The following is a 57039-nucleotide window of genomic DNA, read 5'->3' on the forward strand; positions in this document are numbered from 1 at the left end:
CCACTCCCAGATCGAGACATTCCGTACCGGATCGATCACCACGCGCGGCGTGCCCAGATGATCCGGCTGCACGTAGGCCAGCTCCGGCACGCCGGTAGCCGGCGTGTTGATCAGTGCCACCGGGTAGTTGTCCAGCCAGATGGCCTGCTGCTGCGCCTGCCCCGTGGCCGAGTAGTTGCCCAGCCACTGCCCCGCCTCGTCGTACAAGGTGATCTGAGCCGCGCCGGCGGCCGCGGAGCGCAACACGCGCTCGCCGCGATGGTTGTAACCGTAGCTTTCCAGCACCGCATTGCCCTGCTTCACCGCGTTCATGCGGTTGGCGTCGTTGTAGGTGAACGTCTTGCTGCCGATGCTGGTGGTATTGCCCACCGCGTCATGGGTGCGCGCCTCGCCATCCACTGCGGTCAGCCGGTGGCTGGTTGCGGGATAGGTGTAGCTGGCGGTGCCTGCCGACGTGGTCAGCGCGGTGCGATTGCCGGTGGCGTCATAGGCATAGGTTTCGATCGGCGTGCCGGTCGTACCGTCCTGGGTCTGGGTCAGGCGACCCAGCGCGTCGTAGGCGTACTTGGCCAGCACCGACGAGCCTGCGCCGTTCTTCAGCTCGGTAATTGAACCGACCGGGTCATAGCCGTAGCCCAGTGACAGGCCGCCCGCGGCCGGGTCATGCACCGCTTGCGGGCGATAGTCCAAGTCCAGCGGACGCTGCAGCTGGCGGCCATTGCCATAGGTCCAGCCCGTCGCCGGGCCGAAGGCCGCGTAGGTCACGTAGTTCACCACGATCTGGCGCGCTTGGCCGGGGCGGGTGAGGCCGATCTGAGTGATGCGGCCCTGGGTATCGCGCACGTAGTCGGCCACGCTGCCGTCGGGGTAGGTCAACGCAGTCAGGCGACCCGACTTGCTGTAGGCATAGCGCAGTGTGCTGGCCACACCATTGACGGTCTGCACCTTGCGGGTGACCTGGCCGAAGCGGTCATGGCAGTACTGGGTACTGCCATTGGCATGCAGCACCTGCCCCAGGCGTCCCTTGGCAAAGCGCTCGTCGGTGGCACAGGCAGTCGGTGCCACGTCATAGCTGTAGCCCACGTCCAGATTGGGGTCTGGATAGGCAATGCCGATCAGGCGGTTGAGCGCATCGTAGTGATAGGTGGCGGTGACGCCGCGTGCATCGGTAGCCGTCTTGCGGTTGCCGGCGGCGTCCACGGTGAAGCTGCTGGCGCCACTGTCCGGGCTGACCTGCCCGGTCAGGTCACCAAACCCGTTGTAGGCATAGGTCGTATGCAGGCCTTTCGGGTCGGTGACCTGGGTGACCTGGTCCAGCGCGTTGTACTGGCTGCGGATCTCCGCCGCCACGCCGCCGACATCCTGCAGGCTCTGCGCCAGTCGGTTGAGCGGATCGTACTGCTGGCTGGTCACGCGCTGCAGGGCGTCGGTGATCGTCTGCGGGTTGCCGTTGGCATCGTAGGCAAAGCCGGTGGCGTGATTGCTCGCATCCTTCAGTGCGGTCAGCTGGCCGAGCGTGTTGAACGTCCGTGCCAGGGTGCGACGCAGGGTGCCGCCAGTATCCAGCGTGTCTTCCTTGAGGCGGTTGCCGGCATTGTCCAGCGTGTAGTGAATGGTGTTGCCTACGTTGTCCTCGATATCAGTCAAGCGCAGCGCCGCATCGTAGACATAGGAAACGCTGCTGCCGTCGGGCTCGGTGATCTGTTGCACCTGGCCGGTCGGCCAGTAGCTGATCTGGGTCACCCGGTCCTCGGCTGTGGCGGCACCGCGCACGGTGACCGAGGTCGGCCAGCCGCGGGCATGATAGGTGTAGTCGGTCACAATGCCGTTGGCATCCTTGACCGACAACGGCCGCCCGAACGCGTCGTAAGCCAGAGTCTCGGCCGTCTGGCCCAGCGCATTGGTCACGCTGCGCAGGTCGCCCTTGCGATAGCTGCAGGCACCTCCGGTCGCGCACCCTGCATCATCCGCCGAGTAATAGGCATAGGTAACGGCATCGGCCACATCCGTGCGCGGGCCATCCACAGTCTTCAGCAGCCCCTCCACCGGGCAGCTGCCTGCCGCTGCCACATCAGCGGCTTCGCAGTAGGTGTAGCTGGTGATGCGCGTCTGACCGGACGCGGTGTCGGTCACCGTGTTGGTTGTCGGCTGACGCCGGGTATTGAAGGACGTTCGGGTTTCACGATTGCCGATGCGGGTGGTCAGTACCGCATTGATTTCGACGTCGCGCGCCGTGGTCACCACCCGCTGCTCGGGCAGGCCGAACGCTTCGGTCACGGTATGGATGCTGACGGCACGACCACTCACCGGGTCGGTGCCCTGCGCATAGGTGTGCTTGGTCTGGATGCCGCGGCGATCGGTGTAGGTATCCAGACGCCGGCGGAAGTCGACACTCTGGTCGTAGTAGGTTCGGCTGACGGTTCCCTGCGAATCCGTCAGGCCGGTCACCTTGCGCGACGGAGCGCTATCGCCACCGGGTGTAAGGGTGTAGTCGGTCTGCCGCCCCAGCGCGTCGGTCACCACCGCACCACCATTGGGGCTGTAGGCCAGTGTCACGCCATCGGCACCGCCGGCATGCTGACTGGAAATCACACGACCGATGGAATCGTAGGTAAAGGCGCTGTAGCGGCGACCGTCCTCGGCGGTGATACCCGTCAGGTGCTGGGGGAAGTCCTGGTTCTCGTAGTGATACGTGCGCACACCGTCACCCGCATAGGTCACCGTGGCGACCTGGTTCTGCGGTGTGTAGGTGTAGGTGGCGAGCGAAATGCCTTCGACCAGCACCGAACTGATCAGCGCCTCATAGTCGTTGGACTGGTAGACGAACTCCAGTGTGCGGCCACTGCTGTGGGTAACGGCCGCAAGGCGGTCGCTGTCGTCGTAGATATAGGTCAGCGACGTGCCATCCGCGAAGCGCTTGGCGGCCAGACGCCCGTCCGCGCCGAAGGTCGAGATGGAGCCCTTCGAGTACAGTGTCCAGTTGCCGTTCTGGACCAGACGATCGCCACTGTCGTCGTCCGCCTCATAGGCTTGGCCGACCTTCTTGAATGCACGCTGGAAACCAGTACTTTCAATGATGCCCACACTGTCAACGCCATCCAGTGCCAGGTGGGCGCCCAGCGAATGGGTCCAGCCATAACCGAAGCCGCCGGATGAGGTGGAGATGCCGGAGTGATAGAAGCGCGTCAGCGCGATCCAGCCCAGATCGAAGTCCGGCGCGATCTCGTACTTCTCGCCCGTTTTGACGTCGCACGGATTGCCTACGGTGCCGTCGCAAGGCGCGTTGTTTGCCTCCTCACCTTTTTCTGTCGAGGGACAACTCGGACCCGCGCTGTCCTTGTCGCACTTCTGCGACTTCGAGGTAATGGTTGCAACGAATTCTTCGCTGACGCAGGCGTTGTGTGTGTTGGACCACTGCGTGAAGGGGATCGGGCAGTTCAAGCGTCGCATGCGAGCAAGCCCTGTCGTTCCTGCGTCGAAGGGCACGCACGGAGACTCCGCCGAATTGCTGCCCAGCATGCCGGTGACCCGGTACTCTCTGACCTCCGAAATTCCGTCCATCCCTGGAGCAGTTGGGCCCCATTCTCCTTCCGGCACAGCAGTTTCCCCAGGACACTGGGGATTGATGTCCTGCAAGTCTGCAATGAGCGCTTCCAGCACTTCCTCTTCGGACAGGAAGCCACCATCACCCGCGCCGTAGTAAGTCCAGTCAGGGTCGGAGGGCTGCGTCCTTCCCATCCAGTAGGTGATCGACGTGTTTCCGTTCAAGTCCACGACTTTCGACTTGATCTTGTCGACGTACTGCCAGCCGAACTGGAACTCCGGCGGGAAGGGGCTGGGCGCCGGCAGGTTCTTGATGCCGGCCACCGCCGCCTGCTGGGTCTTGTACTGGGTCGCATCGCCGCCGGGCTGTGAAATGCGCCAGGTGATCTTGCTTTCCTGCGCATGCGCCACAGCAGGGGCGAAGCAGCCGAGGGCTACAATCGCCAGCGCGGCACGCGAGAGGGTCTTCAGTCGTTCCAACATCCCTGTTCTCCTTCCTGGACGAACACAGCGCCGGCGGGAACGAGAACGCGGAGCTGTGCCCACGCGTCATGCATCGGATCGTCCTTGGTCCGGAATGCGGCAGTTGCCACATGCCGCCTTTATCGTTGAGGACGCTTACACATTCAAGTGTGGAGTCGCGTAACCGATCACAGATTCAAGCATCCAACGCCATTCAGCGGTCTACGCTCCGCCCCATGACTTCCTGCACAGGGAGTCGGTGTTATACCTCACTACATTACCAGCACGACCTGTCGCGAGGTCGGCAGGCTGCGGTGCTCCGCTGCAGACCTGACCCATCGGAAGGGCTGGCACGCGTCACGGCCCAGGGGAATGGCAATGAAGAGCAGCCGAGTGACGTTGTGGGTGCTGACCGCGATGATGGCCACTGCAGGCACCGCCCACGCAGGGGAAATCCAGGTGGATCGCGGCGCCTACGCGCTGCAGGCCGAAGAGACCGGGGCCGGCCCGATCACCGTGCTCTTTGAATCCGGCTTCGGGCAGGGCGCGGGGGCCTGGAAGGAGGTGGTTGCCGGTCTGGGGCGCGACTACCACAGCATCACCTACGCCCGTGCGGGACTCGGCAAGTCCGGCAGCGACGGTCACCCCAAGCGCATCGATGCGCATCTGGCCGACCTCACAGCCGTGATCGATACGCTCGCTCCCGGTCGCCGCGTTGTGCTGGTGGGTCATTCCTATGGCGGCCTGCTGGCCACGGAGTTCGCACGCCGTCATCCGGAGCGCCTGCTGGGCCTGGTGCTGGTGGACCCGGCCACGATGGGGCAGCGCCATGCGTTCAAGCAGGCCGACAGTGCACGCGTGCAGGCAGATGATGCCCAGCTGCGGGCGATGCTGCCGCCAGCCATGGCCGCCGATTACGCCGTGCTGACCGAACAACTGGATGCACCCGGTGCGGAAACCCCGCGCACGATGCCGGACGTGCCGGTGGCGCTGCTGACTGCAACCCAGCTGGCTGCCGAACCGCTGTTCTTCGAAGAAACCGCAGCGGGCAAGGCGCTCTGGAGGGCGCAGCACGCCCTGCTCTTCTCAGGCTTCACGCGTGGCTCGCACCGCTACCTGGCGACCGGCCACACCCTCCAGCGCGAGGACCCTGCTGCGGTGGTGGCCGCGATTCAATCGGTCTCCGACACCTCGAAGTAGCCGTTCCAGGCAACGGCTTCGCCCGCTGTTCCCCGCTACTGCCCGCGCAGGCGCACCGCGAAGTACCGCGCTGGGGAAAGGCCAAGCGCCTTCTTGAACATCGTGATGAAGGCCGTCACCGACTCATAGCCCAGCGTCTCGGAAACGCGTTGTACCGGTGCACCGGCGGCGAGTTCCCGAATGGCGATGAGCAGGTGCAGCTGCTGCCGCCAGCGCCCGAAGGACAAGCCCGTTTCCCGTTCGATGAGCCGGGTCAACGTGCGCTCGCCGAGGGCCAGGCGCACGGCCCACTGGCCGATGGTGCTGCGGTCTGACGGATCCGCCGACAGCGCCGCAGCCAGCGCACGCACCTTCGGGTGATGGCTGACCGGCAGCGACAGATGCTCAGCCGGCATCTGTACCAGCTCGTCCAGCAACACCCGCGCCAGTCGGTCGGTGTGGCTGCCATGCGGATAGTCCAGCGGCGCGTCGGCCAGGTGCAGGATCATCTCGCGCAGCATCGGCGAGATGGCCAGCGTCACGCACTGCGCCGGCAGGTCGACGATGCCGGGCTCGACGAACAGGTAGCACAGGCGCGCGTTGGCGGTGGCGCGGTTGCTATGCGGCATGCCGCCCGGAATCCAGACGCCACACTGGGGCGGCACGATCCACAGCGCATTGGCCACTTCGCAGGTCACCGCCCCATGCAGCGCAAGAATGAGCTGACCCTTTCGATGCTCATGCACCGGAATTTCCGCGTCGTGCTCGGCCACCTGCAGGCGGCTGGCAACCGCCGGGCGATCGGTCTCGTCAGGGTCCAGGTCAAAGCCGGGGAGCGAAATGCGAGCCATTCTCACATTGACCGGTTTTAGCGATTGATTGTCATTGTAGCGAAATTCGCCGGTGCGGCCGATCACTAGCATGAGCCGCATGCACGCCCCCACTCCTGCCCGTCCCCACGTGTTCCAGGCATTCGCCCGGTTGAAAAGCCCTGCCCTCAGGACCGATCAGGAGGCGGTGCTGTTCTCGCTCAAATGCCTGCTCGCCGCGTCGCTGGGGCTGTATGTCTCCCTGCGGATCGGCCTGAATCGCCCATTCTGGGTGATCGGGACGGTCTATCTGGTGTCGCAGCCCCTTTCCGGGGCAACACTGAGCCGCGGCCTGTTCCGCCTGCTCGGTACCGTGGGCGGGGCCATCGCCACCGTCGCGCTGGTGCCACATTTTGCCAATGCCCCCCTGGTGCTGAGCGCCGCGCTCGCCACCTGGATGGCGCTGTGCCTGTACCTGGCGATGCTCGACCGCACGCCGCGTGCGTATGCGTTCCTTCTGGCCGGCTACACCACCAGCCTGATCGGGTTTCCTGCGGTGATGGTGCCGGCAGACGTGTTCACCATCGCCATCACGCGGGTGCAGGAAATCGCCATCGGCATCCTGGCCGCAACGCTGGTACACGCGCTGGTGCTGCCGCGCCGGGTCTCGATACGCGTGCACGCGCGGGTTGCTGCCGTGCTGGATGATGCGGAACGATGGACGCGCGACATGTGCGCCGGTGCATCGGACACGGTGCTGGCGACGGACCGCTCGAAAGTGGCCGCCGACCTGCTCGAGCTGCATGTGCTGTCGATCCACCTGCCCTTCGACAGCGCCCACGGCGTGGCCCAGGTGCAGATCCTGCGTGCCCTGCATGACCGGATGCTGGACGTGCTGATGCTGTCCAGCGCGGTGGAAGATTCCATCGCCCGGCTGCGCTCATCACAGGCCAGCGCGATGGATTCGCCTGGCTGGCGCGAGCTGATGCAGACCGGCCTCGCCGCGCAACAGGCCGAGCTCGACCTCGCCCACGCCGACTGCCGCGTGCTGCAGGCACAACTATGCGCTGCCCGGCCCGACTGGCGCCGGCATGTACCTGCCCGCCTTGCCCGACATGCGCAGGGTGCGGTACTTCACCGGGATCATCGGCTTGCCCTGCGCAGCGCGCTGGGCGCGTTCGTCGGCATCCTGCTGAGCTGCGTTCTGTGGATCGTTACCGGCTGGTCGGAGGGCGCCACGGCGGTGTCCATCATCGGCACGGCGTGCGTGCTGTTCGGCACGATCGAAGCGCCTGCGCCGCATGTCATGCGCTATCTGGTGGGGTCGTCGATCGGCGCTGCCCTCGGCCTGCTCTACGGTCTGCTGATCTTCCCCGCGCTGTCCGATGTCGTCGGCCTGATTGCCGCGCTGGCGCCTGCGCTGCTGCTGTGCGGATCGTTCCTGGCCCGGCCTCCCTTCATCATGGCTGCCCTGGGCGTGGTGCTGACGTTTCCGCTCATCGCGGGACTGGGCGCGACCAATACGGTCAACATCGTCGGCGCACTCAACAACAGCGTAGCGTTGTTCGTGGGTACGACAGTGGCACTGTGCAGCATGCAGCTGTTCCAGACCGCCGATGCGGGCCGCAACCGCGCACGGCTGGAGCGTTCGATCCGTCGGGGTATCGCACGACACGCCGCCGGACAAGGTGGCGTGGCCCGGGCCTGGCTCAGCCGCATGCTGGATCGAATCGGGCTGCTCGCTCCCCGGTTGCGGGGCGGTTCCAGTGCCGCAGACGACCTGCGGGCATTGTTTGCGGACGGGCGTGCGGTACGTGCATCCAACCAACTCCGCGCACTGGACAAGTGCCAGGACAACCCGCAGGTCCGGGTGCTTCATGCGGCGCTGATCGAACGCGTCGCAGCACATTTCAGGGTTCGTGCCCACGCGCCACGCAGCGTCGACGCCCATCTTCTGGAACTGCTCGACCGCATGCGCGAGGCAGCAGTGGCCAGCAGCGGGGATGATCGTGAGCATCTGTCGCACCTGCTCTGCGGATTGCGCCGCGACCTGCTGGCGCCTGCTCTCACCCTTCGGCACTGACCTCATGTTTTCTGATCTCTCCATTGATGGCGTTCTGATCCCCGGCCTGCTCGCCGTGGCCGCCGCCGCGCTGGCGCTGTCGATGCTGACCTCGCGCCTGCTCGCCAGTCTCGGTCTGTACCGCTTGTTCGCCGCGCGACCACTGGTGGGCCTGTCCCTGTTCGTGATCCTGGCGGAGCTGATGATCCGGCTCTCGCCCCTGCTCGAGAAATGAAATGAAACACCTGCTTGCTGTCATCGGGCGCTGGAGCGCTACGCTGGTTGTATTCGCGATTGCTGTCGTCGCCGCGCTGTCCATCTGGAAGCGTTACGAAACACGCCCGTGGACGCGGGATGGACGGGTCCGCGCCGATGTGGTGCGCGTTGCGTCGGACATGGGGGGGCTGGTCACCCAGGTGCTGGTGCACGACAACCAGCGGGTCAGCGCCGGACAACTGCTGCTGGTGCTGGATCAGCCACGCCTGGCTGCCGCGCTTGAGAAGGCCGACGCAGCGGTCAGCAGCGCACGCGCGACGCTGGCGCTGGCCCGCCGCGAATCGACGCGGGACAACGCACTGGGCAACCTGGTCGCCTCGGAGACACGCGAACGCAATGCCGCCAAGGTCGATACCGAGCTGGCCGCCCTGGCGCAGGCGCGGGCCGAACAGCGCGTTGCCCGGCTCAATGTGCAACGCACCGAGGTGCGCGCGACCACCGATGGCATCGTCACCAACCTGGACCTGCACGCGGGCGACTACCTGCAGCCAGGGGCGCAGGCGCTGGCGCTGATCGACACCCGCAGCCTGCGCATTGAAGGCTACTTCGAGGAAACCAAACTGGGCTGCATCACCGAAGGCGATGCCGCCGTGGCCCGGCTGATGGGCGACACCCACGATGTCCGCGGACACGTTGACAGCATCGCCGCCGGCATTGCCGACGATCAGCGCTCAAGCACGCACAACCTGCTCCCCGCCGTGGCGCCGACGTACACCTGGGTGAGGCTGGCACAGCGGATCCCGGTACGCATCCGCATTGATGATGCGCCGCCGGATACCCGCCTGATCGTCGGTCGCACTGCGAGTGTGACCATCACGCCCCCGGCACAGGGAACCTGCAAGTGAGCCTGCGAACACTACGCGGTGGGCTGCTTGCCCTGCTGCTGCCGATGACGGCCTGCGTCTCCGGCCCCGACTATCACCTGCCTGCGAATGCCGTCGCTGCCTCCACACGCGCGGCGCAGCCGTTCGTCTCGGGCAAGGAGGCATCGTTCAGCCACGACGCGCCACCGGATCGATGGTGGCAACTGTATGGCGACCCCCAGCTTGACGGCTACGTGCGCGAAGCACTGGCGGCCAATACCGACCTGCGCGCCGCCGATGCCAACCTTCGGCGCGCCAGTGCTACCGCGCTGGAGTATCGCGCGCGCGGTGCCGTACAGGCCGACGTGGATGCATCGGGCACGCTCACCCATGCCGGTGGCTACACCCAGGCGTCGGCCGCCCCGCAGTCGTACGCGCTGGGCCTTCACCTCTCCTATCCACTGGATCTTGCAGGTGGCATCCGCCGCGGCATCGAAGCCGCCAACGCCGACGCGGCGGCCGTCGCTGCGGTGCGCGACCAGGTCCGCGTGGTCGTCGCTGCGGCCGTCACCCGTGCCTATCTCCAGGTGTGCACCCGCAATCACACGCTCGCTGCAACCCGGCAGGTGCTGGCGATACAGCGCGACACGCTGGAGGCAACCCGTCGCCTGGCTGCAGGCGGGCGCGGAACGGACTTCGATGTCAGCCGTGCCGGTGCCGCGGTCAACCGCAGCGCGGCGGCGATACCGCACCTGCTGGCGGAACGGCAGGCCGCACTGTTCGAACTGGCCGCATTGATGGGCAGGCTCCCGGCGGACTATCCCAGGGAGGCCGAAGCCTGCCCACGCCCCCCGGAGCTGGAGCAGGCGCTGCCGGTCGGTGATGGTTGGCAGCTGCTCCAGCGGCGCCCCGACATACGTGCCGCCGAGCGCAGCCTTGCGGCGGCCACGGCGATGATCGGCGTAGAGACCGCAGACCTTTATCCGCGGGTCACCTTGGGTGGGTCCCTGGGTACGGCAGGCACGCGAGTTCAGCTGCTTTCCGCCGACGGTTTCGGGGTGAGCGTCGGGCCACTGCTCTCATGGCACTGGCCCAACCGCCGCGTAGCCAAGGCCCGCATCGCGGCGGCCGGCGCCAATGCAGATGCCGCTCTCGCGTCCTTTGACGGCGTCGTGCTGCAGGCTCTGCGGCAGACCGAGACCGCGCTTTCTGCCTGCACGCAGGAGCTTGAACGCGAGCGCAGCCTGGCGCAGGCGCGTGGGGATGCAGCGCGGGCCGCCGGGCAGGCGCAGCAGCTGTACCGTTACGGCAGGATCGATTTCCTCGATGTGCTTTCGGCCCAGGCCGCGCTGGCAGATGCGGAGTCCGCATTGGCTGCATCGCGCGCGGACCGGGTCGACCGCCAGCTGGATCTTTTCCTGTCGTTGGGCGGAGGCTGGGCCGCAACGGATTCGGCCGCGCGCGGTGCCCGGTGACCCGTTCAGGGCAGCGACTGCACGCCGCGCCGTCTGTTCAGGAACGTACCGCCTACACCCGTATTCATTCACTCTGACTGCCCTATATTCCTGCCACAGCGCCGCATGCTGCGGCCATGACGGAGGCATATCCATGAAGACAACACGTTTGCTGGCCATCGCCTTGACCACCGCCACCGCTTTCGCTGCGGCCCCCGCGTTCGCCGATCCGCCGCACCACGCCCGTGGCAACGGCCCGCCGCCGCACGCAGGCGGCCCGCACCACCGCGATGCGCCGCCGCCGGGCTGGCAGAAGAAGGCCTGGCGACGTGGCGAGCGCCTGCCGTGGGCCGAAGTGGACCGCCGCTACTGGGTAGACGATTACGCGCGCTATGACCTGCGCGAACCGGGCCGCGACCGGCGTTGGGTGCGCCAGTCCGATAACGAGTACCTGCTGGTGGAGATCGCCACCGGCTTGATCGTCGACGCCCTGCATCGCTGAAGCGACCTGCAGCGTCCGCACACGCAGCGATTTACATCGGTGCAGACACTCTTACGACCGGGGCCGTCCCGGTCGGCGGTGTCTGCGCCCACGGCGCCCCGCCCGCCTCTGCGGCCCGCCATGCATGCCCTCCCGCAGCGCGATGTACCCGCATATCAGCGCTGCGGCAAAGAGCCCCAGCGCCACCAGTAATTCGAATCCTCGATCACCAAAAAGCAGGCGGATGGAGATCTGCAGTGAGCACAGCTTGCCGCAGCGCAGGCCCTGCTCCTTGAAGCCATGGATGAGCACCAGTACGCCCATCAACGTGCACCACGCCATCAGGGCCAGGCTTGCGATGAAGATGAAAGGACGATGGATACGCATGCGCTTGCTGCGGTCCTCTACGGTGATGTCAGGCGCGACGTTGCGATCACGCGATCGGAAGCATCCAGTTGCACCGACCAGGCTTCGGTGTCCAGTCCCAGCCGGTTCTCATACCACCATCGCTGCGCACAGCGACCACTGCATCCACGGCTGGCATAGCGGGTAAAGGGAACATCGGCGTGCTCCACCACGTCAGGGGGCCCCAACGCCCGCAGTACCTCGATCCTGCTCGCCCCGACCGGGACCGAGGCAAGCGCGTGGGAATGCCACGCCGAGATCGCCGAGCAACCGGCCACGTACGCCACGAACAGCCCGACCAGCCCCCACATCAGTGTCCTCATTGACAGATCCCCTCCTGCGCCGCGCGCCCGCGCATCATCCGCGCAGACGCTCTTCGACGTCAAACTTCAACGACAAGCGGACCTGTTGCAGCGCCCGGCAACCGTGCTAGCGTGCGCCGACCGATGATTCAGGATGAACGCAGGGACACCCGTCGATGGCAGGCAAGCGCCGGAAGGACAGGATCACGCAGGAGCACGGTCTGTTCGTGAAGCGGTACGGGCCCAAGGGCGGCGCCATGCCAAATCCAGCGACCGGCCCTGCGACTGGAACTGCGAGAGCGGCGCAAGCGCCTGGCGCCGGAAGATCTGGTCAGGCTGCTTACCGGCTGGGACGACAACGATGATCAGCCCTGAAGGAATGATCCGGCGCGCCATCGTCGTGACGCTCTGCAGTGTGCTGTGCGCCTGCGGCCTGGTGATGGATAGTTCGTTCGACACGCTGCGCGAGGCGCTTGACTCCGACATGGTGAACAAGGGATGGATTCCCAGCTGGGTGCCCCACGAGGCGACCGACCTGCGCGAGGTACACGACCTCGACTCGAACACCAGCGCGCTGGCCTTCTCCAAGCCTCCTGCGATACCACTGCGGCTGCCTGCGGATTGCCAGGCAACCACATTCAACGACAGCGATCCTGTTGCGTTCGATCGATACTGATGGCCGGGCGACGGGACGCTCAAGTCGTCGTACCGCGTCTTTCGCTGCGCGCCCGAATCCGGAAAATCAGTCTTCGTCGCCATCAACAGGACCGAAGACCCCGTGCTCTTCTGGCGAACCTACGCGCGGTGATGCGCCCGCGCCACCCTATTCCTCCCCAGGACCCCATGATGCCCAACGCACGTGCACGCTTCGCTGCCCTCGCCTTTTTCCTCCCGGCGTGCTTGCCGGCCCACGCCGCAAGGAACGCCCCCGCCGACGTCAAGGCGATCGAACAGGTGGTCGAAGCGTTCCGCACCTCGCTGATCAACAAGGACAGGCCGACCTACATGGGCCTGTTCTTCTCTGATAAACCGGAAGACATCGGCTGGCAGTTCGTTTCCGAGGATGTGCGCCTGCAGGACATCCGCAAGGCCAAGCCCGATGCGATCAAGGCACGGCAGATTCCCGCCAACAACTTCATCGCGCTGATCGACGGGGCGATGGCCTCGCCGAAGCCGAAGGAGGAGAAGTTCTCCAACACGAAGATCGAAACGGACGGCGATGTGGCCTCGGTCTCGTTTGACTACAGCTTCCACGACGATGGGGTGAAGACCAACTGGGGCAAGGAAATGTGGCAGCTGGTCCGCACCGAGCAGGGCTGGAAGATCTTCTCGGTGATCTACTCGATCCGCGATTCACGCAGCCCGGGCGATTGAACGTCGCTTGACCGGGCCGAACCCAGGCCGCGATCCATTCAGCAAGGGCATTGGCATTCGGCCATCGATCGGGCAGAGTTCGGCCACGCGCAAGGACGCATGCCATGACCCGCCTGCTGATCATCGAAGACAACCCCGAGCTGGTTGCCAACCTGTATGCCTTCTTTGAACCGCTCGGCTACGTGCTGGACGACGCGCGCGACGGCGCCAGTGGCCTGCGCCGGGCCACGCAGCACGACTACGACGCCATCCTGCTGGACCTGATGCTGCCGCGCCTGGACGGCATGACGCTGTGCCAGAAGCTGCGCCAGGAGTTCCAGAACCCGGTGCCGATCCTGATGCTGACCGCACGCGATCCGGTCGAAGACCGCGTGCAGGGCCTGGCCCTGGGCGCGGATGACTACCTGGTCAAACCGTTCTCGCTGACGGAACTGGATGCACGGATCAAGGCCCTCGTACGAAGGGCACAGGGGCGCCAGGTCCAGAGCGTGCTGGCGTGGAAGGACCTGCAGGTGGACACGCGCTCGCCGCAGGCCTGGCGGCAAGGCCGCTGCATTGCGCTGACGCCCACGTCGCACAAGCTGCTGATGTGCCTGGTGCGTGCAGCTCCCGCCGTGGTGCGCAAGCAGGAGATGGAATACCTGGTCTGGGGCGACGAGCCACCGGACAGCGGCGCGCTGCGAACCCACATCCATGAGCTGCGCCTGCAGGTGGACCGCAGCTTCGACACCGCGCTGATCACCACGGTGCACAGCGTCGGCTGGCGCATGCAGGCGTGAGCCCTGCCTCCCTCTACCGCCGCCTGAGCCTGCGCACCCGCATCACGATCTCGTTCGTGCTGTTGATGGCCGGTGCCATGGGCTTCATCGTACTGGCCGAACAGGTCGACTACGACCAGGTCCGGGCTGCTGTCGTCGCACGGACCCAGCACGGCGAAGTGCAAAGGCTGCAGGCCGCGCTGGATCGTGGCCAACACCCCGCCCTGCCACCAGGGACCCAGCTGTTCGATGCCCAGGCCGTGCCTGTCGTGCTGCGCCAATACGGCCCGGGCTACCACGGCGAAGAGGCGCCCAACGAGTGGCACCTGCGTGTGTTCGACAGTCGTGGCCAACGTTACTACCTGCTGCAGGACGCTGCACCCTATGGCTATCTGGAACACCTGATCAATGCCTTTGCGGCACTGGTCATTTCGGTCTGCGTGCTCGGCGCCTTCCTCATCGGCCGCAAGGTCGCTACCCACGTCATCGCGCCCATCACACGATTGGCCGATGCGGTGCAGGACGGCCACAAGCCCTTTCCCTACCAGGACGCACGCGACGAGATCGGCGTGCTCGCGCGCGCCTTTGCCCGCCATAGTGACGAGCTCGAACGGTTCCTGCATCGCGAGCAGTGCTTCAGCGGCGATGCCAGCCACGAGCTGCGCACGCCCTTGGCCATCATCGGCGGTGCTGCCGAAACGCTGGCCTGCCAGCTTCCGGCCGACAGCCACCTGGTTCCCAGCGCGGCACGCATCCTGCGTACCACCCAGGAGATGCAGCGCCAGCTGACCTGCCTGCTGCTGCTCTCGCGCGCCCCCGGCGCCGTGCCGCGCAACGCGGTGGCCCTGCGTCCGCTGCTCGAATCCTGCATGGAGCGCTGCCAGCCCTGGCTTTCCGGCAAGCCGGTGACCGTTGCGTTTGATGCCCGGCATGACGCCGTGCTGGTCACCAACGCGGATCTGGCGCACAGCATCATCTGGAATCTGCTGCGCAATGCCTGCCAGTACACCGAAAGCGGCGAAGTGCGGATCACCCTCCACGACACCGCACTCATCGTCGCTGACACCGGACCCGGCCTGCCGTCCAGCATCGACCCACGGCAGTTCCAGCGCTTCGTGGCCGGTGGCGCGCACAGCGGCGAGGGGCTGGGGTTGTCGATCGTGCAGCGCATCGTCGAGCACCTGGGCTGGACGATGACCGTGCAATCCTCCGGGCAGGGGTGCCGGTTCACCCTGCGCTGGCCCCGCCCCCCGCATCTGACGGATTCCTGACATCGGGCTGCACATGCTCCGGGCTGCTCCCCCGCTCTGGAGACGGCATGCAGCACCCCAAGGACAGCGGCAAGTACCCGCACGGCAAGACCGGATTGAGCCGCATCTTCCACACCCTCATCCATTCGCGCGATGGCTTCATCGCCACCTTTCGCGGCGAGGCGGCGTTCCGCCAGTTGTTGCTGCTGCACGCGCTGCTGATGGCGGCTGCGTTCGTGCTGGACATCAGCACGGTCGAGCGGGCACTGGTGCTGGCGGTCTGCTTCATCAGCCTGCTGGTGGAACTGCTCAACTCGGCGATTGAAGCCGTGGTTGATCGCATCTCGCTGGAGAAGCATCCGCTGTCCAAGAACGCCAAGGACATGGGCAGCGCCGCGCAGACCACCGCGTTGTTGATGGTGGGTGCGGTGTGGGGCGTGATCCTGCTGGGCTAGCCCGGCAATCCTGACAACTTCCTGATAAGGCCGTTTCGATACTGCGCGCACTCCTGTTCCGCGGAACCTGCTCGTGCGTCAATGCCTCCGTTTCCCGCGGTCCCATCCAATCGTTCTGGTCTGGGCCGCCGCACTGTTCTTCGCCACGATTGGAAACCTCGCCCTCTGGAAGACGCTGTGGGGGCTGATCGATCTCAACAGCCTGCGCAGCATGCTGTTCCTGGCCAGCCTGCCGCCGCTGCTGTTCTGCCTGTTCAACCTGCTGCTGACGCCACTGCTGGCACTGCCATTCCTGCGCAGGCCGCTGCTGGTGCTGCTCGTTGTCGTCAGCGCCGCGTGCAGCTACTTCATGCTGCACTACAACGTGCTGATCGACCGCAGCATGGTGCAGAACGTGTTCGAGACCAATCAGGCCGAACTGAACGCCTATCTGTCGCTGCCGCTGCTGCTCACGCTGCTGGCGCTGGGCGTGCTCCCCGCTGCCGGGCTCGCCCTGGTGCGCACCACCAGCGGGGCCGGTTCGATACGTTCGCTGCTGGTGTGGCCGGCCAACGTCCTGGCGTCGCTTGTGGTGCTGCTGGTGATCGGCTTTTCGTTCTACAAGGACTACTCCTCGCTGCTGCGCAACAACCGCTACATCCGCGACCAGGTACTGCCGTTGAACGTGATGCGCCATACCCACGGCTACCTGAAGAGCCTCTACAGCACCCGCCAGCAACCGTTGCGCCCGATCGGCACGGACGCGCGGCGCGTTCCGGGCCCGCGCCCGAAGCTGGTGGTCATGGTCGTCGGCGAGACCGCGCGTTCACAGAACGTCCAGCTCAACGGCTACCCACGCGCGACCAATCCCCGGCTCTCGCGCAAGGAAGGCGTCATCAGCTTCAGTGATGTTTCCTCATGCGGAACCGCGACAGCGATCTCGGTACCGTGCATGTTCTCGCAGATGACCCGCCAGCAATACGACGACGTCCGCGCGGCGACCGAGGAGAACGTGCTGGACATCCTGCAGCGTACCGGCGTCGGCGTGCTCTGGCGCAACAACAACAATGGCGGCTGCAAGGGCGTGTGCGAGCGCGTGCCGACCGAGGACATGCCCGCACTCAAGGTGGCCGGCCAGTGCGTCAACGCCGACGGCACCTGCTACGACGACGTGCTGCTGCATCAGCTCGGCGCACGCATCGACGCCATCCATGGCGATGCCCTGGTCGTGCTGCATCAACTCGGCAGCCATGGGCCGACCTACTTTGAACGGTATCCCGCAGCGTCGCGGGCCTTCAGCCCGACCTGCGACAGCAACCAGATCCAGCACTGCAGCAACGAGGCACTGGTCAACACCTATGACAACACCCTGGTGCATACCGACCAGGTGCTGGCGGAGACCATCGACCTGTTGCAGGGCTATTCGGACCACCGCGACGTTGCGCTGTTCTATGTCTCCGACCATGGTGAGTCGCTCGGCGAACGCGGCATGTACCTTCACGGCACGCCCTACTTCATCGCCCCGCGCGAACAGACCCAGGTGCCGATGGTGATGTGGTTCTCAACGGAGTTCAGCCGCAACGCGGGCCTGGACATGGCCTGCCTGCGTGGGAATGCGCTGCACCGCGCCTACAGCCACGACAATGTCTTCCATTCCCTGCTGGGCCTGTTCGGTGTCAGCAGCAGCGTGTACCAGCGCGATCTGGATGTCTTCGCCGGCTGCCGGGCGACGACCGGCGCGCCGCTCGCCACCGCGCCGGCCAAGCGGCACCGGCTGATGCCGGTCACCGCCCGGAACGTGGCGCGTTACTGTGCGGCCAGGGCGAAATCCAGGCCGGCGCACACCGCCGCCACCTGGGCGTCGTTGCATTCCTGCGGGTTGGTGCGCGGGCTGTCCGGGTAGACCTCGGTGGTGGTGGCAAAGCGTGCATCGGTGAAGCCGGCGCAGGCACCAATCGAACGCGATTCGCCCCAGACCACGCCCGGCGACTGCAACGGCAGGCCGACCAGGTTGCCCTCGGCGTCGGCCGGGGCGATATGGGTGACCGGGGCGACGGCGGCGATCAGGGCCTTCTGGAACTCGGCCTGCGGATCCTCGCTGTTGCCGATCACGTAGAAGCCGTCCGGAATCGTGTCGCGCTCGAACGGCTTGCCGTCGCGGGCGCAGCGGGCCGGATCGAACTCGTGCAGGTCGCTGTCGGTGGTCTCGTGCAGGTCCAGGTGCACCAGCAGGTTCGGCTTGCGCTCGGCCACCCAGCGCATCAGCGCGGCGGCTTCCTCGATCTGGCCGCCGTCGCGGAAGCTGCGGTTCGGGTCGATGGCATCCGGGTTCCAGCGCTGGATGCGCTCGTAGCCCCATGGGCTGACGCACGGCGCCACGATCAGGTTCAGCCGGCCCAGGTAGCGCTCGGCCTGCTGTTCCAGGAACTGCAGGGCGCCATGCACGCCACTGGTCTCATAGCCGTGCACGCCGCCGGTGATCAGCGCGGTCGGCAGCGCCGGGTTCCAGTCGTGGTTGACCACGGCGAACAGCGGGTAATGGTCCGGCGCGTAGTCCAGCTGACCGTACTGGATCACATCGAAGCTGTCGTCCAGGCGTTCAAGCGCGGCCACCACATCGTCGTGGTAGCTGCGCTGGCGCTGCTGGCGGGCCCGCCACTGTGCGCGTTCCGCGTCGCCCCAGGGCTGTCCGGGGGTGCCGATCGGGTAGAACTGCGCAACAGTCATTGGGGAACTCCAGGGGTCGAACGGAAGGGTGCAGCCGGACATTCTAAGCCTTGTCGCGCCTGCGGGCCCCTCCCCCCGGCCCCGCCTTCATCCAAGCCGGGTCATCTGGTTGTAAAATCAGCGGTTTTTGGCCCCTCATCCCTTGATGGCGAACGCAGCGCAGCCGGTCCTGGGTGGACCGGAGTTCCTCCGCCTGCTCGCCCGTCTCAGCGACGGCGCGATGCCGGCCACCAGTCCCGCCCTGACCGATCGCCTCGGCCAGTGGGTGGACTGGAGCCGCGCCGTGGCCCTGTCCGGGGCGCTCGGCGGACGCCTGCCCGAGCCCGATGAAGCCGCCGAAGCGCTCGAGGATGTGCTGGCCGACTGCGCGCAGGCGCACGCCAGCCTGCTGGCCTCGATCAGTGAGGATGCCGAAGCCGAGCGCCTGCTGGACCTGGCCGAAGCCGCCGCTGTACCCAACTTCGCCTCGCTGCGCCAGCGCTATCGGGTGCTGCAGCAGGCCATCCAGACCGCCACCGGGCGCCTGCGCGGCCGCCTGCGCGACCAGCTGGTGCAGGTTTCGCCCGAGCTGGCGCGGCTGGCCGAGGTCGATGCGGTGATGGAACAGACCCTTACCCCGCGCGAGCACAGCCTGCTGGCCACGGCGCCGGCGGTGCTCGGCGCCCGTTTTGAACGCGTGCACGGCCAGCCCGGCTGGCGCGCGGCCTTCCGCCATGACATGCGCACCCTGCTGCTCGCCGAGCTGCAGCTGCGCTTCCACCCGATCGAAGGGCTGCAAGACGCCCTGCGCTCCCACTGACCGGAACACCATGTCCAGAACTGCTTTCCATGTCGTTGTTTTCCTTGTCGGCCTGCTGGCCGTGTGCTGGATCGGCATTGGCTACGTTTCGGTGCATCCGCTGGGTGCAGCGGTGGCGGCGATCATCGCGGCCTGCTACATCGCCGGTGGCGTGGAGCTGTACCGCTACCGCCAGGCCAGCAACGGCCTGCGCAGCGCGCTGAACGACCTGTCCAGCGCGAAGGAAAACCTCGCCGCCTGGCTGGAACGCGTGCCGCTGGGCCTGCGCAACGCCGTGCGCCTGCGCGTGGAAGGCGAGCGCACCGCCCTGCCCGCACCGGTGCTGACCCCATACCTGGTTGGCCTGCTGGTGCTGCTGGGCATGCTCGGCACCCTGCTGGGCATGATGGACACGCTGCGTGGCACCGGCCTGGCGCTGCAGAGTGCGACCGACATGGCCGCGATCCGCGGCTCGCTGGCCTCGCCGGTGCAGGGCCTGGCGGTGGCATTCGGTACCTCGATCGCCGGTGTGGCCAGCTCGGCCATGCTCGGCCTGCTGGCGGCATTGCTGCGTCGTGACCGCCTGCAGGCCGTGCAGCAGCTGGACCGCGCCATTGCCGGCGACCTGCATCCGTACTCGCAGGCCTGGCAGCGCGCCGAATCGCTGCGCCTGCTGCAGGCACAGTCTGCGGCGCTGCCGGCGCTGGTCGACCGCCTGCAGGCGATGACCAGCACTTTTGAACAGCACAGTGCGGCCGCCAATGAGCGCCTGCTGGCCGGCCAGGCCGAGTTCCTGACGCAGAGCCAGGCCCTGCAGGAACGCCTGGCCGTCTCGCTGCAGCAGTCGCTGCGCGAAGGGGCCGAAGCCAGCGCCGCCGCCATCGGTGGTGCGCTGCAGCCGATGGCCGAAACCACCCTGGCTGGCCTGGCCCATCACGGCGAAGCACTGCATGCCCGCGTCGAGCAGGCCGTGCAGCAGCAGCTGGCCGGCCTGAGCGAGGGTTTCGAGCGCAGCCGCGTCGCCACCGAGGCCAGCTGGGCCAAGGTGGTGAGCGAGCAGACCCAGGCACAACAGGCGCTGGTCAGTGATCTGCGCCAGCACCTGCAGGCCTTCAGCGATGGCCAGGGCACGCACGCCGAAGCACTGGTCGCGCGTATCGGCGAGCGCCTGCAGGCCGATGCCCGCGGCAATGCCGAGGCATGGCGCGCCGCCGCCGAACAGCAGCAGGCACTCAACAGCGCGCTGGTCGAACGCCAGCAGCAGGCGTTGCTGGCCTCCAGCGAGCATCTGGACGCGCGCGCGCAGGCGCTGCTACAGGCGCTGGAGCAGCACCACAGCACCAGCCAGGCGCTGCTGCAGGACCACGAACTGCAGCGTTCGCAGCAGTGGCAGGCTGCGCAGGCCGCCGCCGCGGCCGCGCACGCCGAACTGCAAGCCAGCCTGGACAGCCGCGAGCAGCAGCGCCAGGCGCGCTGGGACGCGGTCAGCGCCGAGCTGCAGCAGGCCCACGCCGCGCTGCAGGCGCAGCTGCAGGCCGGCGACGAACAGCGCCTGCAGCGCTGGAGCGAAGCCTTGCAGCACGTTTCCAGCGACCTGGCCGAGCGCCTGCAGGCCAACGGCGAACACCTGGCTGCGCAGCAGCAGCAGGTCTGCGACACCCTGGCGGCCACCGCACAGCAGATCGGCGAGAACGGTCGCGCGCAGGCCAGCGCCACGCTGGCTGAAGTGTCTACCCTGCTGCAGACCGCCGCGGCCGCGCCCAAGGCTGCTGCCGACGTCATCAACGAGCTGCGCAGCACGCTGTCCGAGAGCCTGGTGCGTGACAACGCGATGCTGGAAGAGCGCGGCCGCCTGCTGGCCACCGTGCAGACCCTGCTGGATGCGATCAATCACGCTTCGCACGAGCAGCGCACCGCTGTGGACGCACTGGTCGGTGGCTCGGCCGAGCTGCTGGAGCGGGTTGGCAATCGCTTCACCGACCATATCGCCGCAGAGACCGGCAAGCTGGATGGCATTGCCGCAGCGCTCAACGGCAGCGCTGCCGAAGTAGGCCAGCTGGCCGGCACGTTCGGCGAAGCGGTCGCGCAGTTCGGCAGTGCCGCCACCGAGCTGTCCGGCCGCCTGGAACAGATCGGCGGCGCACTGGATGCCTCGCTGGCCCGCAGCGACGAGCAGCTGGCCTACTACGTAGCCCAGGCGCGCGAGGTGGTCGACCTCAGCCTGCTGTCGCAGAAGCAGGTGATGGAAGAACTGCAGCAACTGGCCGCGCGCCGCGGCAAGGCCGGCAGCGCATGAGCGACGAGCTGGAGGTCGACGGCGGTTCGCATGCCCCGATCTGGGCAGCCTTCGGCGACCTGATGTCGGTGCTGCTGGGCGCGTTCGTGCTCATACTGGTCGGTGTGGTCGCCGTGCAGCTGGAGCTGTCGCAGCGACTGGACCAGGAAGTGAAGCAGCGCCAGGCCGAAGCCAAGCGTCTGCAGACCCTGGAGCAAGCGTTGGCTGGACCGCTGGCGGCCGGTCGCGTGACGCTGGTGGATGGCCGCATCGGCATCAGCGGCAGCGTGCTGTTCGCGCTGAACTCCGACCAGCTGCAGCCGGAAGGCCAGGAGCTGCTGCGCAGCCTGGCCGCACCGCTGGCCGCCTATCTGGGCAGCCGCGAAGAGATCCTGATGGTCAGCGGCTTCACCGATGACGCGCCGGTACGCGAAGGCAACCGGCGTTTCGCCGACAACTGGGAGCTGTCGGCGCAGCGCTCGCTGACCGTGACCCGCACCCTGATCGCCGATGGCGTACCCGCCGACGCCGTGTTCGCTGCCGCGTTCGGCAGCGAGCAGCCGGTCAGTTCCAATGCCAATGAGGAAGGCCGCGCACGCAACCGTCGCGTAGAGATCGCGCCGATTCCCAAGCCCAAGGCCCCGGATGCCAAGTAAGCCGCCAGCGCTCGAAGGCCTGCGCGCACTGGTGCGCGACCTTGATGCAGGGTCGCGCTCGCTGCCGCATTACCCGCAGGTGCCGATGCTGCAGCAGGTGCAGCGCGAGTGGTCGGAGCTGCGCAGCGAACTGCAGGTGCGCCGCTCCCTGCGCACCGAGGCCCCGGCTGACGGCGGCCCGCTGAACTCGGCGGTGCTGGTGCAGCGCATGCTGGACACGATGCAGGCCACCAGCCCCGGCTACCTGCGCCACTTCATCGACTACGTGGACACCCTGTCCTGGCTGCAGGCACTGCAGGATGGCGCCGCCAGCGGTGCGGATAGCGCAAAGCCGAAGCGCACGCGCAAGCCGCGCCAGACGCCGAAGGAGTAGCGCCGGCTGCTGGCCGGCGGCTACGCGTCTCCGCGCGGGTCATGGGGTTGTCGGCCAGCGGCCGGCACTACCATCGCGGGTGCTCTGTGCGCCGGCACACGATCTGCGCTGCGCTTCGGTTCTGCCGTGGTACTGCCGGCCGCTGGCCGGCATCAGACCGGACCGACCACGGCCGAAGCGCACTCAAGCGGCGCCGAACAGCGAATGGCCGCGCTGAACATTGACTGGTAGTGCCGGCCGCTGGCCGGCAGCCATGCATCTCCGCGCGGGTCATGGGGTTGCCGGCCAGCGGCCGGCACTACCACCGAGGCTGCTCTGTGCGCCGGAACGCAATCTGCGCTGCGCTTCGCCCTTGCTTTGGTAGTGCCGGCCGCTGGCCGGCATCACAACCAGACCGACCACGGCCGAAGCGCGCGCAAGCGGCGCTGAACAGCGAATGGCCGCGCTGAACATCGACTGGTAGTGCCGGCTACCGGCCGGCAGCCATGCATCTCCGCGCGGGTCATGGGGTTGCCGGCCAGCGGCCGGCACTACCACCGAGGGTGCTCTGTGCGCCGCAGCGCAACTGCGCTGCGCTTCGCCTTTGCTTTGGTAGTGCCGGCCGCTGGCCGGCATCACAACCAGGCCGACCACGGCCAAGACGCGCGCAAGCGGCGCTGAACAGCGAATGGCCGCGCTGAATATTGACTGGTAGTGCCGGCTGCTGGCCGGCAGCTACGCGTCTCCGCGCGGGTCATGTGGTTGCCGGCCAGCGGCTGGCACTACCATCGCGGGTGCTCTGTGCGCCGGCACACGATCTGCACTGCGCTTCAGTTCTGCCGTGGTACTGCCGGCCGCTGGCCGGCAGCTACGCGTCTTCGCGCGGGTCATGGGGTTGCCGGCCAGCGGCCGGCACTACCATCGCGGGTGCTCTCTGCGCCGGAACGCGATCTGCGCTGCGCTTCGGTTCTGCCGTGGTAGTGCCGGCCGCTGGCCGGCATCACACCCAGACCGACCACGCATGCGGATACTCGCCAATCTGCCCAGCAAGACCGGCGCGTACCGGATTCCCCAGGATGTATAGCGCTTGCCGCGCCATCGACTCCTCGGCCCTCACGGCATGATCGAAGTAGCCGGGCTGCCACACCGTACTTCGACGGCCCGCCAAGCGATTCAGGGCGAGCGCGCTCGACGATTTCATCCGGCGTGCGATGTCTGGAAGGTGGGCTGCGCGCAGCTCGAACATCCAGTGGACGTGATCCGGCATGACGACCCATGCGTGTGACTGTACGAGCCCGCGCTGTTCGATGTAATCGAACTGGTCGATCACACATGCTGCTGCCGCTTCGCTTTCAAAGAGCCGGCGGCGCTGATGCGTGGTAGTTGTCAGAACGTAGACCTGGCCGATGATCGAGTGACGGCCCAGGCGGAGGCGATGGCTGCTCATGCCCCATGGTGGGTCGATCATTGCGCGTTGGCTGTCGGGCCATGGCTCGACGGGGGTTGGGAGATGTCTGAAGGTGAATGAGGTTGCCGGCCAGCGGCCGGCACTACCGGGGGCCGTAGGTTGCCGGCCAGCGGCCGGCACTACCATTGCCGGCAGGCGGCGGTCGGGGCTCAGCCGCGCAGGGTGGCGCCGCCGTCGACGTACAGGTCGCTCATGGCCACGTGCCCGGCCTGTTCCGAGAGCAGGAACATCACCGAGTGCGCGATGTCCTCGGGGGTGGCCAGCTTGCGCAGTGGAATACCGGCCTTGTAGGTCTCCAGGCTGCCGGCGATCACCCGCTCGGCACCGTGCTCGTCCTGCCACATGCCGGTCTGCATCGGGGTCAACGTCGATCCCGGGGCGACGATGTTGCAGCGGATGCCCAACGGCGCCAGCTCCAGCCCGAGGCAGCGGGTGAACATGGTGGCGGCGGCCTTGGATGCCGCATAGGCGGCCATCCCGTGTCGCGGCACACCGGCCGCATTCGAGCTGACGGTAACCATCGCGCCCTGCCCGCGCGGCGACATCACCCCCGCCAGAGCACGCCCGACATGGAACACGCCGTCGGTGTTCACCGCGAACACCCGGCGCCAGTCGTCATCGCCGGTCTCGGTCACGCCGCCCACATGCAGCACACCGGCCACGCTGGCGGCCAGCATGATCGGTCCGATGCTGGACTCGACCCGATCCACCAAGGCGTCGACGGCCTCACTGTCGGTCACGTCAAGAGCAAACGCCTGCACACGTGCATCCGCGAACATGGGTGCCTCGCGATCGGTCGCCACCACGGTGCAACCGGCCGCGGCCAGCAACCGTACCAGTGCCTCGCCGATGCCGCCGGCAGCGCCGGTCACCAGCGCCACACGACCTTCAAAACCGGTCAATTTCATGTTGCGGTCTCCTGTTGCTCGTCCCAGTGGCGCAACCGCGCCGACAACCACGGCGCCAGCTGCGCCACCGCATCGCGGCCGGTCAGTTCGGCGTGCAGAAACGGCAGCTCCAGTGCCTGCACCTTGCGCGCGTGGGTCCGCCACAACGCCGACTGCAGCTGTGGCCGCGCCTGGTGATCCCGGCCAGCGCGGACGTGCACCAGCGTGCCGTCGAACGGTTGGTGGATGTGTTCGCGGATCAGCCGGTTGGTACCGGTCACCGCGCGCACCACGCCGTCAAGCACCACATCCGGCAGGCTGCCCAGTGCACTACCGCCGCGACGCAGGAACGCGAGTATGCGTTCACGACTGTCCAGTTCCGGATGCGCATCCGGGTCATGGCCGGCAATCGCCAGTAGTGCCCGCAGTGCGGCGACGGCGTCCGGTTCAGGCTCGGCCCGCCAGCACTCGCTGGGATAGGCGTCCAGCAGCACCAGTTCGCCGACGTCGCGGCCGATCTCATGCAGCCGCACCGCCATCGCCTGGGCGAGGATGCCGCCCACCGACCAGCCCAGCAGATGCACCGGCCCCTTCGGCTGTAGTGCGACCACGCGCTGTACGTAATCGTTGGCCATCGCCTCGATGCTGCTCGGCAGTGGCAGCCGCGCGTCCAGTGCCGGCGACTGCAGGCCATACACCGGGCGGGCTGGTTGCAGTGCCCGGGCGAGGGTGCGGTAGTTCCAGGCGATGCCACCGGCCGGGTGCAGCACGAACAGCGGAGTGGGCCCGGCAGCGTCGGTTGCGGCCAGCGCGATCACCGGCCCCAGCGCGTGATCGGCCAGCGCGGGTGGCGCGGCAATACGAACCGCCAGCGCGGCCACGGTGGGCTGGGCAAACAAGGCGCCCAAACCCAGATCGCAGCGCCAGCGCTGCTCGATCGCCAGCAGCAGGTGCACCGCCGACAGCGAGTCACCGCCGAGACTGAAGAAGTCCGCATCCACCGCCACCGGCGCCTCACGCCCAAGCGCCTGTGCGAACAGCAACGCCAGCTCCTGTTCCAACGGCGTGCGCGGCGCCAAGCCGGCAACTTCACGTTGCGGTGGCTTCGGCAACGCGTTGCGGTCGAGCTTGCCGTTGGCGGTCACCGGCCAGTGGTCCACACCAACGATGGCCGAGGGCACCATGTAGTCCGGCACACGCGTGGCGAGGTGGCTGCGCAGCATTACGGCATCGGCAAGCGCGGTCGGCACATAGGCCACCAGACGCGCTTCGCCGGGAGCATCCTGGCGTAGCAGCACTTCCACCCGTTCCATGCCCGGCAGTTCGCGCAAAGCCGCCTCGATCTCGCCCAGTTCGATGCGCAGGCCGCGCAGTTTCACCTGATGGTCGCTGCGGCCCAGGTACTCCACCGCACCATCGCGGCGCCAGCGCGCCACGTCGCCGGTGCGGTAGATGCGCTCGCCCGCCAGGAAAGGATCGGCAAGGAAGCGTTCGGCGGTCAGATCGTCGCGACCGAGATAGCCGCGTGCCAGCTGCACGCCGCCCAGGTACAGGTCACCGGCCACACCGACCGGCACCGGCTGCATCCGGGCGTCCAGCACGTACAGGCGGGTGTTCCAGACCGGGAAGCCGATCGGCACCGGCCGCGAGCGATCCTGCGCTGACGCCGGCCAATAGCTGACATCCACTGCGGCCTCGGTCGGGCCGTACAGGTTGTGCAGTTCTGCGTGCACGCGCGCATGGAAGCGGTCTCGCAACGCAGCGTCCAGCGCCTCGCCGCTGGTGAATACGCGGCGCAGCTGCAGCCCTGCAGAAGCCGGCGCAGCGAGGAAGGCGTCGAGCATCGACGGCACGAAATGCGCCGTGGTGATGCCATGGCCCCGGATCAAGCGCGCCAGCTCGGTGGGATCGCGATGCGCGTCCGGCCCGGCAACCACCAGCGTAGCCCCGCACAGCAGCGGCAGGAAGAATTCCCAGACCGAGACATCGAAGGTGGCCGGGGTCTTCTGCAGCACGCGGTCATCGGCGCCGATGCCGTACTGCTCGCGCATCCACAGCAGGCGATTGACGATCGCGCGGTGTTCGACGACCACGCCCTTGGGCTCGCCGGTCGAACCGGAGGTATAGATCACATAGGCGGCATCGCTGGGCGCAGGATCCGCCCATGGCGCTGCAAAACTCAGCGCGGTCCACTGCTCCGGCGCGAGCACCGGCACACCGGCCATGCGCACCGATACGTCTGGCGCAGCCAGTACGCACACCGGCTGCGCCGACGCAAGAATACGTGCCAACCGCTCATCGGGATGGGCAAGGTCCAGCGGAAGATAGGCCGCGCCTGCGCGTAGCACCGCGACCAGCGCGAGCACCAGTTCCAGCGAGCGCGGCAATGCCACCGCGACTACGCTGCCCGGGCCGACGCCCATGCCGCGCAGTTGTGCGGCAAGCGCAAAACTGCGTGCTTCCAGCGTTGCATAGTCGAGCGTAGTGTCGCCGAACACCAGCGCCGGCGCGTGCGGATCCCGATCCATGCCCTGCTGCAGCAGTTCAACCAGGGTAGTCTCGGGAAGCGCATGCGCGGTGGCATTGAAACCGTGCAGCACCTGCTGCGCCTCCTCAAGCGACGCCAGAGGCACGGCTGCGATATCGTCAGCCTGCAATGCTGCCGACACGAAATGCAGCAACCGCGCTGCATGCGCCTCGACATCCTCGCGACTGTACATCGCGGGATTGGCCTCGATCTCCAGATCGAGAAGGTGCTGGCCATCGCCACGGAAGCCCAGTGTCAGATCATCCACCGGCCCGGTGCACAGCACCTCCAGCGTTGCCTGCGCGCCGGCCAGCGCCAGCGGCTTGTAGAACGGCTGCACATTCACCAGCGGACCGTGCAGGCGCTGCTGCGCGCCGACCAGCCCCAGGTCCCGGCGCAGCTGCTCACTGCGGTAACGGCCATGCTTGCGACCCTGGCTGAGCTGCCGGCCCAGGCCGCGGGTGAAGGCCTCGACGCTGCCCTCGCCGGCCGCTACGCGCAGCGGCAACACGTTCATCACCATCGCCGGCACCCGCGCCGACGCGTTGCCGAGCCGGCCCATGTAGGGCACGCCCAGCACCACTTCATCGGCAGCGCTCATCCGCCGCAGGTACTCGGCCGCCAGCGCGGCCAGCACATCCGGCCAGGGCTGCAGCCAACGTACCGACGCCTGCAGCAGCTGCTCGCGGAAGGCCGCATCGAGCGGCCGCACCCAGCGCAGCGCATCGTCGCTGGCCGCCACGGTGCCTGCCAGGCCCACGCCCGCCGGCGCCCCCTGCAACTGCTCGCGCCACCAGCGCCCGGCCTGCGCACGACGCGGGTCGGCACGATAGGCGGCGTCATCCGCCAGCACGCCCGCCAGCCCTGGCAGCGGTTCAGCCATGCGACCGGCATGCAACGCGCACACGCGATCGGTGAACAGCGCCATGCCGTAGCCATCGGCGGCCAGATGATGCACGCGCAGGTACCAGACCCAGCGCTGCCCGCCCAGGTCAAACAACACCTGCTGGCTGATCCGGTCGCGGGTCGGATCGACCGCGCTGAGCCGATCGGCCTGCATCAGGTTGCGTGCCGCCGCGGTGGGATCCGCCGCGGTGGAAACATCGCGCACCGAAAGCAGCGGCACGTGTGCCGGGTCGTACCACTGCAGCGGCTGGCCATCGGCCCCTTCGGCAAAGCGCAGCGCAAAGGCCTGGGCTTCGCCCGCAGCCTGGTCTGCCGCTGTGACGAACGCGGTCACGTCCAGCGGGCCATCGATCCACACCGCGTGCGCGGTATTGAATGACGGATTGTCCGGCGCCAGCCGCTGTGCAAACCACAGTCCGGCCTGGGCCTCGGTCAATGCCACCGGCGTGGCCAGCGCAGCGGCGTTCATGCGTTCTGCGCGGCCTGCAGCGTCTGCACAACGTTCCACCACTGGCGCAGCGTGGTGTGTTCGGCCAACTGCGAGAACTCCAGCGGCAGGCCGGTGTTGCCCCAGGCCAGGACCAGGCCGAGCATGCGCATCGAGTCCAGGTCCAGGTCGATCAGGTTGTCGTCGTCACCGATCTCGGCCGGCGTACATTCCAGAACGCGCGCCACGTCGGCACGCATCCGCTCCAGATCCAGCATCTCAGCGGTGGCAGCCATCACAGCACCTCCAGCAACTGGTCGGTGGTCATCGGCACGCCACAGGTGCGTGCGATCCAGTGCAGCGCCTGATCGTGATCGGCGCGCGAGAAATCCGCTACCGCATCGGCCGCGATGAACGCCTCGATGTCGCGCTGGAAGGCTTCGACCACGGTGGCCGTGCAGCCTATATGCGCATACACGCCAGTGACCAGCAGCTGGTCGCGTCCACGCACCCGCATCAGCGTCTCCAGGTTGCTGCGCTGGAACGCGCTGTAGCGGTGCTTCACCAGCACGTGCTCGCCAGGCTGCGGTGCCAGTGCCTCGATGATTGGTTCATGGTCGGCGCTGCGACGCATGCCTGGTCCCCACAGGTCGGCCTGCAGGCCACGGTCACGGCGGTCCTGGTCGCCATGCTGGGCGGTGTAGAACACCGGAATGCCGTGCGCGCGGCAATGCGCCAGCAGCCGTGCGATGTTGTCCACTACCGGCCGCAGCGGTGCGTTGCCGGCGTCGAATGCGGCCAGGAAATAGCGCTGCATGTCGTGCACCAGCAGCGCGACACGATCGCGCTGCGGGCGCCACGGGCCGCGCGCCTGCGGCAGTTCGGCGGCAGTCGGCAAGGGGTAATCGGTGATACGGGGCAGCGCCATCAGCGCGTTCCTCCTGTCTGTTGCAGATGACGCGCACGCAGCTGCGCGCGCAGTTCGCGGCGGCTGATCTTGCCGACCGCGGTGGTATCGAAACTGTCGACGAACACGACCTGGTCGGGCACCTTGAACGCGGCCAGGCCGCGCCCGCGCATCCAGGACTTCAGCGCCGGCGCCTTGAACGGCTCACCCTGCTGGATCACGAACGCGCAGCTGCGCTCCCCGAGATACTCGTCAGGAATGGAGACCACGGCGGCGTCGAACACGCCGGGGTGGGCCAGAAGGTGATCTTCGATCTCCTCGGCGGAGATTTTCTCGCCCGCCCGGTTGATGTGGTCACCGGCACGGCCCTGCACCACCAGGTAGCCTCCGGGCAGCTGCTGCACGCGGTCGCCGGTGCGGTAGAAGCCGTCGTCGGTGAACGAACGCGCATTGGCCACCGCATCGTTGTGGTAGCCACGGATGGTGTACGGGCCGCGGGTCAGCAGATGCCCTACCTCGCCTTCCGGCACCGGCTGGTCATGGTCATCGACCACGCGCACCTCGTCGTCCGGGCTGATCGGCCGGCCCTGGCAGGCTACGATCAGTTCTTCCGGATCATCCAGCCGTGTGTAGTTCACCAGGCCTTCGGCCATGCCGAACACCTGCTGCAGCGTGCAGCCAAGACCGTCAATCACCCGCCGTGCGGCTTCCGGCACCAGTTTGGCCCCGCCTACCTGCAGTACCTGCAGGCTGGACAGGTCGTGCTTGCTGGTGGCGGCGGCCTGTGCCCACAACAGCGCCAGCGGCGGCACCAGCCCACAGCAGGTCACTTGCTCGCGCGCGATCAGCGGGAAGGCCGCGTCCGGCCCCGGACCGGGGCTGAGCACCACGCGGGCACCGGCATACAGCGCGCCGAAGAAACCGGGCGAGCTCATGGGGAAGTTGTGCGCGGCCGGCAGCGCGACCAGGTACACGCTGTCGCGGTCGATGCCGCAGAGGTCATTGCTGGCACGGAACGAGTAGATGTAGTCGTCGTGGGTGCGTGGAATCAGCTTGGACAGCCCGGTGCTGCCGCCGGAGATCTGCAGGAACGCCACCGACTGCGGGTCCGGGTCGGCCGGCAGCTGGTTGCGGTCTCCCTGCAGCGCCTCGAGCGCGGTGAACTCTGCTGCATCGCCATCGATGACCACGTGGCGCAGCGCCGGCACCTCGGCCTGCAGCGCCCGCGCCAGCCCGCGATGATCAAAGCCATCGTGCAGGTCGGCAGTGATGTAGGCACTGGCTTCGGCCTTGTTGGCGAAGTGCACCAGCTCGGTGATGCGGTGCGCCGGCAGCGCGTACACCGGCACCAGGCCGGCGCGGAACAGCCCGCATACGGTGGCGATGAACCCGGCGGTGTTGCCCAGCTGTACCAGCACCCGTTCACCGGGTTGCAGGCCGAGTGCCAGCAGTCCGGCACCGATGCGACCGGCCTCGTGCCACAGCTGCGCGTAGCTCAGGCGCACATCGCCAGCGACCACGGCGATGTCATCAGCGTAGCGTCCCGCACGCTCACGCAGGAACGCCGGGAAGGTCTCGCCGCGCCAGTAGCCCGCCTCGCGATAGCGCGCCACCAGCGCATCGGGCCAAGCCTGCTGCAGTGGCAGGCGGGAAGAAACAGTGGGCGTGTTCATGCAGCAGGCTCGATGACGGGCGCGGCGTCGTGGACGCCCAACGCGTTCAACAGGGCGGCAAACTTCGCCGCGGTTTCGGCGACCTCGGCCTCGGGCTGCGACTGGGCAACGATGCCGGCGCCGGCGTACAGGCGCAGCTGCGTGCCCTGCAGGCGTGCGCAGCGGATCGCCACATACCAGTCACCATCCCCTTTCGCATCCAGCCAGCCGACCGCACCGGCATAGAAGCCACGCGGCACCGGCTCAAGCTCGCGGATACGCTGCAGTGCCGCCAGCCGGGGTGTACCGCAGACCGCCGGCGTGGGATGCAACTGCGCCAGCAGCTCGGCCGCCGATGTCTGCGGATCCTTCAGGGTGGCGTGGATGCGGGTGCCGAGATGCCACATGCTGGCGGTGGCATGCAGCACCGGGCGCGGCTGCGCATCGATGTGGCTGCAGTACGGCGCCAGGCCCTCGATGATGGCCTCGACCACGTGGCGGTGCTCGTCATGGTCCTTGTTCGAAGCCAGCAGCGCCTGCGCGGCGCGCTCGTCCTCGGCGGCATCGGCACTGCGGCGCGCGGACCCGGCCAGCGGGTGCGACAACAGCTCGGCGCCACGCTTGCGCAGCAGCAGCTCCGGTGTTGCGCCGACCAGCCAGGCCGGTGCGTGCCCCGGTTCAACCGGAAGCGGCACCGCATAGGTCGCCACCGAGGGATCCGCGCCCAACCGCGCCAGCAGCACCTCTGGAGACAGCGCATGGCGGCTGTGCGCCAGCAGGCTGCGCGCCAGCACCACCTTGTGCAGGTCCTGGTCGGGCGCGCGCAGCGCCTTCACTGCCTCGGCGACCGCGGCTGCATAGTCCTGCGCTGCGGGCTCCGCCTGCAGCGGGCCCTGCAGCGCCGGCGCCGCCCGTGGTTGCAATGGCAGGGCCGGCAGCAGGCGCTCAGGCTGGTACAACGCGTCGTCGGCACGCGGTTCGAATGGCACCGCACCGACCAGCAGGCCCGGACCGCCACGCTGCTGGGCGAAGAAGGCCGCAACGCGCTCCGCCAGGGTTGCCAGCGCGCCACCCGGCAGCGCGAGGCGGCAACCGCGTGCGTGCACATGCTGGCCGGCATGCTGCAGCAGGAACAGCGACGCGTCGTCAGTGCTCTCCAGCGGCGCGGGCGCAGCCTCCGGCCACGCGCCCTGCATCAGGGAATCGTTCATGGGGTCTCCTTCATCCGATGCGCTGCAGCCAGCGCGCACAGCAACAGCAGCAGCGCGCCGACCAGCAGATATGGCAGGCTGGGCCCGCCGCGATACAACAGCGTGCCGAGCATCGGCCCGGCCACCATGCCCAGCCCCTGCGCGGCAGCGACCGTGCCCGCTGCGGCACCCTGCTCGTGCGCTTCCACCGCGTCGGCGGCCAGCGCCTGGAACGAGGGGAATACGAAGCCCATGCCGAACGCGGCCAGCGCGTATGCCGCCGGCAACTGCCAGCCCTGCTGCACGCCCGCCACCGAAGCAAAGCCAATGCCGGAAATCAGCGCGCCGAGGATGATCCAGCGGCGCGGATGCACCTCCAGCTTCATCACCAGCGCCTGCGCCAGGATCAGGCCGATGCCGACCGCGGTCAGCGCGATGCCGGCCATGCGTGCACCAGCGGCAGCATCCAGGCCCAGGCGATCAATCGCGAAAAAGCCCACCGTCACCTGCGCGATGGTCACCGAGACCATGGCGATGAGCGCCGCCAGCTGCGGCAGGCGCAGGCGCGGGTCGAGGCGGCTCATCGGCGCGCGGCGCTGTGCGGACGCGCCAACCACCGGCGGTGTAGCCGGCAGCCGCCAGGCCAGCAATGCCAGTGCCAGCAGCGGCAGCAACGCGGCCACGTACAGCGCCAGCGAAAGGTTGGTATAGGCAAGCCAGCCGGCAGCGGCCGGCCCGAGCACCATGCCCAGCGCATTGGCGCTGCCCAGTCGGGCGAGGAATTTCGCACGTTGGCCGGTCGGTGCCTCGTCGGCGATGAGCGCGGCTGCGGTGGGCGGCACCGCCGCGTAGAACAGGCCGATCAGGCCTCGCGCACCGACCAGCACCAGCACCGATACCAGTACCGGCGGCACCGCCTGCAGGGCAACGTCGATGAACACCGCCAGCGCGATGTAGACCACGGTGTAGGCGCTCATCGCCAGCATCAGCACGCGCTTGCGGCCGATGCGGTCGCTGAGCTGGCCCCATGGGCGCGCGGCCAGCATCCACAACGCGCCCGCGGCGGTGACCGACAGTCCGGCATGCCACTCGGACAGCCCGAGCATGCGGACCACCGGACCGATCACGGCGACGAAGGACATCATCGCCATGGTGCCGATCAGGGCGGCCACTACCAGCGCCGGCAAGCCGGGAACGACGGGACGTGCGTGCATGGAACACCAGCCGTAACAGGAAGGGATCGCCGGGCGCACCTGCGCCCCGCCCGGCGCCGGCCCTGCTCAGGACCGGACGCCATCCTCAAATGATAACGGCTCGTATTTGCATTTGATACCCATTCTCTTGAACGGGCACGCAACAGCGACTTCAGCGCACCGCGCGCAGGCCCAACAGGCCACGGCGCTTGAACCACCATTCCAATGGCAGCGTCACCAGCGGCGGGATGGCTGCCAGTAGCGCCAGCGCACTGGCCCACCACGGCCAGCGCAGGCGCAGCGCCGCGAACAGCGTCACCGCCACATAGAGCAGGAACGCCACGCCGTGCAGGGGTCCGAACAGCTTCACCAGCGCCACGTTGGCCATGGGGCCGTACTTCATCCACATGCCGATGAGCAGGCCGGCCCAGGTCACGGCCTCGATGAAAGCGACCGCGGCGAACAGGCGTCCGCTCGGGTGCATGGGGGAACGTTGGGTCACACGGGGCTCCGGCAGCGGGGTATCACATGCGAATGATACGCAGATGCGGACTTCCAGCACACCGGCGAGCGCAGCGTTGGCAACGATGAAGCGCGTCCACCCAGGTGGACACCTACCGGGGCATATTCGGCAGAACCTGCTCCCCGATCTCACGCAACACCGCGTCCATCGGCCGCCCGTTGTCGACCAGATTGAACATCACGTGCGCCACGCCCTGCCCATGCACGCGCAGCAGATAGTCACGCAGGCCATCGCGGCCGACCTTCAGGCCCAGCGGCAGCGGCTCGGCTGGCGCCTGCGGATCTGCCTGCAGATCCAGCAGCATCGACTGCACGAACGGCTTGCCTGGGCCACCACGCTGCACCAGCGCCTGCTGCCACAGGCCGATGCGCCCCTCCTGCGCGGCCTCCTCACGATGATAGGTGGCCCAGCCTTCGGCCTCGCGCGCGATCCACTGCAGGCTCTGCCGCGCGGTACCCACCACCAGCATCGGGATGCGGGTTGCCGGCGCCGGCAGCACGTCGAAGCCACCCGTGGCCTGCAGTACGGCGGTCCGCGCATCGGCCTCCGGTGACAACGCCGCGCGCAGCAACGTCCAGCGCTCACGGAAGGTCGTCGCCCTGCCCTCCAGATCCTCGCCGAAGGCGGCGAATTCTTCCGGGCGGTCACCCGAACCCAGGCCCAGCACGAACCGCCCTGCACTGATCCGGTCCAGGCTCAAGGCCGACTTCGCCACCTGCAACGGCTGGCGCAACGGCAACACGATGGCGGCGGTACCGACCACGATGCGCGTGGTCGCGGCGGCCAGCATGCCCAGCCACAGGAAGGGGTCGTCCAGCGCGCTCGCCGTCGCGTCCGGACCCTGCGGCACCATCAGCGGTACATCGCGCGCCCACAACGCGGCGAAACCAAGATCGTCGGCCAGCCGCGCAATGCGCCGCGCCGCGCCCGGATCGGCCAGCCCATGCGCCGCAACGGGCGTCATCAGGCCCAGGCTCAGTCCCTGTTGCGGAAACAACGAAGCGTAGGCGGGATTGAATTCACTCATGGGACCAGCTTAGCGTGCAGGCAACCGGCGACGATGACACGCCACACACCACATGAAGATCGCTGCATGCCGAGGATCCGCCCCGCCCACATCGATGACCTGCCCGCGATGAGCGCGGTATGCCTGGCCGCATTCACTGCGGCCGTCGCGCCCTCGCTCAGCGCGGCCGGCATTGCTACGTTCGGCAGTGTCGCCGCCGCCGATGCGTTCGCTGCACGCCTGCAGGGTGACAACCACATCCTGGTGGCCGAGCAGGATGGCCGCATCCTCGGCGTGGTAGAGCTGAAGGAAGGCCGCCACCTGGCGATGCTGTTCGTCGATCCCGCCTGCCAGGGCCAGGGCATCGGCCATGCCCTGTTCGAAGCCGTGCTGCCGCACCTGCGCACACCGGTGCTGACCGTGCGCGCCTCGCTCAACGCAGTGCCTACCTACCTGCGCTATGGCTTCGTGCTGGACGGTGATGTCGGCGAGTTCAACGGGCTGGTGTACCAGCAGATGGTGCGGGCAGCCGCCTGAGGGCAGCGGGTGTCATGCCCCGCTGCACGGCCGATATAAGCAAACTGAATCAGCACACTCCCCGGCCATTCCTACAATGGACTGTCCCCCCTTCGAGATGCCGCCGATGCGCGTCGCGCTTTCCGTGTTGCTGCTGGCTTCGGCGCTGAGCGCCTGCACCCCGGCCCCGGTGTCCACCGCCAGCTCCGCCGAGGCGCCCGCGCCGGCGTCCGCCATCGCCTGGCGCCAGGGCGATGTGGACGATGCCTTCGCCGAGGCCGCCGACAGCGGAAAGCCGGTGCTGCTGTACTGGGGCGCGGTCTGGTGCCCGCCGTGCAACCAGCTCAAGGCCGGCCTGTTCAAGGACCCGGCGTTCATCGCGTTGACCGGCAAGTTCGTGCCGGTCTACCTGGATGGCGACGAGGAAGGGGCACAGGCTTGGGGCGAACGCTTCGGGGTGCGCGGCTATCCGACCCTGATCGTGCTGGACCCACAACGCAATGAGCTCACCCGCGTGGCCGGCGGCAACGACGCGGCCGAACTGACCCGTGCGCTGACCGTCGCGGCCGGGCGCCGCAGCGCCATCGCCGCCACCCTGGCGACGGCACTGGCCACGCCGGACAGGCTGGCCGCCGAAGACTGGCAGGTGCTGGGCGATTACGGCTGGGAAGTCGACGCCAACCGCCTGGCCGGCGAGCGCAGGAGCCAGGATGTGCTGCGCCAGCTGTCCAAGGCCGCACCCGACGCGGCGCTGCAACGCCGCTTCGCCCTGCTGGCCCTGGCCACCGCCGACACGCCCGCCAGCTCGCCCACCGAGGTGCGTGAGCTGCTGCAGGCAGTGCTGGCGCAACCTGCCGAAGTCCGTCGTAACCGCGAACTGCTGGGCTACGCGGGCGCGACGCTGGTCAAGCAGGCCAGCGCCGGCCCGGCCACCAGCAACACGCTGGGGCAGCAGCTGCTGGTCGCACTGGAGCGCGCAGATGCCGAGCGCGGCAACCGTGCCGACGACGCGCTGTCGCGTGCGCGGACCGAAGTGTCGCTGGCCCGTCAGCAGCAGCCCAACGGCGCACTGCCCGCGGCCCTGGTTGAGCGGGTCAAGCAGCGCGTGGCCGCTGCCGATGCCGCCGCCACCGATGCGCATGCACGCCAGGCCACGATCAGCAGCGCGGTCTACGCACTGCGCCAGGTCGGCGACGACGCGGGCGCCGAGGCGCTGTTGCTGGCCGAGCTGAAACGCAGCGAACAGCCGTACTACTACATGCCCGAGCTGGCCGAACTGGCCGAGCAGCGCGGCGACACCGCCGGTGCGCTGGAGTGGCTGAAGCGCGCCTACGATGGCGCGCAGGGCCCGGCCACCCGCGTACAGTGGGGCGTGCTGTACGTGGAGGGCCTGTTGAAGCTGGCGCCGGATGATGCACCACGCATCGAGCAGGCCACCGCCTCGCTGATCGCCGAACTGGAAGCGCAGCCGTCGGGCTACCACCAGCGTACCCGCCAGCGTTTCGAGCGCCTGGCCGGGCAGTTGAAGACGTGGAGCGGCAAGCACCAGGGCGCCGAAACACTGGCGCGGCTGCAGCAGCGGATGCAGCAGGCGTGCGGGGAACAGGTTGATGGTGCGTGCAAGGATTGGTTGAGTTGAGTTGATGAAGGCGCTGGCGGCTGGTTCGCCTGCCGGCGCTTTTGTTGATCCGTGTGGGAGGGGGCGGGGGCCGCTGGCCAGGACACGCAAAAGCCCCTCCATGGTGCTCGATGGCGCCATCCTTGGCGCCAACGGTCCTGTCCAGCGCCCCCCGCCCCCTCCTGACAGTTTCCTGCGAGCGCGGGCAGCGCAACAGCGCGCCGGTGAGGATTCGAAAAGCGGGTTCTGGTAGTGCCGGCCGCTGGCCGGCAACCCGACCTTCGCTGATTGCCGGCCAGCGGCCGGCACTACCATGCCGCTCCTGCTCCTGCCTTTGACTCCGTCTCCGCGCCAGCGCAGGGAGCTGTCCTGCAGGGGCTGATGGGTCAGCGCAGGACCGTTGGCGCCACGGATGGCGCCATCGAGCCCCCATGGATGGGTTCACGGCGTGTCCTGCGCTGACCCATCAGCCCCTGCCTGCCAGGAAGAATCAAGGCGACGAACGCGCACGCATTTCAATCCCGCCCCTTGACCTCAACCAATGTTGAGGTGCGATAACAATCTCCCCACGGCCAGCCCCTGGCCTTCCCCACGGAGATTGCTTCGATGTCGTACTCGCTTCCCCCGCTCCCCTACGCCTACGACGCCCTTGAGCCGCACTTCGATGCGCGCACGATGGAGATCCATCACAGCAAGCACCACCAGGCCTACGTCAACAACCTCAATGCCGCCATCGAGCAGGCCGGCATCGCCGAGCAGCCGGTCGAGGCGCTGATCGCCAACCTCGGTGCCGTGCCCGAGGCGCAGCGTGGCGCGGTCCGCAACAACGGCGGTGGCCACGCCAATCACAGCCTGTTCTGGACCGTGCTCAGCACCGACGGTGGTGCACCCGATGAGGAACTGGCCACCGCCATCGACCGTGACCTGGGCAGCTTCGATGCCTTCAAGGACGCCTTCAGCAAGGCCGCGCAGACCCGTTTCGGCAGCGGCTGGGCCTGGCTGACCAGTGACCGCGACGGCCGCCTGCAGGTCGAAAGCAGCGCCAACCAGGACAGCCCGCTGATGGGTGCAACCGTCGGCCTGTCCGGCAATACCCCGATCCTCGCGCTGGACGTCTGGGAACACGCCTACTACCTGCACTACCAGAACCGTCGCCCGGACTACATCGGTGCGTTCTTCAACATCATCAACTGGGCCGAGGTCGGCCGGCGCTACCGCCAGGCCCGGGCCTCATGAGCGGCGAGACAGTGCCGTACGCCGGGCCGTGGGCGGGGGTCTTCCCCGCACCGGCGCCGGTGCCGTCGGTCGAGATGCCGCCGCGTGCCCTGCGGCGGCTGCTCGGCCATTTCCCGACCGGCGTGGCCATCGTCTGCGCGCGCGATGCACAGGGCAAGCCGGTCGGCCTGACCATCAACTCGTTCGTACCGGTCTCGCTGCAGCCACCGCTGGTGCTGTGGAACCTGGCGCTGCACGCGCAGAGCCTGTCCACCTTCCAGCGCGCCACCCGCTTTGCAATCAGCGTGCTGGCGGCCGACCAGGAAGCGCTGGCCCGGCGCTTCGCCGATCCGCAGGTCCGCAATCGCTTCGACGGCCTGGCATTGCTGGATGACGACGAGGACGCCCCACCCCGCATCGCCGGTGCCGTGGCCCATCTCACCTGTACCCGCCACGCACAGTGGCCGGTGGGCGATCACCTGCTGCTGGCCGGCCGCATCATCGACGTGCACGAGAACGGCGGCGCGCCGCTGCTGTTCCATCGCGGCCGCTTCCAGCCCGGCCCGGCCGAACTGCTGGTGGAGGTGCGCGGATGAACATCGAAGCTCTGGAATGCATGCTCGCCGCCGGCAAGGATGGCGCGCTGCTGCGCTTCGGCCTGGGCAAGGGCTGGCTGGATGCCGGCAACCCGGTGCGCGCGGCCACCCATCTGGGCCGTTGCGTGGTGCTTGATCCGCAGTACTCGGCGGCGTGGAAGCTGCTGGGCAAGGCCTGGCTGGCCAGTGGCCAGCCGCAGGCGGCGCGCGAAGCCTGGCAGCGCGGATTGAGCGTGGCCGGCAGCAAGGGCGACCAGCAGGCACGCAAGGAAATGCAGGTGTTCCTGCGCCGCCTGGACCGCGAGCAGGCGGAGCCGGCGAAGGCGGGCTGAGTTGATCAGCCCGCGTTGGCCGATGCCGGTGCGGACATGATGTCCGACATCGGCAGGCGGCGCGGCTTGCTCGGGAACGCGTGGCGCAGGATGCGCCAGACCACCTGGCCGAACTGGCGCGGCAGCGAGCCGTTGTTGTAGTGCTGGCCGTAGCGACGGCAGATGTCCTTCACTTCCTTGGCAATGGCCGCATAGCGGTTGGCCGGCAGGTCCGGATAGAAGTGATGCTCGATCTGGTGGCTGAGGTTGCCCGACAGCACGTTGATCAGGAAGCCGCCGCTGATGTTGGATGAACCGCGCAGCTGGCGCAGGTACCAGTGGCCGCGCGATTCGTTGCGCAGGCATTCCTTCGGGAAGGTTTCCGATTCGGCGGTGAAGTGGCCGCAGAAGATGATCACGTAGGTCCAGATGTTGCGCAGTCCGTTGGCCACCATGTTGCCCAGCATCACGGTGAGGAAGAACGGGCCGGCCAGCAGCGGGAAGAACACGTAGTCCTTCAGCACCTGGCGGGCCATTTTCCGCGCCACCGGGCGGGTCTGCATCCACATCGCACGGCCGCTGATGCGACCCTTCAGCCAGCGGCCCAGGCGCAGGTCCTGCGCGGCCACGCCCCACTGGAACAGCAGCGCGAAGATCGGCGCGATGATCGGCTGCAGCAGGTAGAACGGCTTCCAGCGCTGCTCCGGGAAGATGCGCAGCAGGCCATAACCGATGTCATCGTCCATGCCACGCACGTTGGTGTAGGTGTGGTGGCGGAAATTGTGGGTCTTGCGCCAGTTGTCGGCAGTGGCAACGATATCCCACTCATAGGTATTGCCGTTGAGCTTGGGGTCGCCGGTCCAGTCGAACTGGCCGTGCATGACGTTGTGGCCCAGCTCCATGTTCTCCAGGATCTTCGACAGCGCCAGCAGCAGCGTGCCGGTGATCGCGGCCGGCCACAGCAGCGGCATCCAGAACAGTGGCGAGAACGCCGCCAGAAACAGCAGGCCACGGCCCCCCACGCCAAACCAGCGCACGGCGGCGGCCACGCGGCGGATGTAGCGGGTATCGGAGGCGCCGAGGCTGCCGATCACACGGTCGCGGATCGCGTCGAGTTCCTCACCGAAGGCATGCATCTCGGCAGTACTCAGGGCACGGTCGGTAGCGCGGGTCATGGCAGGCGTCCTCAGAGATCCAGGGTCAGGTCGGTGGTCGGTGCGCTCACGCAGATCCGTACCGGCTGCGCCGATTCGGACTGCAGGTCGCCGGTGCGCAGGTGGCGGGTGGCGCCACTGACGCGGTCACAGCTGCAGGTGTTGCAGATGCCCATGCGGCAGCCATGCCTGGGCTTGATGCCATGGGCTTCCAGGCTTTCCAGCAGCGAGCTGCCACGCGGCACGCTCAGCTGGCGGCCACTGCGCGCCAGCGTCAGCACGACCTCCCCTTCACTGCTGGCGTCACGCAGCGGTGCGGGAGGAGTGAACGCTTCCGCCTGGAAACCGGCGACCTGGTGCGCCAGGCGTTCGCGGGCGGCGGCAACGAAGCCGTCCGGGCCGCAGGCCAGCACATGGCGCTGCGCCAACGGGGTGTCATCGCCCGCCACCTGCAGGTCGTGGGAATCGATCCGTGCGGCGGGCACATCCCCTTCGCGGGTGGTCTGCAGATGCACACGCAGGTTCGGCTGGCTGGCGGCCAACGCCTGCAGCTCATCACGGAACTGCAGGTGGGCGGCGCTGCGTTCCCAGTAGAACAGGTCCACCGGCGCTGCCAGCGGGCGCTGGCAGGCGTCGCGCAACAGGCTGCGCATCGGCGTGATGCCACTGCCGGCAGCCAGCAGCAACACCGGCGCCGCAGCCGGCATGTGGAACTCGCCGAAGGCGGCATCGAGGCGGAACAGTTCGCCCGGCTGCGCGCGGTTGACCAGGTGCTGGCTGACGAGGCCGCCGTCGATCGCCTTGACGGTGATCGCCAGCTCGCGCCGACCCAGTGCGGTGGGGCTGTAGCTGCGCTGCCACAGGCGCCCTTCAATCTCCACGCCCAGGGTGACGTGCTGGCCGGCGCGCATGCCGGCCCAGTGCCGGTTGGTGCGCAGGACCAGGGTCGCCGCGCCCTCGCCGGCCGGCTCTCGCCGGACCAGGCGGGCCACCGGCTCGCGCAGGGTCCACAGGGGATTGAGCTGGCCTGCCCAGAAATCGAACAGCGACGGCGAGACCCAGCGGTACGGAGAGAACAGGGACGGACGGACGACAGCGCTCATGGGCGAACTATACGGGCGCACATACACCTGTGTATACATGTGTATATTGAACCGGATTGGGTATGATTCAGCCTCGCCCCACCGGAACCCCCATGGCCGCCGCCACCGCCTTGTCGACGCCCGAAGATGCCAACAGCCCGGCCCGCCGTACGGTGAGCCGCGAGGATCTGCTGGCCGCCGCCCTGAAACTGATCGGGCCGCACCGCAGCCTGTCCACGCTCAGCCTGCGCGAAGTGGCTCGTGAGGCCGGCATCGCGCCGAACAGCTTCTACCGGCAGTTCCGCGACATGGACGAACTGGCCGTGGCGCTGATCGACGCCGCCGGCCGTTCGCTGCGGACCATCATCGGCGAGGCCCGCCAGCGTGCCACCTCCACCGCCGCCAGCGTGGTGCGGGTTTCGGTGGAGACCTTCATGGAACAGCTGCGCGCCGACGACAAGCTGCTGCACGTACTGCTGCGCGAAGGCGCGGTGGGTTCGGACGACTTCAAGCACGCGGTCGAACGTGAGCTGCACTATTTCGAGGAAGAGCTGCAGCACGACCTGGTGCGCCTGGCCGCGCTGGACGGCGCCGTGCTGCATGCCCCGGAACTGGTGGCCAAGGCCATCACCCGGCTGGTGTTCGCGATGGGTGCCACCGCCATGGACCTGCCGCCGGAGAAGGACCCGGAGCTGATCGAAGAGATCTCCACGATGATCCGCATGATCATCGTCGGCGCCCGCACGCCCGCCGCGTTCCGCCGCGGCTGACGATCGCCCCCGGGGTCGGATCCCTTTCCAAGGGAGAGGGCTCTGACCCCAACCACACAGCAACACCAACCTCCGTGCATGACCACAGGCAGGGTTGCGGCTGCCAAATGTAATGTTATAACACAACCATGATCTGGCTCGGTCGGCGTTCCGCTCGGAATGACTGCGGCTTCCTTATATAGCACTTGCTATATTGATAAGCCACTGCTTTCATATGCGTCAGCCAGGTCGCCCTCGCCGCCTTTCTTTCCCCAAGGACGACGCCCTCATGCCCGTTGCCACGCCCCTCTTCCATCGGCTGCCCCTGGCCGCCGCCATTGCCCTGACCCTGCCGCTGCCCGCACTGGCCGCCACTCCGAAACCGACCGAACTGGACCGTGTGCAGGTCAAGGTGAGCACCGCCACGCGCAGCGAACGCCTGCTGTCGGACGTGCCGATCCGCACCGAAGTGCTGCGCAAGGAAGACATCGCGCTGCGCGCGGCCACCGACTTCTCGCGCGCCGCCGAGCTGATCAACGGCCTGCGCGTGGAGAGCAACTGCCAGAACTGCAACACCAGCGAAGTGCAGCTGCTGGGCCTGCCCGGTGCCTACAACCAGCTGCTGTTCGATGGCATCCCGCTGCTGTCCACGCTGGGCAGCGTGTACGGCCTGGAACAGATCCCGGCCGGGTTCGTCGACCGCATCGAAGTGGTCAAGGGCGGTGGCTCGGCGCTGTACGGCCCGGGTGCGGTTGCCGGTGTGATCAACCTGATTCCGCCGCTGCCGGCGCGCAGTGGTGGCCATGTGCAGGCCGGCGTGGATGTCCTGGAAGGTACGCCGCAGAAGAACGCCGACGTGCGGCTGGACCTGGTGGCCAAGGAAGTAGACGCCGGCCTGTCCGTGATTGCCCAGCGCAACTGGAACAACGGCATCGACTACAACGGTGACGGCTACACCGAGATCACCCGCAAGAACCTCAAGGTCGGCGGGCTGCAGGCCTGGTACGCGCCCACGCCGGGCACGCGGCTGCGCCTGGACCTGCAGGTGACCGATGAAACCCGCCGCGGCGGCAACCGCCTGGACCAGCCCGAATACCTGGCCAACATCGCCGAATCGCTGGATACGAAATACCGGCGCGGCAGTGTGTCGTGGGACCAGGAGATCACTGCCGACGTCGATTTCCGCTTGGCCTACGCCTTCGCCGACATCGACCGCGACAGCTTCTACGGCGGTCTCGGCGACGTAGTCACCGATCCGTCCGCACCCGGCTATGACCCGTCGCAGCTGGACCGCAACGTGGCCGGCAGCGCGGCCTCGCGTTCGTGGCGCCAGTACGGCCGCACCCACAACCCGCTGCACTACATCGACAGCCAGTTGAACTGGCGGCTGGGCGCGCATGCGCTAGCCTTCGGTGTGCAGTACAAGCACGAGGCGCTGCGCGACGACAACCGCACCGGTGACGGGCAGCGTCTTGCGGTGCTGGAGGATGCGACCTTCCACAACCTGGGCGCGTTCATCCAGGACGAATGGAGCCTGCGCGACAACGTCGACCTGGTGCTGGGTGCACGCGTGGACAAGAGCTCGGAACTGGACAGCGCGGTGTTCTCGCCGCGCATCGCGCTGGCCTGGCAGGCTACACCGAACCTGAAATGGCGGGCGGGCATCGCCACCGGCTTCCGTGCTCCGGAGATCTTCGTTGAGGATGTGCACGTCGATACGCTCGGTGGCGAACAGGTGCGCGTGCGCAATACCGATGGCCTGAAGGAGGAGCGCGCGTTGACCACCCTGTTCGGCTTCGACTGGCGCTCGGACCCGGCCAATCCGGTGTGGAGCTGGGATGCTACCGCCTCCTATGCACGCATCCGCGATACCTTCGCGCTGGGCGAGATCCAGCGCAGCGATGACGGCCAGCTGAGCCAGCTGCGTTACAACGCCTCCGGCTCGGAAGTGCTGGGTGCGGAAACCAACCTCGGCTGGCAGCCGTCGCCGCAGTGGCGCCTGACCGCCGGCGCCTCGTGGTACCGCTCGCGCTTCCGCGAGCCGCAGCGCGTCTTCGACGACAGCGGCGACGGTGGCGACACCGTGATCGAAAGCCGCGACTACCTGAAGACTCCGCGCTGGACCGGCCTGGCCCAGCTCAGCTGGATGCCGGCCGAACCGTGGGAAACCTTCGTCGCGCTGCGCCATACCGGGCCGATGTCGGTGCTGAACAACCGGTTGGGCGAACTGCACCGCACGCGTTCGTTCCTGGTCACCGATCTCGGGGCGCGCTGGCACCGCCATCTGGGCGCACAGGCGCAGCAGGAAGTGTCGGTGGCCGCGGGCGTCAAGAACGTGTTCGATCAGTGCCAGAAGGATCTGGAAGTGGGCGCGCTGCGTGACAGCGACTATGTCTATGGGCCGCGCTTCGCGCGCTCGTGGTACGTCAACCTGCGCTATGCGTTCTGAAGCACTGCGAGCGCTGTTGCTGGCCTGTGCCGCGCTGCCGGCCGCACCGACGATGGCTGCGGACCTGCACGCGCAGGTCTCGGCCTCGTTGATGCGGCCGGAGCAGCGCTCGCTGCGGCCGATGCAGTGGTCGCCGCCGAAGCTGGTCGCGCTGTACTTCGGTGCCGACTGGTGCGCACCGTGCCATGCGTTCGTCCCCACGCTGCGCAGCGTGCGCGACGCATTGCGCGAGGCCGGCGCCGATACCGAAGTGGTGTACGTCAGCCTGGATGAGAGCGAGAGCGCGCTGCGCCGCTACATGCACGCGCAGGACATGCCGTGGCCGGTGCTGGACCCGCGCCGCGCCGCGCGCATGCCGGCGCTGCAGGCATTGGCCGGGCTGGCACCGCCGAACCTGGTACTGATCGATGCCGACGGCACGGTGCTGGCCAACGGCTGGCAAGGCCGGCGCTATGAAGGCCTGCAGCCGGTGTTGAAGGAATGGATGAAACGGGCGTGTGCGCAGCAGCAGGCGCGCTGCCCGCCCGATCTGTAGAGTCGAGCCACGCTCGACGCATTCGATCACCGTGCGAACGGCAGCCGAGCATGGCCCGGCTCCACAAAAACCGGGATCGCGCGAACGGCCGGAGGCCATGGCCCGGCGCTACCGTTACGGCGCCTCGCCCTCGGCCTTGCGCACGAAGGCTTCGAACAAGGCCAGCGTCTGCTCGCTCACATGGTGCTCGATGCCCTCGGCATCGCGCCGCGCGGTATCCGCGTCCACGCCCAGCGCCAGCAGGAAACGCTCCACGGTCTGGTGGCGCTGGCGGCTGGCGTGGGCCAGCGCCTCGCCTTCCGGGGTCAGGAACACGCCACGGTACGGCCGCTGTACCACCCAGCCATCACGGGCCAGGCGCCGCAGCATCTTCGCCACGGTGGGCTGGGCCACGCCCAGTCGGGTGGCGATGTCGACCTGGCGGGCCTCGCCGCCGTCGGCCAGCAGGTCCGAAATCAGCTCGACATAGTCCTCCACCAGCTCCATCCGGTGCGCCTCGCGCACTTGCCGGAAGCTCTCGACCTGGCGCTCGGCCTCGATCAAGGGGGTGCTTTTCAGCGATGTCGAATCGTCGGTCTTGCCCACGCCTGCGCCTGTCCTTCCGGTGCAATCCGGTGTTGAACCTGAATTCTGGACCAGTCACACGATAAAGACGATTGTTTCACATTGCTAATGACTATAGCCGGAGCTATATTTGGACCCATGAATACCTTGGCGCCCAGCGACCCTTCGGCCTCCACTCCGGCCAGCCTGGGTGCGCTCAACGCCTCGGTCGCGGTGCCCGACAGGGGCCATTGGTGGTTCCGCCTGCTGGCCTTCCTCGGCCCGGGCTACATGATCTCGGTCGGCTACATGGACCCTGGCAACTGGGCCACTGACCTCGCCGGCGGCTCGCGCTTCGGCTACCTGCTGCTGTCGGTCATCCTCGTCTCCAACCTGATGGCGGTGATCCTGCAGGCGCTGTCGGCGCGGCTCGGCATCGCCACCGGCATGGACCTGGCGCAGGCCTGCCGCGCGCGTTACCCCAAGCCGGTGAACCTGGCGTTGTGGGCGCTGTGCGAGGCGGCGATCATCGCCTGTGACCTGGCCGAGGTGATCGGCACCGCCATCGCACTGAAACTGCTGTTCGATCTGCCACTGCTGTGGGGTGCGGTGATCACCGCGCTGGACACGCTGCTGGTGCTGCTGCTGATGAACCGCGGCTTCCGTGCGCTGGAAGCGTTCGTGATCGCGCTGCTGATGGTGATCTTCGGCTGCTTCGTGGTCCAGATCGCGATGGCGGCGCCGCCGGTGATGGCGGTGCTGGGCGGCTTCATTCCGCGCGCGCAGGTGGTGACCGATCCGAACGCGCTGTACATCGCGATCGGCATCATTGGTGCCACCGTGATGCCGCACAACCTGTACCTGCATTCGTCCATCGTGCAGACCCGCGCCTACCCGCGTACCGATGAAGGCCGCCGCAGCGCGCTGCGCTGGGCGGTCACCGACAGCACCCTCGCGCTGACCCTGGCGCTGTTCATCAACGCCAGCATCCTGATCCTGGCGGCGGCGGTGTTCCATGCCAATGGCCGATTTGATGTGGAAGACATCGAGCAGGCGCACCAGCTGCTGGCACCGATGCTGGGTGTGGGCGCGGCGGCGACGTTGTTCGCGGTGGCCCTGCTGGCCTCGGGCCTGAATTCGACGGTGACCGCCACGCTGGCCGGCCAGATCGTGATGGAAGGCTTCCTGCACCTGCGAATGCCGCCGTGGCTGCGTCGGCTGATCACGCGTGCGCTGGCCATCATCCCGGTGGTGGTGGTGATCCTGCTGTTCGGCGACCAGGGCGCGGTGAAGCTGCTGGTGCTGAGCCAGGTGGTGCTGTCGATGCAGTTGCCGTTCGCGATCATCCCGCTGGTGCGGATCGTGACCGACAAGGTGACGATGGGCGCGCTGGTCGCACCGCGCTGGCTGGGCGCGATCGCCTGGGTGATCGCGCTGGTGATCGTGGGGTTGAACGTGAAGCTGCTGGTGGACACCTTCGCCGGGGCGTAAACCGCATCCCTGGGGTCGGACTCCCTGCCGCAGGCAAGGGCTCCGACCCCGCCATCTCCATGCTACAAATGCAACGCAATCGCGGCCTCGATCTGCTGCGGCGACTGGAACCCTGCCAGGCGGGTACGTTCGTCCCCGTCACGGAACAGCGAGAGCGTCGGCGTCTGCCGCAGCCCCAGTTCCCTGAAGAACGCCTCGCCCAGCACCTCCAGCTGCACGCGCAGCAGCGTGGTGCCCTGCCCCGCGACGCTGTTGGCCACCCGGTGCAGCGACATCTCCAGCATCCGGCACCCCGGGCACTGGTCCTTGTGGAAGTCCACCAGTACGCGCGGGTGTTCGGCCAGCAGCTGCTGGAACTGCTCAGGCGTGGTGGCGTCGATGATCTGCATCGCTGTTGCTCCAGTAATGGGCCAGGACCGCATCGGTCCAAGCCTCGATGGCCGCGGCATGGCGCTCTCCATGCGGCATCTGTTCGATCTCCAGCGGCGGATAGTCGCTGTGGAAGTAGCGGATCAGCCGGTGCACAGCACCGCAGTAGTACTCCTGCCCCCACTGTGTCTCGCCGGTACCGAACACCGCCAGCTGCCGCGGCCGCTCGCCGCGCTCGGCGATGCCAGCCACCCATGCCTTCATCTCCGAAGGCGTGCGGCCGGCGTTGTCGGTCCAGCAGCCCAGCAGCACCAGGTCGGCCTCGTCGGCCGCCAGGGACGGCGCCTGCTGCAGGTCGTCGGCCTCCTGCCAGTGCACGGCATGGCCTGCAGCGCGGCAACGCTCGGCAATCTGCCGGCCAAGCTCGCGGGTGTTGCCGCTCAGTGAGGCCACCACCAGCAGGATGCTCAGCGCCGTGCCGGACTCAGAGGTCGTCGAAGCCGTTGTCGACGTTGGTCTTCTTGTAACTTGCATTGCGCATCTCGAAGAAGTCGGTCTTGGTTTCGGTGAAGTTGTCGGCGTAAGCCTTGATCCACGGCATCACGTTGTCGGTGGTGTCGCTGTACAGCCGCTCGATGCCGAGCATGCCGGCCATCTTGTTGGCGCGGTACTTCACGTAGCGCGTCATTTCCTCCACATCGATGCCATCGATGCCGTCCAGTACTTCCGATGACCACTGGGTTTCCAGTTCGATGGCGTGCTCGAACGCCTGGTGCACATAGGCGGTCAGCTCGTTGGTCTGCAGCTCCGGGTTCTCGCCGATGATGGCGCGGATCAGCTCGCTGATGAACTTGGTATGGGCCAGCTCGTCGCGGTTGATGAAACTGATGATCTTGCCGGTGCCGGTCATGCGGTTCTGCCGCACCATGTTGTAGAAGTACGCAAATCCGGAATAGAAGTTGATGCCCTCCAGGATCGAGGACTGGATCAGCGACTTCAACAGGGTCTCGGCGGTCTTCTCGCGCATGAAGTCGTCATACGCGCCCATGATCGGCGCGTTGCGCTTGATGATGGTCGGATGGGTGCGCGCCAGTTCAAATACGCGGTTCTGGTTCGGCAGGTCGGTGATCGAGGCCAGCACATAGCTGTAACTCTCGTTGTGGATCACTTCCTGCTGGCCGATGATCGCGGCATTGGCATGCGCGGCCGGGTCGGTGATGTACTCGGCCACGTTGTAGATGAAGCGCGTCTGCGGTGAGTCGAGCGTGGCCAGCAGGCCGATGATCGAGTCGTAGGCGTTCTTTTCGCGCCCGGACAGCTCGCCGTACTGGCGCGCATCGGCCTTCATGTCGACCTCGTCGGGGATCCAGAAGTTGGTCGACAGCTCCTTGTAGGCCCGATAGAACGACGGGTACGGGATGTCATTCCAGTTCAGTATCCCGCTGGTGCGGCCGTTGATGATGCCGGTGCTGCGGTTGGGATGGCGCGGTTCGAGGATCTTGATGCGGTCGAGGGGGGTTGCCATGGTCGTCTACCTTCGTATTACGTGCGTTGCAGATGTAGAGCCGAGCCCATGCTCGGCTGCTCTTCGCGTCGGAGCCGAGCGTGGGCTCGGCGCTACAGGGGCCGCAGCGGTCAGCTGGCGCACCACTCGCATTCGCTGATGTCGATGTCGTTGGAGCGCACGTAGTAGGTGGTCTTCAGGCCCTCGCGCCAGGCGCTCAGGTGCAGCTCCAGCAGGGTGCTGGCGCGGATCGTGCTGGGCACGTACAGGTTGAAGCTGATCGACTGATCAACATGGCGCTGGCGACGCGCGTTCTGGCGCACGCTGGCGAACTGGTCGACCTTGTACGCCCCCTTCTCGTAGTACGGCCAGGTTTCCAGCGACAACCCCGGCGCTGCCACCGGCCGCCGGAAGTCCTTTTTTTCCTCGTAGTAGAACGCGCTGTAGATCGGGTCGATCGATGCGGTGGAACCGGCAATCTGCGCGGTGCTCATGTTCGGCGCCACCGCCAGCAGCCAGCCGTTGCGCAGGCCGTGCGTGGCGACCTCGCGGGCCAGGCTGTCCCATGCGGCGCCAGTGTAGTCGCGGTCACGGAAGTAACGCCCGTTGTGCCAATCGCTGCCGGTGAACATCGGATAGCTGCCCTTTTCCTTCGCCAGTTGCGCGCTGGCCTGGATGGTCAGGAAATTGATGCGCTCATACAGGCGGTCGGCCAGTTGTTCGGCATCCGGTGAATCCCACTGGATCGCCTGCTGCGCCAGCAGGTGGTGCCAACCGAACGTGCCCAGTCCGATGGCGCGGTACTTGCGGTTGGTGATCGTGGCCTGCGGCACCGGCAGTGCGTTGAGGTCGATCACGTTGTCCAGCATGCGCACCTGGATCGGGATCAGGCGCTCCAGCACATCGGTGGCCAGCAGGTCATCCGGCGCACGGATCGCTCGGCCGAGGTTGATCGAAGACAGGTTGCAGACCACGAAGTCGCCGGCGCGGCGTGTGGTGACGATCTGATCGCCGCTGACGATCTCCTGGATCATCCGCGTCGGGCTCATGTTCTGCAGGATCTCGGTGCACAGGTTGCTGGAATAGATCATGCCGGCGTGCTTGTTCGGGTTACGGCGGTTGACCTCGTCGCGGTAGAACAGGAACGGGTTGCCCGTCTCCAGCTGGCTGAGCATGATGCGCTTGAACAGATCGATCGCCTTCACCGTGCGCCGGCTGATGCGCTCGTCGGCCACCAGTTCGGCGTAGCGGTCGCGGAAGCTGCCCGCGCCGCGCTTCTCGTCGTAGAAGTCCTGCAGGTACCAGCCCTTGGCCTGCTTCACCTCGTGCGGGTCGAACAGGTACCAGTCGGCACGGCGTTCGACTGCTTCCATGAACAGGTCCGGCACGCACACCGAGGTGAACACATCATGCGCGCGCAGGCGCTGGTCGCCGTTGTTGAGGCGCAGGTCCATGAAGGCTTCGATGTCGCGGTGCCAGATGTCCAGGTACACCGCCACCGCGCCCTTGCGCTGGCCAAGCTGGTCGACCGACACTGCGGTGTTGTTGAGCTGCTTGATCCACGGCACCACGCCGCCGGAGGAATTGGGCACGCCCCGTATCGGCGCGCCGCTGCTGCGCACATAGCCCAGATAGGCGCCCACGCCGCCGCCGTGCTTGGACACGCGGGCGATGTCGGTATTGGAGTCATAGATGCCCTGCAGGCTGTCGTCCACCGTGTCGATGAAGCAGCTGGACAGTTGCCCCCCGACCTTGCCGGCGTTGGCCAGGGTCGGCGTGGCCACCGTCATGTACAGGTTGGACAGCGCCCAGTACGCCTCGCCGACCAGCTGCATGCGCCGCTCGCGCGGCTTTTCTTCCTGCATGAGGTACAGCGCGATGGTCAGCCAACGCTCCTGCGGCAGCTCATAGACCTCGCGGCTGCGGTCGCTGGCCAGATAGCGCGTGGCCAGCAGGTACAGGCCGTTGTAGGCGAACAGGCGGTCGCGTTCCGGGTCGATCATACCGCCGGCCTGCTGCAGTTCTTCCTTCGAGTAGCAGCGCAGGATGTCGTTGCTGTAGATGCCGCGGTCAGCCAGGCTTTCCTGCAGGCCCACGTAGGAGCCGTACTTCAGGCCGACATCGTAGAAGCGGTTGCGGCTGGCACGCTTGTACAGGCGGCGCAGGTAGATGCGCGCGGCAAACTGCTCCCACTCCGGCGCGACCAGGTCCACGCGCGATTCGGCCTCGCGGATCAGCAGATCGACAAGGTCATCGGCGCTGATGCTGGGCTTGCGCTCGACCATTGCCTGCACCACGCGGCGGTAGTCGCTCACATCCAGCTGCGGGAACTCGGCGTGCACCGCATCGATGCTGCGCTGCAGGCGCTCGGCGTCGAATGGCAGGCGGCGGTTGCCGGCCTCCTTGGTGATCCAGGTCGGCACGCGCTCGCCACCGGCGCGCAAGGCGTCGCCAGCGCCGGCCAGATCGGCCACGCGGAAGGTACTGTCGGTCATGGTGGTGAAGCTCCAGGCTCGCACGCGCGTTGGCGGTCGATGCCATGGCGGCCCTGCACGCGATACCGGCGCACGGGGCGGTCGGGGTGGGATGCCAAAGCGCGGGAACACCAGATCGTCGGCAACAGCCTGCGCCTGCGGCCGGTATCCGGGCCGTGGGGGCGATCTGGGTCCGCACGATGGCGGCCGCGTCGACACGGCAAGCCTTCAGGGGCGGGCCGCGGGACGTTTGCTGCGTGTCCGGCGGCGGCGGCTGACCGGGAGTGACGACCACAACATAGTGGGGATAATCGGAACCGTCAACACAAGATGCGGCAATCACGACATGCCGCGACGATCAGTCGCAGGATGCCGTGTTGCACCTGCGGCGCCTTGTCGACAGCGCCTGCGTCCCCAGTTCGGTACAACATCAACTTTCCGCGGAACACCGCCCATGCGCGCTGCCCAGTACCCTTCCTTCGGCAACCCGGCCGACGTCCTCGCCATTGCCGATGCCACCCTCCCCGAGCCCGGCCCCGGCGAGGTGCGCATCCGCACCGTGCTGGCCTCGATCCACAATCACGACCTGCTGACCGTGCGCGGCCTCTACGGCTACAAGCCGACACTGCCGGCGATCGGTGGCAGTGAAGCATTGGGCGTGGTCGATGCACTCGGCGAAGGCGTCGACGGCCTGCAGATCGGCCAGCGGGTGGCCGCCGCCTCGGTGCATGGCACCTGGGCCGAAGCGTTCATTGCACCGGCACGCATGGTGATTCCGATGCCCGAGGCGATCCCCGACGAAATGGCCGCGCAGCTGATCGCCATGCCGCTGAGCGCGCTGATGCTGCTGGAATTCCTGCACGTCGAAGCAGGCCAGTGGATCGTGCAGAACACCGCCAATGGCGCGGTGGGCAAGTCGCTGGCGATGCTGGCGCGGGCGCGTGGCGTGCATGTGGCCAACCTGGTGCGCAATGCCGATGCGGTCGCGCAGTTGCAGGCGCTGGGCATCGATCATGTGTTCGACACCTCGGTGGAGGGTTGGAAGGATCGCGTGCGTGAAGCGACCGGCGAAGCACAGGCCGCGGCCGCGGTGGATTCCATCGGCGGCGACGCCAGCGGTGACCTGGTCGACCTGCTCGGCCACCACGGCACCCTGGTGTCGTTCGGGGTGATGAGCGGCGAGCCGATGCGCATTCCCGCCGGGGGCCTGATCTACAAGGAGGCCACGGTGAAGGGCTTCTGGGGCAGCAAAGTCAGCCAGGCGATGGCGGTGGAGGACAAGCGCCGGCTGGTCGGCGAGCTGCTGAAGCGTGCGGCCAGCGGCGAACTGACCCTGCCGGTGGAGAAGATCTTCGCACTGGACGACATCGCCCAGGCGGCAAAGGCGGGCGCCGGTTCGGGCCGTAGCGGCAAGGTGCTGCTGCGGCCTTGATGCAATGCGCTGGATTCGGCGGCGCTGCGCGCCGCCGCCGTCCCAATGGATAATGCCTACTTCGTCTCTGCTGAAGAAGGAATCACGTTGAGCGCATTGAATGGTCGGAAGGTGCTGCTGGCGACCTTTCTCGGAAGCAAGCACCCGCCTGACGATGTTCGGCCCTCCGAAGACTACTGGAGGTTGATCGGTACCAACGGAACCATTGTTCTTGAGGAATCCCAAACTTCCATGGCCAGGCATCAACGCGGCCTGCGGGTGCTGGTCCAGTTTCCTGAAAGCATCAGGGGTATGGGGCTTGTGTGCCACAACGAGGTACCGGACAGCCTCTGGATTTTCGTCTCCGATCTAGTAATTCACCCGGTCGATTAAATGGACCGGGGTCGAATGCCGTAACGGCGCCCGTATGCGGTCCACCACTGCCTATTTCGATCGTTAAGAACCTGTGATGTATAACTGAATGCGCTTTCGTCATTGGAAGGCGCACGTGCCTGCGTGCGGTACTGACGGCTCCTCCCCCGTTCGGCGTTGTCGCTTCCATGTACCGCACCACCCTGAACCTGCTTGCCGGCGCGATCGCGCTGGGCCTCACCGCCGGCGCAGCCGGCGCCGCTGAATCCGCCGACACCGGCAAGGACAGCACCACCCTCGGCGCCGTGCTGGTGACCGGCTCCAACATCAAGCGCAGCGATACCGCCGGGCCGAACCCGGTGCAGATCGTCAGCCGCGAACAGATCGAGCAGACCGGCCGCTCCACCCTCACCGACGTGCTGCGCAACCTGTCGGCCAATGCCGGCAACAGCTTCGACGAACAGTACACCGGCAGCTTCGCCGCCGGCTCGGCCTCGATCGGCCTGCGTGGCCTGTCTCCGAAGAACACGCTGGTGCTGGTCAACGGCTACCGCGTCTCCAACTTCGGTTTCGCGCTCAACACCCAGGACACCTTCGTCGACCTCAACGCGCTGCCGATCAGCGCAGTGGAACGCATCGAAGTGCTGAAGGATGGCGCCTCGGCGGTGTACGGTTCCGATGCCATCGCCGGCGTCATCAACATCATCCTGCGAAAGAACTTCCAGGGCGTGGAAGTCGGCGGCGGCTTCGGTACCGCCACCCAAGGCGGCCTGAACGAGCGCAAGGCCAACCTGCTGGCTGGCTTCGGTGACCTCGAACAGCAGGGCTGGAACGTGCTGTTCGGGCTGGACCTGCTCAAGCGTGATCGCCTCGACGCCGACCAGCGTGCCTACACCCGCAGCGGCGATTTCCGCGACAAGCCCGGCGGCCGCCTGGCCGGTTGGTCCACCGCCGGTGGCAACTGGCTGTCCAACCCACGCGCGCCGCAGCCGTTCGCCAACTGCCCCGACGGCAGCCAGCTGCGCCCGTACAGCGACTTCGGCAGCACCCTGCCCGGCCAGGCCTGCGCCTTCAACGCGCAGCCGTTCAAGACCCTGCAGCCCGGCGCCGAGCGCCTGCAGGCGTCGTTGAGTGCGACCTACCGCTTCAATGACAGCGTCGAAGCGTTCGCCGACGTGCTGTACAGCCACAACAAGGCCGACCAGATCTTCAGTGCGCCGCTGACCGTCGGCCCGGGCCTGCGTGCCTACAACCCGGCCACCGGCACCCTGATCGACGTGCCGGCGGTGCTGCCGGTCGGCCACCCGAACAACCCGGGCAGCGCGCCGCTGCCGTTCGAGTACACCTTCTTCGATCTCGGCCCGCGCCTGAAGGACAACACGCAGGTGTTCTACCGTGCGCTGGCCGGCGTGCGCGGCAGCGGCGAGCGATGGGACTGGGAAGTGGCGGCGCTGACCTCGCAGAGCGCGCAGCGCGAATACGTCGACAACTTCGTCAACCGCTACGCGTTCGAACAGATCCTGCGCGATGGCAGTTACAACTTCCTCAACCCGTCCAGCACGCCGGGCGCGCTGGATGCACTGCGCCTGCAGACCAAGCGACCGGGCTGGTACAAGCTGCACGCGTTGAACGTGAAGGCCTCGACCTCGCTGTGGGAGCTGCCGGCCGGTGCGGTCGGCTTCGCCTGGGGTGCCGAGTTCCGCAAGGAATCACTGGACGCGCGCACCAGTGCGCAGGTGCTGTCGGGCACCGAACTGCGTCCGGCCATCAACGTGGTCAACGGCGAGCGTCAGGTCAGCGCCGCCTACGCCGAATTGAGCGTGCCGCTGCACCGCACGCTTGAGCTGCAGGTGGCTGGTCGCGGCGACCACTACGATGATTTCGGCAAGGCGTTCTCGCCGAAGCTGGCGCTGCGCTGGCAGCCGTTGGACAGCCTGCTGCTGCGCGGTTCGTTCTCGCGCGGCTTCCGCGCCCCCTCGCTGCCGGAAATCGCGCCGGGCCAGACCGTCAGCTACGGCTCGGTGATCGATCCGCTGGATCCGCTGCAGCCCGGTGGCAGCCGTGGCGTGACCAACATCCGCACCGGCAACCCGGACCTGAAGGCCGAACGCTCGCGCAACTTCAACGTGGGCGCGGTGTGGTCGCCGGATGGCGATACCAGCATCGGCCTGGACTGGTACCGCATCGAGCAGGACAACCTGGTCAAGCCGGACAGCGCGCAGTTCATCGTCGACAACCCGACGCTGTTCCCCGGCCGTGTACAGCGTGATGCGCAGGGGCGCATCCAGTTCATCACCAACCAGTACGCCAACCAGGGTGAACTGACCACCTCCGGGCTGGACCTGGACGCCAACCACACCTTCCGCACCGAGGGCTGGGGCAACTTCACCGTGGCCAGCAGCTGGACCCACCTGCTGAGCTTCAAGCAACCGCTGGTAGCCGGTCAGGCGCCGTATGAGGGGGCTGGCAACAATCGCCACGGCGCGTTGCCGCGTACGCGCGGCACCACCTCGCTGAACTGGGCGGTGGGCGACTGGAGCAGCACGCTGAGCCTGCAGTACGTGAGCGGCTATGACCAGCGTGTGGCGACGGCGACCAGCAACCCGGGCCTGCGCGACCGCATCAAGCCGTATCACCAGCTGGACCTGTACGTGGCCTACGAAGGTATTCCCAACACCACGCTGTCGCTGTCGGTGCTGAACCTGACCGACAAGGATCCGCCGTTCGACCCGGCCGGTGGCTCCAACGGCTTCGACATCAGCCAGTACAACCTGCGCGGGCAGTTCGTCTCGCTGGGGGCGCGCTACCGGTTCTGATGGGCCAACGGGGCGGCGGTGATGGGCCGCCCCGTTCGCGTTGCCGGCCAGCGGCCGGCACTACCATCGAATCCACCGACCGCCGGGGGAATGCCCGGCGGTCGTGTATTACCGGCTCAGGTGCAGGAACTGCAGGTGCCGTTCGTACTGGCTGATGATGTCGTTGATGATCTGCTTGCGGCTGTAGCCCACCAGGTCGTAGTCCTGGCTGCCTTCGAACAGATGCACTTCAGCGCGGTAGTAGCGCTGGTTGCGCAGCTGCTGGGCGGCGAACGACGGGGTCAGGTAGCCACTCAGGATCACCCGGTACAGGAAGTCCTGCTGCTCGCCGTGATTGACCGTCAGCTCCATGTCGCCGGCCTCGAAGCGCGTGGCCACGTCCCAGCCCTGCCCGCGCAGCTGTTCGGCCACCGCTTCCATCGCCGGCTTCACCGTGTCGTCCATGAAGCGGTAGACCTGGTCGCGCACCGGGAAGTGCATGGCCTGGCTCAGGCGCTGGCGCCAGCCCTGATGGTGGCGATCGTCACCGATCAGCGGCGAGGGCCGGTACTGCAGCGCGCGCTTGCGGTGCGATTCGTCACTGAAGGCGCGGGTCAGGCCCCACATCATCAGCAGCAGCACCGCCGAGAACGGCAGCGAGGCCAATACCACCGCCGATTTCAGTGCATCGATGCTGCCGGCCAGCAGCAGCCCGGCGGTCAGCACCGCGATCACCGTGCCCCAGAACACGCGCAGCCAGCGCGGACCATCATCCTCCGGCGCGCCGCC

At 67.4% G+C, this 57039-nt stretch carries 51 protein-coding genes (1 of these 51 only partly in view); 28 read left to right on the top strand and 23 right to left on the bottom strand.

Going from position 1 to position 57039, the window contains the following annotated elements; all coding sequences use genetic code 11:
• A partial coding sequence (locus tag AC5P98_RS10925; protein ID WP_495230018.1) for an RHS repeat domain-containing protein occupies window positions 1–4026 on the bottom strand: 4026 nt, incomplete at its 3' end.
• 357 nt (window positions 4027–4383) lie between these two features.
• On the opposite strand from AC5P98_RS10925, the gene AC5P98_RS10930 reads away from it, so the two are divergent.
• Window positions 4384–5205, top strand: coding sequence for an alpha/beta fold hydrolase (locus AC5P98_RS10930; protein ID WP_495230019.1), 822 nt, complete (start codon window positions 4384–4386; stop codon window positions 5203–5205).
• A gap of 35 nt (window positions 5206–5240) precedes the next feature.
• Here the strand turns inward: AC5P98_RS10930 and AC5P98_RS10935 are convergent, their stop codons facing one another.
• Complete coding sequence (locus AC5P98_RS10935) at window positions 5241–6035, bottom strand: AraC family transcriptional regulator (protein WP_033835087.1); 795 nt, start codon at window positions 6033–6035, stop codon at window positions 5241–5243.
• A gap of 79 nt (window positions 6036–6114) precedes the next feature.
• Here AC5P98_RS10935 and AC5P98_RS10940 point away from each other — a divergent pair, with 79 nt between their 5' ends.
• From AC5P98_RS10940 to AC5P98_RS10960, 5 genes are all read left to right on the top strand, one after another.
• Window positions 6115–8076 (top strand): FUSC family protein, encoded by a 1962-nt coding sequence (locus tag AC5P98_RS10940; RefSeq protein WP_495230020.1) that lies wholly within the window; start codon window positions 6115–6117, stop codon window positions 8074–8076.
• Window positions 8077–8080: 4 nt separating this feature from the next.
• Window positions 8081–8290, top strand: coding sequence for a DUF1656 domain-containing protein (locus AC5P98_RS10945; protein ID WP_014647401.1), 210 nt, complete (start codon window positions 8081–8083; stop codon window positions 8288–8290).
• 1 nt (window position 8291) lies between these two features.
• Entirely contained in the window at window positions 8292–9176 is an 885-nt protein-coding gene (locus tag AC5P98_RS10950; RefSeq protein ID WP_049407293.1) for an HlyD family secretion protein, read from the top strand.
• The gene (locus tag AC5P98_RS10955) at window positions 9173–10609 is read left to right on the top strand and encodes an efflux transporter outer membrane subunit (protein ID WP_099476109.1); all 1437 of its coding nucleotides are present in this window, start codon (window positions 9173–9175) and stop codon (window positions 10607–10609) included. Before AC5P98_RS10950 ends, AC5P98_RS10955 begins: the two co-directional genes overlap by 4 nt.
• A 133-nt stretch (window positions 10610–10742) precedes the next feature.
• Window positions 10743–11090, top strand: a complete 348-nt coding sequence (locus AC5P98_RS10960; protein WP_049407297.1) for an RcnB family protein — start codon at window positions 10743–10745, stop codon at window positions 11088–11090.
• A gap of 51 nt (window positions 11091–11141) precedes the next feature.
• Here AC5P98_RS10960 and AC5P98_RS10965 read toward each other — a convergent pair whose 3' ends face one another.
• Window positions 11142–11456 carry a hypothetical protein gene (locus tag AC5P98_RS10965; RefSeq protein WP_049407299.1) on the bottom strand — a complete coding sequence of 105 codons (315 nt, stop codon included), beginning with the start codon at window positions 11454–11456 and terminating at the stop codon, window positions 11142–11144.
• Window positions 11457–11473: 17 nt separating this feature from the next.
• Complete coding sequence (locus AC5P98_RS10970) at window positions 11474–11785, bottom strand: hypothetical protein (protein WP_234413053.1); 312 nt, start codon at window positions 11783–11785, stop codon at window positions 11474–11476.
• Window positions 11786–12137: 352 nt separating this feature from the next.
• Between AC5P98_RS10970 and AC5P98_RS10975 the strand changes: the two genes are divergently transcribed.
• The 6 genes from AC5P98_RS10975 (at window position 12138) to AC5P98_RS11000 (ending at window position 17495) form a co-directional block, all read left to right on the top strand.
• On the top strand, window positions 12138–12452 hold the full coding sequence (locus AC5P98_RS10975) for a YbbD-related protein (protein WP_234413054.1): 315 nt from the start codon (window positions 12138–12140) through the stop codon (window positions 12450–12452).
• Window positions 12453–12619: 167 nt separating this feature from the next.
• Window positions 12620–13150: a Cif family virulence factor gene (locus AC5P98_RS10980; protein WP_049407302.1), complete on the top strand. Its 531-nt coding sequence runs from the start codon at window positions 12620–12622 to the stop codon at window positions 13148–13150.
• A 104-nt stretch (window positions 13151–13254) separates the two neighbouring features.
• The gene (locus AC5P98_RS10985; protein WP_032962486.1) at window positions 13255–13929 is read left to right on the top strand and encodes a response regulator transcription factor; all 675 of its coding nucleotides are present in this window, start codon (window positions 13255–13257) and stop codon (window positions 13927–13929) included.
• Entirely contained in the window at window positions 13926–15179 is a 1254-nt protein-coding gene (locus AC5P98_RS10990; protein ID WP_049407304.1) for a sensor histidine kinase, read from the top strand. Before AC5P98_RS10985 ends, AC5P98_RS10990 begins: the two co-directional genes overlap by 4 nt.
• A gap of 47 nt (window positions 15180–15226) precedes the next feature.
• Window positions 15227–15613 (top strand): diacylglycerol kinase, encoded by a 387-nt coding sequence (locus AC5P98_RS10995; RefSeq protein ID WP_014647409.1) that lies wholly within the window; start codon window positions 15227–15229, stop codon window positions 15611–15613.
• Between the two features lie 73 nt (window positions 15614–15686).
• Entirely contained in the window at window positions 15687–17495 is a 1809-nt protein-coding gene (locus AC5P98_RS11000; RefSeq protein WP_049407306.1) for a phosphoethanolamine transferase, read from the top strand.
• On the opposite strand, the gene AC5P98_RS11005 is transcribed toward AC5P98_RS11000, so the two are convergent.
• Window positions 17399–18319, bottom strand: a complete 921-nt coding sequence (locus AC5P98_RS11005) for a M14 family metallopeptidase (RefSeq protein WP_032962492.1) — start codon at window positions 18317–18319, stop codon at window positions 17399–17401. The two genes, AC5P98_RS11000 and AC5P98_RS11005, sit on opposite strands and share 97 nt — an antisense overlap.
• 145 nt (window positions 18320–18464) lie before the next feature.
• On the opposite strand from AC5P98_RS11005, the gene AC5P98_RS11010 reads away from it, so the two are divergent.
• Genes AC5P98_RS11010 through AC5P98_RS11025 form a run of 4 tightly spaced genes read left to right on the top strand, consistent with a single transcriptional unit; the run spans window position 18465 to window position 22401 of the window.
• Window positions 18465–19118 carry a DUF3348 family protein gene (locus AC5P98_RS11010; protein ID WP_049407309.1) on the top strand — a complete coding sequence of 218 codons (654 nt, stop codon included), beginning with the start codon at window positions 18465–18467 and terminating at the stop codon, window positions 19116–19118.
• 10 nt (window positions 19119–19128) lie between these two features.
• Complete coding sequence (locus AC5P98_RS11015; protein ID WP_049407311.1) at window positions 19129–21393, top strand: DUF802 domain-containing protein; 2265 nt, start codon at window positions 19129–19131, stop codon at window positions 21391–21393.
• Window positions 21390–22028: an OmpA family protein gene (locus AC5P98_RS11020; protein WP_005409939.1), complete on the top strand. Its 639-nt coding sequence runs from the start codon at window positions 21390–21392 to the stop codon at window positions 22026–22028. The genes AC5P98_RS11015 and AC5P98_RS11020 overlap by 4 nt, the downstream gene beginning before the upstream one ends.
• Complete coding sequence (locus tag AC5P98_RS11025; RefSeq protein ID WP_049407312.1) at window positions 22018–22401, top strand: DUF2894 domain-containing protein; 384 nt, start codon at window positions 22018–22020, stop codon at window positions 22399–22401. The genes AC5P98_RS11020 and AC5P98_RS11025 overlap by 11 nt, the downstream gene beginning before the upstream one ends.
• A gap of 979 nt (window positions 22402–23380) precedes the next feature.
• Here the strand turns inward: AC5P98_RS11025 and AC5P98_RS11030 are convergent.
• The 10 genes from AC5P98_RS11030 to AC5P98_RS11075 all read right to left on the bottom strand — a co-directional run bounded on the left by AC5P98_RS11030 (window position 23381) and on the right by AC5P98_RS11075 (window position 35087).
• Entirely contained in the window at window positions 23381–23827 is a 447-nt protein-coding gene (locus AC5P98_RS11030) for an REP-associated tyrosine transposase (RefSeq protein WP_049407212.1), read from the bottom strand.
• Window positions 23828–23997: 170 nt separating this feature from the next.
• Window positions 23998–24756, bottom strand: a complete 759-nt coding sequence (locus tag AC5P98_RS11035; RefSeq protein WP_049407215.1) for a 2,3-dihydro-2,3-dihydroxybenzoate dehydrogenase — start codon at window positions 24754–24756, stop codon at window positions 23998–24000.
• Window positions 24753–28637: an enterobactin synthase subunit F gene (locus AC5P98_RS11040; protein ID WP_495230021.1), complete on the bottom strand. Its 3885-nt coding sequence runs from the start codon at window positions 28635–28637 to the stop codon at window positions 24753–24755. The genes AC5P98_RS11035 and AC5P98_RS11040 overlap by 4 nt, the downstream gene beginning before the upstream one ends.
• The gene (locus tag AC5P98_RS11045; RefSeq protein WP_049407220.1) at window positions 28634–28891 is read right to left on the bottom strand and encodes a phosphopantetheine-binding protein; all 258 of its coding nucleotides are present in this window, start codon (window positions 28889–28891) and stop codon (window positions 28634–28636) included. Before AC5P98_RS11045 ends, AC5P98_RS11040 begins: the two co-directional genes overlap by 4 nt.
• On the bottom strand, window positions 28891–29523 hold the full coding sequence (locus AC5P98_RS11050; protein ID WP_049407222.1) for an isochorismatase family protein: 633 nt from the start codon (window positions 29521–29523) through the stop codon (window positions 28891–28893). Before AC5P98_RS11050 ends, AC5P98_RS11045 begins: the two co-directional genes overlap by 1 nt.
• A complete protein-coding gene (locus AC5P98_RS11055) occupies window positions 29523–31175 on the bottom strand; it encodes a (2,3-dihydroxybenzoyl)adenylate synthase (protein WP_049407225.1) in 1653 nt (550 codons plus the stop codon). The genes AC5P98_RS11050 and AC5P98_RS11055 overlap by 1 nt, the downstream gene beginning before the upstream one ends.
• Complete coding sequence (locus AC5P98_RS11060) at window positions 31172–32365, bottom strand: isochorismate synthase (protein ID WP_049407228.1); 1194 nt, start codon at window positions 32363–32365, stop codon at window positions 31172–31174. The genes AC5P98_RS11055 and AC5P98_RS11060 overlap by 4 nt, the downstream gene beginning before the upstream one ends.
• Window positions 32362–33558: an MFS transporter gene (locus tag AC5P98_RS11065; protein WP_495230023.1), complete on the bottom strand. Its 1197-nt coding sequence runs from the start codon at window positions 33556–33558 to the stop codon at window positions 32362–32364. The genes AC5P98_RS11060 and AC5P98_RS11065 overlap by 4 nt, the downstream gene beginning before the upstream one ends.
• 151 nt (window positions 33559–33709) lie before the next feature.
• Window positions 33710–34021 carry a DUF3817 domain-containing protein gene (locus AC5P98_RS11070; protein ID WP_041863547.1) on the bottom strand — a complete coding sequence of 104 codons (312 nt, stop codon included), beginning with the start codon at window positions 34019–34021 and terminating at the stop codon, window positions 33710–33712.
• A 130-nt stretch (window positions 34022–34151) separates the two neighbouring features.
• On the bottom strand, window positions 34152–35087 hold the full coding sequence (locus AC5P98_RS11075; protein WP_049439386.1) for a TIGR03571 family LLM class oxidoreductase: 936 nt from the start codon (window positions 35085–35087) through the stop codon (window positions 34152–34154).
• Between the two features lie 66 nt (window positions 35088–35153).
• Between AC5P98_RS11075 and AC5P98_RS11080 the strand changes: the two genes are divergently transcribed.
• From AC5P98_RS11080 to AC5P98_RS11100, 5 genes are all read left to right on the top strand, one after another.
• On the top strand, window positions 35154–35603 hold the full coding sequence (locus AC5P98_RS11080) for a GNAT family N-acetyltransferase (RefSeq protein ID WP_032962518.1): 450 nt from the start codon (window positions 35154–35156) through the stop codon (window positions 35601–35603).
• 97 nt (window positions 35604–35700) lie between these two features.
• Window positions 35701–37221 carry a thioredoxin family protein gene (locus AC5P98_RS11085; RefSeq protein WP_049407240.1) on the top strand — a complete coding sequence of 507 codons (1521 nt, stop codon included), beginning with the start codon at window positions 35701–35703 and terminating at the stop codon, window positions 37219–37221.
• A gap of 585 nt (window positions 37222–37806) precedes the next feature.
• Entirely contained in the window at window positions 37807–38436 is a 630-nt protein-coding gene (locus tag AC5P98_RS11090) for a superoxide dismutase (RefSeq protein WP_049407456.1), read from the top strand.
• Window positions 38433–39011 (top strand): flavin reductase family protein, encoded by a 579-nt coding sequence (locus tag AC5P98_RS11095; protein WP_032962524.1) that lies wholly within the window; start codon window positions 38433–38435, stop codon window positions 39009–39011. The genes AC5P98_RS11090 and AC5P98_RS11095 overlap by 4 nt, the downstream gene beginning before the upstream one ends.
• Window positions 39008–39343: a tetratricopeptide repeat protein gene (locus AC5P98_RS11100; RefSeq protein WP_014647429.1), complete on the top strand. Its 336-nt coding sequence runs from the start codon at window positions 39008–39010 to the stop codon at window positions 39341–39343. The genes AC5P98_RS11095 and AC5P98_RS11100 overlap by 4 nt, the downstream gene beginning before the upstream one ends.
• Before the next feature lie 5 nt (window positions 39344–39348).
• Here AC5P98_RS11100 and AC5P98_RS11105 read toward each other — a convergent pair whose 3' ends face one another.
• Both AC5P98_RS11105 and AC5P98_RS11110 read right to left on the bottom strand, forming a co-directional pair.
• Window positions 39349–40497: a fatty acid desaturase family protein gene (locus tag AC5P98_RS11105; protein WP_005413710.1), complete on the bottom strand. Its 1149-nt coding sequence runs from the start codon at window positions 40495–40497 to the stop codon at window positions 39349–39351.
• 11 nt (window positions 40498–40508) lie between these two features.
• Window positions 40509–41579, bottom strand: coding sequence for a ferredoxin reductase (locus tag AC5P98_RS11110; RefSeq protein ID WP_049407453.1), 1071 nt, complete (start codon window positions 41577–41579; stop codon window positions 40509–40511).
• Window positions 41580–41671: 92 nt separating this feature from the next.
• On the opposite strand from AC5P98_RS11110, the gene fabR reads away from it, so the two are divergent.
• The 3 genes from fabR to AC5P98_RS11125 all read left to right on the top strand — a co-directional run bounded on the left by fabR (window position 41672) and on the right by AC5P98_RS11125 (window position 45291).
• On the top strand, window positions 41672–42328 hold the full coding sequence (gene fabR, locus AC5P98_RS11115; RefSeq protein ID WP_049407452.1) for an HTH-type transcriptional repressor FabR: 657 nt from the start codon (window positions 41672–41674) through the stop codon (window positions 42326–42328).
• A 268-nt stretch (window positions 42329–42596) separates the two neighbouring features.
• Complete coding sequence (locus AC5P98_RS11120) at window positions 42597–44756, top strand: TonB-dependent receptor plug domain-containing protein (protein ID WP_495230024.1); 2160 nt, start codon at window positions 42597–42599, stop codon at window positions 44754–44756.
• Window positions 44746–45291, top strand: coding sequence for a thioredoxin-like domain-containing protein (locus AC5P98_RS11125; RefSeq protein ID WP_032962530.1), 546 nt, complete (start codon window positions 44746–44748; stop codon window positions 45289–45291). The genes AC5P98_RS11120 and AC5P98_RS11125 overlap by 11 nt, the downstream gene beginning before the upstream one ends.
• 114 nt (window positions 45292–45405) lie before the next feature.
• On the opposite strand, the gene mntR is transcribed toward AC5P98_RS11125, so the two are convergent.
• A complete protein-coding gene (gene mntR, locus AC5P98_RS11130; protein WP_014647435.1) occupies window positions 45406–45876 on the bottom strand; it encodes a manganese-binding transcriptional regulator MntR in 471 nt (156 codons plus the stop codon).
• 117 nt (window positions 45877–45993) lie between these two features.
• Here mntR and AC5P98_RS11135 point away from each other — a divergent pair, with 117 nt between their 5' ends.
• Window positions 45994–47325, top strand: a complete 1332-nt coding sequence (locus AC5P98_RS11135) for an Nramp family divalent metal transporter (RefSeq protein ID WP_049407449.1) — start codon at window positions 45994–45996, stop codon at window positions 47323–47325.
• A gap of 62 nt (window positions 47326–47387) precedes the next feature.
• Here AC5P98_RS11135 and AC5P98_RS11140 read toward each other — a convergent pair whose 3' ends face one another.
• The 4 genes from AC5P98_RS11140 to AC5P98_RS11155 form a co-directional block, all read right to left on the bottom strand.
• Window positions 47388–47714, bottom strand: a complete 327-nt coding sequence (locus AC5P98_RS11140) for a thioredoxin family protein (RefSeq protein ID WP_005409967.1) — start codon at window positions 47712–47714, stop codon at window positions 47388–47390.
• Window positions 47686–48165: a flavodoxin gene (locus tag AC5P98_RS11145; protein ID WP_041864216.1), complete on the bottom strand. Its 480-nt coding sequence runs from the start codon at window positions 48163–48165 to the stop codon at window positions 47686–47688. Before AC5P98_RS11145 ends, AC5P98_RS11140 begins: the two co-directional genes overlap by 29 nt.
• Before the next feature lie 13 nt (window positions 48166–48178).
• A complete protein-coding gene (locus tag AC5P98_RS11150; RefSeq protein ID WP_008267116.1) occupies window positions 48179–49219 on the bottom strand; it encodes a ribonucleotide-diphosphate reductase subunit beta in 1041 nt (346 codons plus the stop codon).
• A 110-nt stretch (window positions 49220–49329) separates the two neighbouring features.
• Complete coding sequence (locus AC5P98_RS11155; RefSeq protein WP_049407445.1) at window positions 49330–51693, bottom strand: ribonucleoside-diphosphate reductase subunit alpha; 2364 nt, start codon at window positions 51691–51693, stop codon at window positions 49330–49332.
• A gap of 433 nt (window positions 51694–52126) precedes the next feature.
• On the opposite strand from AC5P98_RS11155, the gene AC5P98_RS11160 reads away from it, so the two are divergent.
• The 3 genes from AC5P98_RS11160 (at window position 52127) to AC5P98_RS11170 (ending at window position 56271) form a co-directional block, all read left to right on the top strand.
• Window positions 52127–53104, top strand: a complete 978-nt coding sequence (locus tag AC5P98_RS11160) for a zinc-binding dehydrogenase (RefSeq protein ID WP_049407443.1) — start codon at window positions 52127–52129, stop codon at window positions 53102–53104.
• 45 nt (window positions 53105–53149) lie between these two features.
• A complete protein-coding gene (locus tag AC5P98_RS11165) occupies window positions 53150–53476 on the top strand; it encodes a hypothetical protein (protein ID WP_049407441.1) in 327 nt (108 codons plus the stop codon).
• Window positions 53477–53643: 167 nt separating this feature from the next.
• Window positions 53644–56271 carry a TonB-dependent receptor gene (locus tag AC5P98_RS11170; protein WP_049407439.1) on the top strand — a complete coding sequence of 876 codons (2628 nt, stop codon included), beginning with the start codon at window positions 53644–53646 and terminating at the stop codon, window positions 56269–56271.
• A 108-nt stretch (window positions 56272–56379) separates the two neighbouring features.
• On the opposite strand, the gene betT is transcribed toward AC5P98_RS11170, so the two are convergent.
• Window positions 56380–57039, bottom strand: partial view of a choline BCCT transporter BetT gene (gene betT, locus AC5P98_RS11175; protein ID WP_049407437.1) — the 3' end only. It continues 1320 nt past the right edge of the window; 660 of the gene's 1980 nt are visible here — the last part of the coding sequence; its start codon lies beyond the right edge, outside the window; it ends in the stop codon at window positions 56380–56382.

It is taken from the genome of Stenotrophomonas sp. YJH_SMC_135 (assembly GCF_059372355.1).

Bases quoted from the DNA above. Each gene is read 5' to 3' on its own strand.
- AC5P98_RS11045 (WP_049407220.1), bottom strand. From the start codon at position 28,891: ATGGCTGCCACCGCTGAGATGCTGGATCTGGAGCGGATGCGTGCCGAC.
- AC5P98_RS10930 (WP_495230019.1), top strand. From the start codon at position 4,384: ATGAAGAGCAGCCGAGTGACGTTGTGGGTGCTGACCGCGATGATGGCC.
- AC5P98_RS11035 (WP_049407215.1), bottom strand. From the start codon at position 24,756: ATGAAATTGACCGGTTTTGAAGGTCGTGTGGCGCTGGTGACCGGCGCT.
- AC5P98_RS11170 (WP_049407439.1), top strand. From the start codon at position 53,644: ATGTACCGCACCACCCTGAACCTGCTTGCCGGCGCGATCGCGCTGGGC.
- AC5P98_RS10935 (WP_033835087.1), bottom strand. From the start codon at position 6,035: ATGGCTCGCATTTCGCTCCCCGGCTTTGACCTGGACCCTGACGAGACC.
- AC5P98_RS11060 (WP_049407228.1), bottom strand. From the start codon at position 32,365: ATGAACGATTCCCTGATGCAGGGCGCGTGGCCGGAGGCTGCGCCCGCG.
- AC5P98_RS11150 (WP_008267116.1), bottom strand. From the start codon at position 49,219: ATGGCAACCCCCCTCGACCGCATCAAGATCCTCGAACCGCGCCATCCC.
- AC5P98_RS10945 (WP_014647401.1), top strand. From the start codon at position 8,081: ATGTTTTCTGATCTCTCCATTGATGGCGTTCTGATCCCCGGCCTGCTC.
- AC5P98_RS11080 (WP_032962518.1), top strand. From the start codon at position 35,154: ATGCCGAGGATCCGCCCCGCCCACATCGATGACCTGCCCGCGATGAGC.
- AC5P98_RS11020 (WP_005409939.1), top strand. From the start codon at position 21,390: ATGAGCGACGAGCTGGAGGTCGACGGCGGTTCGCATGCCCCGATCTGG.
- AC5P98_RS11125 (WP_032962530.1), top strand. From the start codon at position 44,746: ATGCGTTCTGAAGCACTGCGAGCGCTGTTGCTGGCCTGTGCCGCGCTG.
- AC5P98_RS10975 (WP_234413054.1), top strand. From the start codon at position 12,138: ATGATCAGCCCTGAAGGAATGATCCGGCGCGCCATCGTCGTGACGCTC.
- AC5P98_RS11025 (WP_049407312.1), top strand. From the start codon at position 22,018: ATGCCAAGTAAGCCGCCAGCGCTCGAAGGCCTGCGCGCACTGGTGCGC.
- AC5P98_RS10985 (WP_032962486.1), top strand. From the start codon at position 13,255: ATGACCCGCCTGCTGATCATCGAAGACAACCCCGAGCTGGTTGCCAAC.
- AC5P98_RS10960 (WP_049407297.1), top strand. From the start codon at position 10,743: ATGAAGACAACACGTTTGCTGGCCATCGCCTTGACCACCGCCACCGCT.
- AC5P98_RS11070 (WP_041863547.1), bottom strand. From the start codon at position 34,021: ATGCACCCGAGCGGACGCCTGTTCGCCGCGGTCGCTTTCATCGAGGCC.
- AC5P98_RS11135 (WP_049407449.1), top strand. From the start codon at position 45,994: ATGAATACCTTGGCGCCCAGCGACCCTTCGGCCTCCACTCCGGCCAGC.
- AC5P98_RS10995 (WP_014647409.1), top strand. From the start codon at position 15,227: ATGCAGCACCCCAAGGACAGCGGCAAGTACCCGCACGGCAAGACCGGA.
- AC5P98_RS11160 (WP_049407443.1), top strand. From the start codon at position 52,127: ATGCGCGCTGCCCAGTACCCTTCCTTCGGCAACCCGGCCGACGTCCTC.
- AC5P98_RS11140 (WP_005409967.1), bottom strand. From the start codon at position 47,714: ATGCAGATCATCGACGCCACCACGCCTGAGCAGTTCCAGCAGCTGCTG.
- AC5P98_RS11165 (WP_049407441.1), top strand. From the start codon at position 53,150: ATGGATAATGCCTACTTCGTCTCTGCTGAAGAAGGAATCACGTTGAGC.
- AC5P98_RS11110 (WP_049407453.1), bottom strand. From the start codon at position 41,579: ATGAGCGCTGTCGTCCGTCCGTCCCTGTTCTCTCCGTACCGCTGGGTC.
- AC5P98_RS11005 (WP_032962492.1), bottom strand. From the start codon at position 18,319: ATGACTGTTGCGCAGTTCTACCCGATCGGCACCCCCGGACAGCCCTGG.
- AC5P98_RS11055 (WP_049407225.1), bottom strand. From the start codon at position 31,175: ATGAACACGCCCACTGTTTCTTCCCGCCTGCCACTGCAGCAGGCTTGG.
- AC5P98_RS11050 (WP_049407222.1), bottom strand. From the start codon at position 29,523: ATGGCGCTGCCCCGTATCACCGATTACCCCTTGCCGACTGCCGCCGAA.
- AC5P98_RS11100 (WP_014647429.1), top strand. From the start codon at position 39,008: ATGAACATCGAAGCTCTGGAATGCATGCTCGCCGCCGGCAAGGATGGC.
- AC5P98_RS11010 (WP_049407309.1), top strand. From the start codon at position 18,465: ATGGCGAACGCAGCGCAGCCGGTCCTGGGTGGACCGGAGTTCCTCCGC.
- AC5P98_RS11075 (WP_049439386.1), bottom strand. From the start codon at position 35,087: ATGAGTGAATTCAATCCCGCCTACGCTTCGTTGTTTCCGCAACAGGGA.
- AC5P98_RS11030 (WP_049407212.1), bottom strand. From the start codon at position 23,827: ATGAGCAGCCATCGCCTCCGCCTGGGCCGTCACTCGATCATCGGCCAG.
- AC5P98_RS11065 (WP_495230023.1), bottom strand. From the start codon at position 33,558: ATGCACGCACGTCCCGTCGTTCCCGGCTTGCCGGCGCTGGTAGTGGCC.
- AC5P98_RS11120 (WP_495230024.1), top strand. From the start codon at position 42,597: ATGCCCGTTGCCACGCCCCTCTTCCATCGGCTGCCCCTGGCCGCCGCC.
- AC5P98_RS10940 (WP_495230020.1), top strand. From the start codon at position 6,115: ATGCACGCCCCCACTCCTGCCCGTCCCCACGTGTTCCAGGCATTCGCC.
- AC5P98_RS11155 (WP_049407445.1), bottom strand. From the start codon at position 51,693: ATGACCGACAGTACCTTCCGCGTGGCCGATCTGGCCGGCGCTGGCGAC.
- AC5P98_RS11040 (WP_495230021.1), bottom strand. From the start codon at position 28,637: ATGAACGCCGCTGCGCTGGCCACGCCGGTGGCATTGACCGAGGCCCAG.
- AC5P98_RS11015 (WP_049407311.1), top strand. From the start codon at position 19,129: ATGTCCAGAACTGCTTTCCATGTCGTTGTTTTCCTTGTCGGCCTGCTG.
- AC5P98_RS11085 (WP_049407240.1), top strand. From the start codon at position 35,701: ATGCCGCCGATGCGCGTCGCGCTTTCCGTGTTGCTGCTGGCTTCGGCG.
- AC5P98_RS11105 (WP_005413710.1), bottom strand. From the start codon at position 40,497: ATGACCCGCGCTACCGACCGTGCCCTGAGTACTGCCGAGATGCATGCC.
- fabR (WP_049407452.1), top strand. From the start codon at position 41,672: ATGGCCGCCGCCACCGCCTTGTCGACGCCCGAAGATGCCAACAGCCCG.
- AC5P98_RS11090 (WP_049407456.1), top strand. From the start codon at position 37,807: ATGTCGTACTCGCTTCCCCCGCTCCCCTACGCCTACGACGCCCTTGAG.
- AC5P98_RS10980 (WP_049407302.1), top strand. From the start codon at position 12,620: ATGATGCCCAACGCACGTGCACGCTTCGCTGCCCTCGCCTTTTTCCTC.
- AC5P98_RS10965 (WP_049407299.1), bottom strand. From the start codon at position 11,456: ATGCGTATCCATCGTCCTTTCATCTTCATCGCAAGCCTGGCCCTGATG.
- AC5P98_RS10970 (WP_234413053.1), bottom strand. From the start codon at position 11,785: ATGTGGGGGCTGGTCGGGCTGTTCGTGGCGTACGTGGCCGGTTGCTCG.
- AC5P98_RS11095 (WP_032962524.1), top strand. From the start codon at position 38,433: ATGAGCGGCGAGACAGTGCCGTACGCCGGGCCGTGGGCGGGGGTCTTC.
- AC5P98_RS10950 (WP_049407293.1), top strand. From the start codon at position 8,292: ATGAAACACCTGCTTGCTGTCATCGGGCGCTGGAGCGCTACGCTGGTT.